This window comes from Occultella gossypii (assembly GCF_019947135.1).
Classification (GTDB): Bacteria; Actinomycetota; Actinomycetes; order Actinomycetales; family Beutenbergiaceae; genus Occultella; species Occultella gossypii.
This window is the reverse complement of the sequence record NZ_JAGSHT010000006.1, coordinates 1-55,872: the sequence shown is the minus strand read 5'-3', so window position 1 is coordinate 55,872 and position 55,872 is coordinate 1. Positions and strand designations below refer to the sequence as shown.

The window sequence follows — 55,872 nt, the reverse complement described above, 5'->3', positions numbered from 1 at the left end:
GCGAAACCGAGCAGTACGCCCAGGCCGACGACCAGAGCAGCGACGCCATAGGCGACCACCGAGGTGAACAGCGAGGCCCGCAGGAACGAGGCGTTCATGACGGTGGCGCGCTGGGCGGCCAGCTCCTCGTGCTCGGCGCTGCCCTCCTCGACCTCGGACATCGCCGCGCCGAGTTCGGCGTAGGTGCGGCCCTCCGTGGCGTGGAGGGCGTGGGTGTTGATGATGTCGGCCTGCGAGAACGCGGTGAGCGGGCCACCGACCTGCTGACCCGCGAACCACCGGGCGTCCTCCGAGATCGTGATCTCCTCGGCCTTCAGCTGGGAGGTCACGACGCCCCAGGTGGTGCCTCCGGCGAGGACGAACACGATGCCGGCGATCAACAGGATCAGGCCGGTGAGCCTCGCGAACTTCGCGGCCCCGCCGGGGGCGGACGGGGTGGTGGCCTCGGTGGTGGTGCTGTCGGTGCTCATGAGAGTTCCCCTCGGTCTGAGCTGCTGGTGGATCGGATGACCTGATCGTTTCGCACCGGAGCGGGCCGGACCCGGGCCGGAGGTCCCGGCGCGGCACCGTCTCGCTGTGACGCTGCGCACATCATCGCCGAGAACGCCCCGAGCGGCAGGCCTGCAGTCCGCGACGTGACCACCGGCGCCAGCACCGCCGTCGGAGTCCTATGATCCGAACCATGACTGCTCCCAGCACCGCAGGACCCGGGGGTAGCGCCCCCAGCACTCCGGACATCAAGCCGCGCAGCCGGCAGGTCACCGACGGCATCGAGGCCACGGCGTCGCGCGGGATGCTGCGCGCCGTCGGCATGGGTGACGGCGACTGGGTCAAGCCCCAGATCGGTATCGCCAGCTCGTGGAACGAGATCACGCCGTGCAACCTGTCCCTGGACCGGCTGGCCCAGGGCGCGAAGGAGGGCGTGCACGCCGGTGGCGGGTACCCGCTGCAGTTCGGCACCATCTCCGTCTCCGACGGTATTTCGATGGGCCACGAGGGCATGCACTTCTCGCTGGTGTCCCGCGACATCATCGCGGACTCGGTCGAGGCCGTGATGATGGCCGAGCGGCTCGACGGGTCGGTGCTGCTGGCCGGCTGCGACAAGTCGCTGCCGGGCATGCTCATGGCCGCCGCCCGCCTGGACCTGGCCAGCGTGTTCCTCTACGCGGGCTCGATCATGCCGGGCTGGGTGAAGCTCGAGGACGGCACCGAGAAGGACGTCACCCTGATCGACGCCTTCGAGGCGGTCGGCGCGTGCTCGCGCGGCCTGATGAGCAAGGGTGACCTGGACCGGATCGAGCGGGCCATCTGCCCCGGCGAGGGTGCCTGCGGTGGCATGTACACCGCGAACACGATGGCTTCCGTGGCCGAGGCGATGGGCATGTCCCTGCCGGGCTCGGCCGCGCCGCCGTCGGCGGACCGACGCCGCGACAACTTCGCCCACCTCTCCGGCGAGGCCGTCGTGGAGATGCTCCGCAAGGGCATCACCGCGCGCGACATCATGACCAAGAAGGCGTTCGAGAACGCGATCGCCGTGGTGATGGCGTTCGGTGGGTCCACGAACGCGGTGCTGCACCTGCTCGCCATCGCGAACGAGGCCGAGGTGGACCTGACGCTCGCGGACTTCGACCGGATCGCTGCGAGGGTTCCGCACCTGGGTGACCTCAAGCCGTTCGGCCGCTACGTGATGAATGACGTGGACCGCATCGGTGGCGTGCCGGTGATCATGAAGGCACTCCTGGACGCCGGCCTGATCCACGGCGACGCGCTCACGGTGACCGGCAAGACCGTCGCGGAGAACCTCGCGGACATCGACCCGCCGGACCCGGACGGCAAGATCCTGCGTGCCCTGGACAACCCGATCCACCACACCGGCGGCATCACGATCCTCGGTGGCTCGCTCGCCCCGGACGGCGCCGTGGTCAAGTCCGCGGGCTTCGACGACGACGTGTTCGAGGGCACCGCCCGCGTGTTCGAGCGGGAGCGTGCCGCGCTCGATGCGCTCGAGGACGGCACGATCACCGACGGCGACGTCGTGGTGATCCGGTACGAGGGCCCCAAGGGGGGACCCGGGATGCGCGAGATGCTCGCGATCACCGGTGCCATCAAGGGCGCCGGGCTGGGCAAGACCGTGCTGCTGCTCACCGACGGGCGGTTCTCCGGCGGCACCACCGGGCTCTGCGTGGGGCACGTGGCGCCGGAGGCGGTCGACGGCGGCCCGATCGCCTTCGTTCGTGACGGTGACCCGATCCGCCTGGACGTGGCCAACAAGACGCTCGACGTGCTCGTCGACGCCGCCGAGCTCGAGGCCCGCAAGGAGGGCTGGGCACCGCTGGACCACGCCTTCAAGCGGGGCGTCCTGGCCAAGTACGCGAAGCTGGTCGGTTCGGCGTCGCAGGGGGCCGTGCTCTCCTGAGCCGGCTCCGCCTGGAATTGTGAGCCCGGTCGAACGGCGTGCGTCGCCGTTCGCCCGGGACCATCAGGTGAGCAGGACATGCCTGCCCTCGCTTGTGGAGGGTTGCGGTGGCAGCCTAGAGGCATGGACACCCTGACGGCTGAGGACGTTTCCGAACTCGACGGGCTCGAGGACTGGCGGGTGCTGATCCGCTCGTTGCACGCGACCTTCCGGACCGGGTCGCTGGCCGAGGGCATCGCGTTCGCGACCCGGGTGGGTGCAGCCGCTGACGCGGCCGACCACCATCCGGACCTGGACCTGCGGTACTTCCGGACCTCTGTCGTGCTCACCACGCACTCGGCGGACGGGCTCACCGAGCTGGACGTGGACCTCGCCCGCACGATCAGCGCGATCGCGGCCGAGCTCGGCCTGACCCCGGAGCCGGCGCTGGTCTCGGTGCAGGAGATCGCGATCGATGCGCTCGACATCCCCGCCGTGCTGCCGTTCTGGCGGGCCGTCCTCGGCTACGAGGAGGACATGCCCCCCGAGTTCGAGGGCGACGCGGATGCGCTGGGGGACCCGGTGAACGGCAATCCGGCCGTCTGGTTCCAGCAGATGGATGCCCCGCGCGGACAGCGAAACCGGATCCACATCGACGTGTGGGTGCCACTCGACGCCGCCGAGGCCCGGGTGCAGGCCGCCCTGGATGCGGGCGGACAGCTGGTCAGTGCGCACTCGGCGCCGTCGTTCTGGGTGCTCGCCGACCCCGAGGGCAACGAGGCCTGCGTGTGCACCGCGTTCGGGCGGCCGCGGGACTGAACGGACCGGCCGGGCTGCCGACCCTGACCTGCCGTCCAAGATGTGGCCTCGTGGCCCAACATGTGAGACACGACCGGGATGGATGTGACGGATCGCTCACGCCGGGGCTACTATCTGGAACATGTTCAGTTCGGCGATCGTCGTAGTACTTACCGGGCGCGCTCACGCGACCGTCTGATCGACGATCCTGCACTGAGCGCGCACCCCTCGACCGCCCCCTGGGCACGAGGGGTTTTTGTTTGCCCACACCCATGCAAGAGAGAGCACAGGAGGAGCGATGGCACACGTGCCGCATCCCACGCCGCCTCGTTCGCAGCCGGCCAAGCCGGCGCTGGCCGCAGCCACACCGAGTGCCGCGCCCGCGGTCGTCGGTGAGGTGATGACCGGGGCTGCCTCGGTGGTCCGATCCCTGGAGTCCGTCGGTGCCGACGTCATCTTCGGGATCCCGGGCGGCGCCATCCTCCCGGTCTACGACCCGCTCTTCGACTCCTCGATCCGCCACGTCCTGGTTCGCCACGAACAGGGCGCCGGCCACGCCGCGGCGGGCTACGCGGCCGCCACCGGAAGGGTCGGGGTCTGCATGGCGACCTCCGGTCCCGGCGCTACCAACCTCGTCACACCGATTGCCGACGCGCACATGGACTCGGTGCCGATGGTGGCGATCACCGGCCAGGTGGGTGCCTCCATGATCGGAACGGACGCCTTCCAGGAGGCGGACATCGTCGGCATCACCATGCCGATCACGAAGCACTCCTTCCTGGTCACGGACCCGAGCGAGATCCCGGCCCGGATCGCCGAGGCGTTCCACATCGCCTCCACCGGCCGCCCCGGCCCGGTGCTGGTGGACATCGCCAAGAGCGCCATGCAGGCCGAGACGTCCTTCTCCTGGCCGCCCGCCGAGCTGGACATCCCCGGCTACCACCCGATCACCAAGCCGCACATCAAGCAGATCAAGGAGGCCGCCCGGCTGCTCGCGACCGCCCGCCGTCCGGTGCTGTACGTCGGCGGCGGTGTGATCCGCGCGAACGCGTCGGCCGAGCTGATCGAGCTGACCAACCTCTCCGGCGCCGCCGTGGTCACCACCCTGATGGCCCGGGGGGCGCTACCCGACTCGCACCCGCAGAACGTCGGGATGCCCGGGATGCACGGCACCGTCCCCGCGGTGGCCGCGCTCCAGAAGGCGGACCTCGTGGTCGCCCTCGGGGCCCGGTTCGACGACCGCGTCACCGGCCGGCTGGACAGCTTCGCCCCGGGTGCCACGATCGTGCACGCGGACATCGACCCCGCCGAGATCTCCAAGAACCGGTTCGCGGACGTGCCGATCGTCGGGGACCTCAAGGACGTGCTCGCGGACCTGACCGTCGAGCTCGCCCAGGAGCAGACCCAGCACGGGAAGCCGGACCTGGAGGGGTGGTGGCACACGATCGACGAGCTGCGCACCACGTACCCGCTCGGCTGGTCGCCCACCGAGGATGGCCTGCTCGCCCCGCAGTACGTGATCTCCCGGCTCGGCGAGATCTCCGGCCCGGAGACCATCTTCGCGGCCGGTGTCGGCCAGCACCAGATGTGGGCCGCCCAGTTCATCCGCTACGAGCACCCGCGCACGTGGCTGAACTCCGGCGGCCTGGGCACCATGGGTTACGCGGTGCCGGCGGCGATGGGCGCGAAGGTCGGCGCCCCGGACAAGACCGTGTGGGCGGTCGACGGCGACGGCTGCTTCCAGATGACCAATCAGGAACTGGCCACCTGCGCCCTCGACGACATCCCGATCAAGGTCGCGATCATCAACAACTCCTCGCTCGGCATGGTGCGCCAGTGGCAGACGCTGTTCTACGACCAGCGCTACTCCAACACGGACCTGAACACCGGGCACGAGACGGCGCGGATCCCGGACTTCGTCAAGCTCGCCGAGGCGTACGGGTGCGTGGGTCTGCGGTGCGACAACGCGAAGGATGTCGACGCGACGATCCGCAAGGCGCAGGAGATCGACGACCGGCCCGTGGTCGTGGACTTCGTGGTCAGCCGCGACGCCATGGTGTGGCCGATGGTGCCCTCCGGCGTGAGCAACGACGACATCCAGTACGCGCAGGGCATCGGCCCGGCGTTCGATCGTGACGAGTGAGGCAGAAGACGATGTCCCGACACACGCTCTCCGTCCTGGTCGAGAACAAGCCCGGCGTGCTCACCCGCGTCTCGGCCCTGTTCGCCAGGCGAGCCTTCAACATCCACTCCCTCGCCGTCGGTCCCACCGAGCACCCGGACATCTCCCGGATCACGGTGGTGGTCGACGTCGAGTCCAACCCGCTCGAGCAGGTCACCAAGCAGCTCAACAAGCTGGTGAACGTCCTCAAGATCGTGGAACTCGCCCCGAACACCTCCGTCCAGCGTGAACTGCTGCTGGTCAAGGTCAAGGCCGACGACGCCTCCCGCACCGCGGTGCTGCAGGTCGTCGAGCTGTTCCGCGCCCACGTGGTCGACGTCAGCCCGGAGGCCGTCACCATCGAGGCCACCGGTGGCGAGGACAAGCTCAAGGCGCTGCTCGCCGCGCTCGAACCGCACGGCATCCGTGAGATCGTCCAGTCGGGCGCGGTGGCCATCGGCCGCGGCGGCCGCTCGATGACGGACCGTGCCCTGGAGCGGATCGCCCGCTCCGCCTGAGCGCTTCCGCTCCACCCCAGATCACCCGAACCGAACAATCAGCAATTCAACGAAGGAGACCCACTGTGGCCGAGCTGTTCTACGACGACGACGCCGACCTGTCCCTGATCGCTGCGAAGAAGGTCGCCGTCATCGGCTACGGCAGCCAGGGTCACGCCCACGCGCTGAACCTGCGCGACTCCGGCGTGGACGTGCGCGTCGGTCTGCGCGAGGGCTCGCCCTCGCGCGAGAAGGCAGAGAACGAGGGCCTGAAGGTCCGGGGCGTCGCCGACGCCGTCAAGGAGGCGGACGTCGTCGTCGTGCTCGCACCGGACCAGGTCCAGCGACACGTGTACGCGGACGAGATCGCCCCGAACCTGGCCGACGGCGCCACGCTCGTCTTCGGGCACGGCTTCAACATCCGCTACGGCTACATCAAGCCGAAGGACACCGTCGACGTCATCATGGTCGCCCCCAAGGGCCCGGGTCACCTGGTCCGCCGCGAGTACGCGGACGGTCGCGGGGTGCCGGTGATCGTCGCCGTCGAGCAGGACGTGACCGGCAACGCATGGCCGCTCGCCCTGTCCTACGCCAAGGCCATCGGTGGCCTGCGCGCCGCCGGCATCAAGACCACCTTCACCGAGGAGACCGAGACCGACCTGTTCGGTGAGCAGGCCGTCCTCTGCGGTGGTGCGTCCCAGCTGGTGCAGTATGGCTTCGAGACCCTGACCGAGGCCGGCTACCAGCCCGAGGTCGCCTACTTCGAGGTGCTCCACGAGCTGAAGCTGATCGTCGACCTCATGTACGAGGGTGGCATCGCCAAGCAGCGCTGGAGCGTCTCCGACACCGCCGAGTACGGGGACTACGTCTCCGGCCCGCGCGTGATCGACCCGCACGTGAAGGAGAACATGAAGGCCGTCCTCGGGGACATCCAGAACGGCGCCTTCGCGGAGCGGTTCATCAACGACCAGGACGCCGGCGCCCCGGAGTTCAAGGCCGCCCGCGCCAAGGGCGAGGCGCACCCGATCGAGGCCACCGGCCGCGAGCTGCGCAAGCTGTTCGCATGGGTGAAGCCCTCCGACGCGGACTACACCGAGGGCAGCGCCGGCCGCTGACGGAGCTGACGCTCCCTCCTCGCCACCGAGACCGGACACACGCCCCGAGACCGCCCTACGGATGGGCGGTCTCGGGGCAGGTGTCCGGTCTCACGCGTTTCGGGGGGCTGGCTAGGATTCGGCCCATGACTGAATCGGTGTCGGAGCGCGATTCCGAGCGGACGGCCGCCTACGAGGCGGCCGCGCAGGTGTCCGGGCCGCTGACCGTGGCGCTCCGGATCCTGCGGATCCCGGCGGTGCTCTACGGACTGGTGCCGGTCGTGCCGCTGATCGGGATCGGCTGGATCGCCGTCGGCGCCGAAGGGTGGACCCGACTGATCCTGCTCGCGCTGGCGATCGCGGGTGCCGTGTTCTCGGCCCGGTTCCTGCACCGGGTCCGGCAGTACTGGCGCGCCGCCGACGACAGGGCCGAACTGGCGACGCAGTTCACCGGGCTCTTCGACCTCATGGACGTCTCGCTCGAGATCCTGGCGCGGATCGCCGACCTCGCCGAGCGCGGGGGCCTGCGCCTGATGCGCCGGCTGCGGGCGCTGTGGAAGGTGATCACGATCCCGGACCACGTGAACACCCACATCGAGTCCTTCGACCGGGCGCGGTGGTTCGTGCCACCCGCGATCGGCGAGACCGTGGGCCTGCTGACCGTGAACCTTTGGCTCAGCATCGTGAGCTGGGCCGCCTTCCTGATCCTGCTCCCGCTGCGGGCGACCGGCACCCTCTGAGCCGGCCGTCCCGCGTTCACTTCAGGATCGGCACCTGGAACGGGTAGCGATACACCTCGCCGTTGCTGGCGCGCATCGCGCCGATGATCGAGAGCACGATCTGGGCGATCCAGACGACGGCCCAGAGCACGATCGCGAGGGGGATCAGGACGATCGTGAAGAGGCAGATCCACCCGATGATGGTCACCACCCACACCGTGATGTTGAAGTTGAACGCGCTCGCGGCGGCATTGCGGACCAGCGGGCCGCGGTCCTTCCAGATCAGCCACACCAGGAGCGGGCCCAGAAAGCTGAGCCAGCCCGCGGACAGGACCATGGCGATGATCGGGGACAGGTGCGCCAGGATGGCGATCGTCTTGTTGCTGCCGTCGTTGTTGGTGGCCTGGACGTAGCCGGCGCCGGCCGGAGGGTTGTGCGGCCCATCGGGCGGTGGGTACTGGCTCACGGTGCACTCCTTCTTCGATGGTGTGCCCAGCGTTCCGCATCTGTCCAGCGCTGTCGATACGCCGCAGGTCGGAGCCCTTCTCGTCCGCGGGTGTGATCAGGGCGCCGACGCGTACGGCAGACTGGCCGGATGGACACCGAGCAGGACGACGCGATCGACCGGTTCTGGCGCGTGGCCCGGCTCAAGGGCAAGGTCACCCGGCTCGAGCTGTTCGTCGGGCAGGCGCCGCGGGACACGATCCCGCCGCCGGCGTGGTCCTTCTCCGACGACCGCGCCACCGCGGACGAGTTCGTGGCCGAGGTGCTCGCGGGCACGCGCACGTCGATCGTCGTGACCGTGGCCGACCTGGGTGACGAGCCGGCCCCGGACATCGGGGACCTCTCCATCCTGCTCGACGGCGGGGCCGAACCCCGCGTCCTCATCCGCACCACCGCGGTGGCTCGGCAGGCAGTCGGCGGCAGTGTCGGCGAGGAGGCCGGGCTGACGCCCGGCGGCGACCCGCTGCCGAACGGGACCGAGGTCCTCGTCGAGCACTTCGAGGCCGTCTACCCCAGGCCGCCGAAGCGGCGCACGCCGCCCGCCTGACCCAGCCCACGCCGTCGGGCGTTGACGACGGGACGCGACCCCCGCCGTCGGGCCTTGACCACGCGACGCAGCACTCGCAGCCGCGCCAACATGCGAGACGGTATGTCCATACCGTGGGACCGTAGGTAGGCTACGAACCATGGCACGAACCATCAAGCTCGCAGTCGTTGCAGGTGACGGAATCGGACCCGAGGTGGTCGCCGAGGGTCTGAAGGTCCTCGACGTCGTCCTGGCCGGTAGTGAGGTCACCGTGGAGCGCACGGCGTTCGAGTTGGGCGCGAAGCGCTGGCACGAGACCGGCGAGACGCTCACGGATGACGACCTGGCCGCGATCAGCACCCACGACGCGATCCTGCTCGGCGCCGTCGGGGACCCGACCGTGCCCAGCGGGGTGCTCGAGCGCGGGCTGCTGCTGAAGCTCCGGTTCGCGTTGGACCACTACGTGAACCTGCGCCCCTCGCGCCTGTACCCGGGCGTGCCGACGCCGCTCGCGAACCCAGGCGATGTGGACTTCGTGGTGGTGCGGGAAGGCACCGAGGGCCCCTACACGGGCAATGGCGGGGCGCTGCGGGTGGGTACGCCGCACGAGATCGCGACCGAGGTCAGCGTGAACACCGCGTTCGGCGTCGAGCGGGTGGTGCGGGACGCGTTCGCGCGCGCTCAGGCCCGGCCCCGCAAGAAGCTCACCCTCGTGCACAAGCACAACGTGCTCGTCAACGCCGGTCACCTGTGGCGACGCACCGTCGAGGCCGTCGCCGCGGAGTTCCCGGAGATCACCGTCGACTACGCGCACGTGGACGCCGTGACCATCTACATGGTCACCGACCCGGCCCGGTTCGACGTGATCGTGACCGACAACCTGTTCGGCGACATCATCACCGACCTCGCCGCGGCGATCACCGGTGGCATCGGCCTCGCGGCCTCCGGCAACGTCAACCCCAGTGGCGCGTTCCCGTCCATGTTCGAGCCCGTGCACGGCTCCGCGCCGGACATCGCCGGCCAGTCCAAGGCGGACCCGACGGCGGCCGTGCTGTCCGTCGCGCTGATGCTGGAGCACCTCGGTCTGCCCGAGCAGGCCACCCGCATCTCCGACGCGGTCACCGCCGACATCGCCGCGCGCGACGGTTCGCCGCGCACCACCGTTGAGATCGGCGACGCCCTCGCCGCTCGAGTAGCTGGCTGAGCGAGGCGGACACGCCCCTGCCGGGGCGCGCCTCGCTCACCCTACTGACGCCGGAAACGGCTCAGTAGGGCTACCGTCATACTCGCAACCCACGGTGGAGAGGCACGATGAGCAACGACACGCAACAGGAGACGACGTTCGCGGTGCGGCCGACGTCGCACCCCCGGACCCGCGAGCAGCGCGCCGCCGCGCTGACCGAGCTGGGGTTCGGAACGGTCTTTTCCGATCACATGGCCCACGCGACGTGGACCCCCGATCAGGGCTGGCACGACCGACGCATCGAGGCGTACGGCCCGCTCAGCCTGGACCCGGCGGCCGCGGTGCTGCACTACGCGCAGGAGATCTTCGAAGGGCTGAAGGCCTACCGGCACGAGGACGGCACCGTCTGGGCGTTCCGGCCCGAGGCGAACGCGGCCCGGTTCGCGCAGAGCGCGCGACGGCTGGCGCTGCCCGAACTGAGCGAGGCGGACTTCCTCGACTCGATCAGGCAGCTCGTCCGCACGGACATGGAGTGGGTGCCGAACGCGCCCGGGTCCTCGCTGTACCTGCGGCCGTACATGTTTGCCTCCGAGGCGTTCCTCGGGGTGCGCGCGGCGCGCCGGGTCGAGTACCTGGTGATCGCCTCGCCCTCGGGGCCCTACTTCACGTCCGGCTTCACGCCGGTCTCGATCTGGGTCGCCGAGGAGTACCACCGCGCCGGCCCGGGCGGCACCGGCGCGGCCAAGTGCGGTGGGAACTACGCAGCCAGCCTGCTGCCGCAGCAACAGGCGCACGAGCACGGCTGCCAGCAGGTCTGCTTCCTCGACGCGGCCACGAACACCTACCTCGAGGAACTCGGCGGGATGAACATGTTCATCGTCACCGCCGACGGCTCCGTGCACACGCCGGCGCTGACCGGGACGATCCTCGAGGGCGTCACCCGGCAGTCCATCCTGCAGCTGGTCACCGACGCCGGGCACGAGGTGCACGAGCGCGCGATCACGCTGGAGGAGGTCAAGGCCGGGGTGGCGTCGGGCGAGATCGCCGAGGTGTTCGCGTGCGGGACCGCAGCCGTGATCACGCCCATCGGTGTGCTCAAGGGCACCGGGTTCGACCTCACCGTCGGTGACGGGACGGCCGGGAAGGTCACGAACGAGCTGTACGGGCTGCTCACCGACCTGCAGTACGGGCGGCACGAGGACACCTACGGCTGGATGACCCGGCTCGTCTGAGTCCTCGTCCGGCGGTCAGGTGTGGTGCTGGACGATGTTGAGGACCGTACCGTCGGGCGTCCGGACGAAGAACCGGACGACGCCCCACGGCTCCGTCGTGAGCGGGTGGACGATCTCGTAGCCGGCGTCGCGTAGCGACGCGTAGGTGGCGTGCACGTCGTCCACCTTCACCGACGCCGCGGGGGCCTCGGGCGCGGTCGCGTCCCGGGTCAGCACCTGGACGGCGGCCCCGGTGCCGGGGTCGACGAAGCGGGTGACCCAGTCGAGGCCGAGGGGCTGTTCGGTCAGGCCGAGCCCGTCGACGTAGAAGCGCCGGGCCTCGTCGAGATCGTCGACCCTGAGGTCGGCGATGATCTGCGTGACGGTCATGGGGTACTCCGTTCGGCTCGGGTCTTTCGACGATACGCGCGCGGGCCGGGCTGACGCGGGGCGTCGCGGAAGAGTCGTTGAGGTTATCCACAGGGTCTTCCGAATCCGGGGTCCATTCACTACGGTCGGTCCATGACGCGGGGGTCGTGGCGGGGGAGAAGGCGTCCTTGGTACGTCCCGACGGCGGTGCTCGCTCTGGTCGTGCTGGTCGCCGCGTGTGACGGTGCGGAGCCCGTCGAGCCGACGACGTCGACGACCGAGACGAGCGACGAGCCGACTACTGAAGAGCCGACGACCGAGGAGCCGACGGAGGTTCCGTCACCGGACCGGCCGGCAGGGTTGACCGAAGACAGCCCCGACGCCGCCTTGGCGGCAGTCGCGTACTTCCTGGACCACTATGCCTATGTCTATGCGACCGCAGATCTCGCGACTTGGACGGCGATGAGTGGGCCGGAGTGTGCGTTCTGCCAGAGTGTCGTCGAGGGTGTACAGGAGATGGCGGATGCTGGCGGCGTTCTTCGAGGTGGAGAGATAGTCCCAACCGAAATGACCGTCGAGTATGTGCCCGAAGGAGGGTTCTACCGCGTTTCATTCAGTGCGGTTCAGGGCGAGGCGACGGTTGTCAACGCCGACGGAACGATAGAAGTCGTCGACCCAGTTTCCTTTGAGGGCGCAGTCGTGAACGTGATCTTCGACGTTGACGCATGGACGGTCTTGGCCGTGCACACAGGGGAGGTCGGATGATTGGCCACCCTGTATACGCGTTTGTGCTGCTGCTCCTCGCAGTAGCTCCCATGGACCCCTCCGAAGAACCGACGTCGGCACCAGGGCAATGGAGCGGGTTTGTCGATGAAGACGACGCCGGTAGTTTCGTGGTCGGAGGTCAAGAGTGGGACGAGATGGGCAATCGAGTCTCACCTACGGTGACACAAGCTTCAGGTTCTAGAGACTCATTGACAGTCGAGGAGATCTTCGCGCTCTATCCGGACTGTCCGGTGGCTGGTAGTGAATTCAGTGCGATACCCATTGGCTGCCCATTGTTGACGGATGCCGGCACGGTGGCAATGAAATTCAAGGCCGGTAACGGCGAGGATGAACTCGTGCCGGCGACCGAGGCACTCACGCTCACCGTCACCGACTTCCAGCGCCTGCTGCTGCTCGGCTCGGAGATCAATCTCCAGCCCCAGGGCGAGTGGACGCTCGTGAACATGGACACGATCGTCTTCACGGACGGGGCCACCCAGGAGTTCTCGACCACGGTCCTGGGCCTACCGGTCGAGGTGCGCGCGACGCCCGTCGAGTTCACCTGGGACTTCGGCGACGGCTCCGCTCCTCTGGTTACCACCGACGCGGGCGCCGGCTACCCGGACCACACCCTCACCCACGTCTACACGACCGCCGAGACGGTCGAGATCACCCTCACCACGAGCTGGTCGGGCGAGTTCCAGATCAACGGCACCGGCCCGTGGCTCCCGGTGAACGGTACGGCCACGACCGTCACGGCCTCGGACCCGCTCCGCGTGGAGACGGCCGAGACGAACCTCGTGCCCTGACCGCGCTGCCTCGGGTCGAGTACGGCCACTCTGCCGAACCGCGGGCGGCGGTACCGTGGGCCATGGACGCCACCAGTTTGAGGGCTGCACAGGCACCGCTCAAGGAGCAGTACCGGTCCGCACCGGAGACCGCGCGGGTTCCGACTTCGGCGGGTGGCGACTACCGCGACCAGGCCGTCACCGCGACGATCGACGGGTACGCCGGTCCGATCCGCGCCGGCCTGCATCGAGCCGCTGGTGGTACCGGTGCGGACGCATGTTCCGCCGACCTGCTCCTGGAGGCTCTGCTCGCCTGCGCAGGCGTCACCCTTCGAGCCGTCGCCACCGCGATGGGCGTCGACGCTTCGTCGGCCCGGTTGGCCGCCGAGGGATGGTGGGATGCCCGCGGAACTCTCGGGATCGACCGGGAGGCACCGGTCGGGGTGCAGGACATCGTCGTGACCATCAGCCTCACCACCGATGCGGACGACACCGCACTGGAGCGGCTGGCCAGGGCGACCGAACGCTATTGCGTGGTCGGCCAGACCCTCGCCACGCCACCCACGATCCGGGTCGTACGGGCCTGAGGCTGAGCCCTGCTCAGGTCAGTGGCGCCTCGACCGCCTCGCGCCCCGGCAGGTCGTCGTGCGTGACCAGGTCGCCGGTGCGGAGGCGGTAGAGCGCCGACGCGCACCTGTGTGAGGGTCAGTTATCCACAGCCTCCGCACGCGTCGGCGACGGCCTCACTACCGTCCGAGCATGCCATCGAACTCGAGTGCTCGGATCCACCGTTCGGTCGCCTCCGTGGTGGCCCTTGCCGCGCTTGTCCTGGTCCCGGGATGCGACGGCTCACCGTCTGGAAGTCAGCGGCCGACCGACTCCGAGAGTGGCGATGCCACCACCGTCGCTCAGGCCGAGGACCGGCAGAAGAACACCCTCGAAGGTGTTGCGCCCCCGGTCCGCCCGGCCGCGATGGACGACCCCGGGCCGGAGGGTGCCGTCGCGGCAGCCTCCTACTTCATCAGCCTCTTCCCGTACCTGTTCACCTCGGGTGACCTGGACGAGTGGGAGGCGCTGGGGACCGAGGACTGTGTCGTCTGCGCGCAGATCGCCGACGGCGCGGCCGCGCTGCACGCCGAGGGTGGCAGGAACTCCGGCGGCGGCTTCGAGGTCCTGCACTCGCTCACCGCCGGCCCGGACGGCGCGGAGGGGCGCTACATCGTGCAGTTGGATGTCATGGAGTCGCCAAGCATCCGGATCGCGGATGACGGGAGTCAGGTCGAGCAAGCGAACGGCCGCTACCCCGAGCTCTGGGTCTCGATCGTGTGGGGTGCCGAAGGGTGGCAGGTCGACGGCGTGAGCTTCGGGTCGGGGCCGTTCGTGGCGCCGATGGCCGAGCCACCGGCGGACCTGAGCGATCCCGGTCGGGCCGGCGCGGTGGCTGCCGCCGCCAACTTCTTCCTGACCTACTCCGACGCACACGCCTCTCGTGACGCGGCCGGGCTCGAGGCGATCAGCGGACCGGACTGTACGTTCTGCACGGGCGCGATCGCGAGCGTGAACGACCTGGTCACGCAGGGATCGACGCTCGCCGGTGGCACCCCCAGCGTCGAGACCGCGGGCGCGGATGTGGAACACGTCGACGACACCTACCGGGTCACCATCGACGTGGTGGAGGGTGGACGGACGATCACCCACGCGGACGGCACTGTCGCGTCGGCGCCGAGTGCGGTCCACATCGGCATCGTCGTGACGACCCAGTTCCTCGACGGGACCTGGGTCATCCTGGAGGTCGAGCTGCCGTGACCGGCCCTCACTCGGCCTCGCCGTAGTGCTCCACGATCGCCACGTCCAACGGGAACTCCACGCCGAACCCCGTGAACAGGAGCCGGCCGGCTTCCGCCGAAGCGTCACGGATCGCCGCTGCGACGTCGTCGGCCAGGTGGGCGGGGGAGTGCACGATCACCTCGTCGTGCAGGAAGTAGACCAGGTGCGGACGATCCGCGCCGTTCGTCATCGCCGTCAGCCGGCGCCGGATCTCCGCCATCCAGACCAGCGCCCACTCGGCCGCCGTGCCCTGCACCACGAAGTTCCGGGTGAACCTGCCCCAGTCGCGAGCCTGCTGGCGGGCGCGCCGCTCGGCGGTCTCCCCGGCGTCCGGCTGGGTCGCCACGCCCTGGACCTCGCGCCACGTCGCCGACGGTGGCGGTGAGGTCCGGCCGAGCCAGGTGCGGACCACCCCGCCGCGCTCGCCGGTTCGGGCCGCGTCCTCGACGAGACCGGTCGCTCGCGGGTAGGCGCGCAGCAGCCGGGGCATGAGGTGCCCGGCCTCACCGGTGGTGGCTCCGTAGAGGGCGCCGAGCATCGCCACCTTCGCGTGGGCGCGGGTGTCCACGATCCCGGCGTCCACGAGGCCCTGATAGAGGTCCGTACCGCGGCTGGCCGCGGCCAGGGCCTCGTCCCGCGACATCGCCGCGAGCACCCGTGGCTCGATCTGGGCGACATCGGCGACCACGAGCTTCCAACCCGGATCGGCGCGGACCGCCGACCGGATCTGCTTCGGAAGTTGCAGGGCACCGCCACCGCTCGTGGCCCAGCGGCCGGTGACCACCCCGCCGGGGACGTAGTCGGGAAAGAACCGGCCGCGCCGATCCTCTGTGCCCGGGCGCACCCAGGAGTCCATCCAGGTCCAGCCGTTCGCGCTCAGGAGACGGGCCAGGCGCTTGTACTCCAGGAGCGGCTCCACCACGGGATGCTCGAGCTCGCGCAGTTCCCATTTGCTGGTGCTCTTCACGTCGAGACCGGCCCGGCGCAGGGTGCGCAGCAGGTCCACCGGCGAGTCCGGGTTCAACCGGGGCGCGGACAGACGCTCCTGGATGATTCCGGCCAGCTCCTCGAGCCGTTTCGGCCGCATCCCGGGCCGGGGCCGCGGCCCGAGCACGTCGGTCAGGATCCGATCGTGGGCCTCCAGATCCCACGGCAGCCCGTCATGCGCGATCTCCGCGGCGATCAGGGCGCCGGCGGACTCGGCAGCCAGCAGGAATCGCACCCGGCCCGGGTCTGCCACGGCCCCGAGTGCGTCCCGCTGTCGGATCCGTTCGGCGAGCAGTTCCTCGGGACCCACGTCGCCGAGCCGGGCCATGTCCTCGAGGTCATCGAGCAGCGACGGCGTCGGGTCGGCCTCGGCCAGTACCGGCGAGTCCCAGAGGTCGTCGCCCTCGAACGAACCCGGTGCCGCATGGCGCAGGATCACGTGGCACAGGCGTAGGTCCAGGCAGCGCTGCACCGGGACGCCGCCGCGGAGAAGCTCGGGATACAGGGCCGCCGTGTCCGCCCAGACCCAGCGGGGCTGCCCGGGCTCGACCGACGCGGCGAAGGCGGCGAACTCCGACCGATCGAGCCGTTGCGTGCGGGTCGGCGCGAGATCGTCGTCCAGGGCGAGCGCGTGCAGCGTCCCCGCCTCGGACGCGACCAGGATCTCCACCCCCTGAGGTTAGGACCTCGGACGGACATCGCCGGCCGCGCGGCGCCAGCGCGGCCCGTGTGCGCTCACGCCGCATGGATGTGACATCATGAGCGAATGATGCCCACCAGCGTCCTGATTATCGATTAGCGCGTTCGCCGCCTCGGCGAACGCGCAGACCTCCCGCACCCCGGGGGGTCTTTTTGTTGCCGGGGCCAACCATCCGGTGACGCCGATGGCAGCAGGAACATCCGATCCGCGCGGGCAGCACCCCGCTCCGAGCGAGGAGGATGAGGAGAACAGCAGAACCCGTACCACCCGGAAGCTGACGATCATGAGTACCGCATCGAAGCCCGACGTAGCCGATGTGCACGTCTATGACACCACCTTGCGCGATGGCGCCCAGCAGGAGGGGATGAACCTCTCCGTCGCGGACAAGCTCGCCATCGCCCCACTCCTGGACGAGCTAGGGGTGACGTTCATCGAGGGCGGCTGGCCGGGTGCGATCCCGAAGGACACGGAGTTCTTCGCCCGCGCGGAGAAGGACCTGACGTTCTCCAACGCCGAGCTCGCGGCGTTCGGCTCGACCCGCAAGGCCGGCGGCCGGGCGCACACCGACACCCAGGTGCGGGCGTTGCTCGACTCCGCGGCGCCGACGATCACGCTCGTCGCGAAGAGCGACATCCGGCACGTCGAGCGCGCCCTGCGCACCGACGGCGAGGAGAACCTCGCCATGATCGCTGACACCGTCGCGTACCTGACCGACGCCGGCCGCCGGGTGATCGTGGACGCCGAGCACTTCTTCGACGGGTACCGGTTCGATCCCGACTACGCACTGCGCGCGGTGACGACGGCGTTCGAGGCCGGGGCGGACGTCGTCGCCCTCTGCGACACGAACGGCGGCATGCTGCCGGACTGGGTGTTCGACATCGTCTCCTCGGTGCGCGAGCGCACCGACGGCCGCCTGGGCATCCACGCCCACAACGACTCCGGCTGCGCCGTCGCGAACTCGATGGCCGCCGTCATCGCCGGTGCTCACCATGTGCAGGGCACCGTGAACGGCTACGGCGAACGCACCGGGAACGCCGACCTGCTCGCCGTGGTCGCGAACCTCGAGCTGAAGTTGGAGATCCCCGTGCTCGGCGGCGCTGGCCTGGCCGAGGTCACCCGGATCGCGCACGCGGTCAGCGAGATCACCAACATCGCCCCGTTCGCCCGGCAGCCCTACATCGGGGCCAGCGCGTTCGCGCACAAGGCGGGTCTGCATGCGAGCGCCATCCGCGTGGACCCGGACCTGTACCAGCACATCGACCCGCGCAAGGTCGGCAACGATATGCGCATGCTCGTCTCGGACATGGCCGGCCGGGCCAGTATCGAGCTGAAGGGCCGTGAACTCGGCTTCGACCTCAGCGGCCAGAGCGACCTGCTCGGCCGGGTCACCGAGCGGGTCAAGGACGCCGAGGCGAACGGGTACACGTTCGACGCCGCGGACGCCTCCTTCGAGCTCCTCCTGCGCGAGGAGATCGCAGGGACCCGCCCTGCCTTCTTCCGTACCGAGTCCTGGCGTGCGATCGTGGAGCACACCCAACAGACCGGCGAGGTCAACGCCGAGGCCACCGTGAAGCTGCACACCGGCGACGTCCGGGTGGTGTCCACCGGCGAGGGTAACGGCCCCGTGAACGCCCTGGACGCGGCCCTGCGGCAGTCCCTGGTGACGGCCTACCCGGCGATCGAGGACTTCGAACTCATCGACTACAAGGTCCGGCTGCTGGACTCCTCCCACGGCACCGACGCCGTCACCCGCGTTCTGCTGGAGATGACCGACGGCCAGGACTCCTGGAGCACCGTCGGGGTCGGCCCGAACATTCTTGAGGCGTCCTGGGAGGCGCTGGTCGACTCGCTCGTCTACGGACTGATCCGCCACGAGGTGGTCCCGCTCTGACCGGCGGGCGCCGTCGCCGCAGGGCCGCCGGGCGACGGCGGACGATCCGCTGGTCACGAGCGCTCAGTCGGTCGGTGGTGGCGAGCCGCAGGAGGAGGCCGTGGAGCCGGGCGGCGCTTAGGGTGAGTACGTGACCAGAGGTGAATACAAGGTTCCGCAGGGCAAATTGGTGGCTGCCGAGGTCGAGGTCGCCGAGGGCAGGCTGAGCAGGGTCGAGATCAGCGGGGACTTCTTCCTCGAGCCCGACGAAGCCCTCGAGGCCATCGACGCCGCACTGACGGGTCTGGCCCAGGACGCCACGGTCACGCAGATGACCGAACTGGTCGCGGCAGCGACCGCGGACGCGCACCTGATCGGGTTCACGCCGCAGTCCGTGGCGATCGCCGTCCGGCGGGCACTCGGGCACGCGTCCGGGTGGAGCGACCACACCTTCGAGGTCGTGCACCCGCGGGCGCTCCCGCCGATCATGAACCTCGCCCTGGACCAGGTGCTCCTGGAGGAGGTCGCCGCCAAGCGGCGCGGCCCCACCCTGCGCCTGTGGGAGTGGGACTCGTCGTGCGTGGTGATCGGCTCGTTCCAGTCCCTGCGCAACGAGGTGGACATGGAGGCAGCCGACGAGCTCGGCGTCCAGGTGGTGCGCCGGATCTCCGGCGGCGGCGCCATGTTCATGGAGCCCGGCAACGCGATCTCGTACTCGCTGTACGTGCCCGGCAGCCTCGTCGACGGCCTCAGCTTCGAGCAGTCCTACGCGTTCCTGGACGACTGGGCCCTCGGCGCCCTGACCGAGATGGGCGTCGACGCCCACTACGTCCCCCTGAACGACATCGCCTCACCGGCCGGGAAGATCGGCGGCGCCGCCCAGAAGCGGCTCGCCAACGGCACCGTCCTGCACCACGCCACGCTGTCCTACGACATCGACGCGGACAAGATGCTCCAGGTCCTTCGGATCGGACGGGAGAAGCTCTCGGACAAGGGCACCAAGTCCGCCAACAAGCGGGTCGACCCGATGCGCCGACAGACCGGGATGAGCCGGGCCGCGATCATCGAGTCGATGAAGAACCACTTCCGCGCCCGGTACGACACGGTCGACGGCCTGCTCAAGCCCGAGGAGCTCGCCCGCGCCGAGCAGCTGGTGACGGAGAAGTTCGCCACCGCGCAGTGGCTCGAACGCGTGCCCTGAGCAGAGCCGTGAGCCGCCGAGACGCCCACCCGGTCGTGGCGCCCCGAGTCTCCGACGAGGGCGCCACCACAGCCGCGCGGCGGGCCGTTGTGATCGTCAACCCCACGAACGTCGATCTCGCGCGCCTGCGGACCGCGGTCGCCGCGGCGCAGGAGCAGTACGGGTGGCTGCCGACGGTGTGGCTCGAGACGACCATCGACGATGCCGGGCAACTGGCCGCGGGACGGGCGGTCGCGCATGACCCGGCGGTCGTGATCGTCGCGGGCGGTGACGGCACGATCCGGGCGGTCACCGAAGAACTGCATTCGACTGGCATCCCGATCGCCGTCGTGCCGGCAGGAACCGGCAACCTGCTGGCGCGCAATCTTGGCCTCATGCGCGACACGGAGACGGCCGTCCGCACCGCGTTCACCGGAGCCACTCGCCCCATCGACGTGGGGCTGGTCTCACTCGAGCACGATGACGGGTCCACGAGCTCGCACGCGTTCCTTGTGATGACCGGCGTCGGGCTGGACGCGCGCATGGCGACCGACACCAGCAGCGCGCTCAAGCGGCGGATCGGTTGGCTCGCGTACGTGGACCCGATCAGCAGGTCGGTCCTGGGCAACCAGCGCTTTCTGATCCACTACCGCGTGGACGGCCAGCGAGAACAGTCCATCCGGGCGCACACCGTGATCGTCGGCAACTGTGGCACCCTCACCGGGGGCATGGTCCTGCTGCCCGACGCCAAGGCCGACGACGGGCTCCTCGATGTGGTGCTGTTCCGCCCCATCGGGTTCTGGCAGTGGACGCGCGTGGCCACCCGCCTCGGTGTCGGCGGCATCCTGCATCGCTCCAGGAATGGCCGCGCCGTGCTGCGCGCAACCCCGGACCTGCGCGTCCTGCCCTACGTCCGGGCCCGCACGCTGACGGCACGGTTCGACCCGCCGCAGAGCATCCAGCTCGATGGCGACGGGTTCGGCCGGGTCGTCGCCGTCACGGTGACGCTTCGCCCCCGCGCGATCGGCATCCAGGTCCCGAGCGCCTGAGGCGCTCGGGACCGGTAGCTCAGTTGGTCGGTACGGCGGTGGGGTCCGCGGATCCCACCTCGGCCTCGCCGGCCTGCTGCTTGGCGACCTCTGCCCGGACCGCGTCCATGTCCAGGCCCTTGACGCCCTCGATGAGCTGCTCGAGGGACTGGCCCGGCAGGGCACCGGCCTGGTTGAACACGAGGATTCCGTCGCGGAACGCCATCAGCGTGGGAATCGCCTGGATCCCGGCCTGCGCGGCAAGTGCCTGCTCGGCCTCGGTGTCCACCTTGGCGAACGTGACGTCGCCGTGCTTCTCAGAGGACTTCTCGTAGACCGGCGCGAACTGGCGGCACGGGCCGCACCAGGACGCCCAGAAATCGACCAGCACAATGTCGTTGTCGGTGATGGTCTTCTCGAACTCGTCGGTGGTGACGTTGATGGTGGGCATTGCTCTCCTTGATCGACTGTCCACCTATCTCAACGACGGCCGAGCCTGGCTATTCCCCTCGAGGCGTCAGGCCCGTGCGCCGAACACCCCGGTACCGACGCGCACCATGGTCGCGCCAGCGGCGACGGCGACCTCGAGGTCGCGGCTCATGCCCATGGACAGCTCACGCGCCGCCGCGGTGCCGGGCGAACCCGAGGAGATGACGTCGTCGCGTGCCTGCGCGAGTGCGTCGTAGGAGGCGCGCACCCGCGCCGTCTCAGGGGAGTTGGCCCCGATCGTCATGAAGCCGCGCAGCCGCAGGTGCTCAAGGCCTCCGACGGCGGCGGCCAGGTCCGCGGCCTCGTCAGGGTGTACCCCGGCCTTGGTCGCCTCGCCCGAGGTGTTCACCTGCACGAACACGTCCAGGTCCCGGCCGCGCGCGGCAGCGGCCCGGTCCAGACGCCCGGCCAGCCTGGCCGAGTCCACGCTCTGCACGCAGTCCACCCAGCGCAGCACCGCGTTCACCTTGTTCGACTGCAGGTGCCCGATGAAGTGCGTGGAGTGCGCCACACCGATCAGGTCGGGCTCGGTCGCGGTCAGTTCCTGGGCCCGGTTCTGCCCGATCAGGGTGGTGCCGCTCGCCTCCAGCAGAGCCCGGATCCGGGCCGCGTCGATCATTTTGACCGCGAGCAGCAACTGCACGTCGACGGCGGGGCGTCCGTTGGCGAGGGCCGCCGCGTCGATCCGCTCCCGCACCCGGGCGAGGCTGGCGACGTCGTCGCTCATCGGCGTGCGTTCGAGCCGTCGGGGTCCTCCGTCAGCCGGATACCCAGGTGCTGGGCCAGCGACGGCAGCACCGAGGTCGCGTCCGACCACGCCAGGGTGGCGCCCCGCAACGAGTCCACGCCGGTGGCGCCCGCGAGGTCGCACCCGGTGAAGGAGACCCGGTCGGCACGCAGCCCGGCGAAGCGGGCCTCGGTCAGGTCGCACTCGACGAACCGGACCCGCAGCATGGTCGCATCCGAGAAGTCCGCCTGTCGCAGTCGGGCGCCGGTCAGCGTCACGTCGGTCCACGTGGCCGAGTGCGCGGAGAGCAGGTCCGCCTGGACGCCCTCGGCGGTGACCTCCCGCCAGCGCGAGCGCAGCCACGACGATCCGGTCAGCCGGGCGTCGTTCAGGGATGTCCGCACCAGCCCGCAGTCCCGGGTGGTGAGTCCGGCGAGGTCGGCGCCGTCGAGGTCCACTCCGGTGAACTGGCACCGTTCCCACGTGCCGCCACCGGCCCGCACCCGCCGCAGGGTGACCGAGTCGAGGTCCAGCTCGTCGATCTCGGCGCCCATCCACACGGCGCCGTCCAGGGCGACGTGGGACAGGGTCGCACCGCACAGGTCCTCGGGGGTCATCGCAGCATCGTCCACCTGCCGGAGCCTACCCACGCTTGTGGGTGGCGAGCGGGTCGGTCTCACCGGTCCCGGAGTTCTCCGACCGCGGTGTCGTGGAATGAGAGAATGGTCGGGTGCGCACGATCCTGAACATCATCTGGCTGGTCTTCGCCGGGTTCTGGCTGGCCGTCGGCTACGCCGTGGCCGGCGTGATCTGCTGCATCCTGATCATCACGATCCCGTTCGGGATCGCGTCGTTCCGGATCGCGAACTACGTGCTCTGGCCGTTCGGCCGGGAGGTCGTCAAGCGCCCGACGGCGGGGGTGATCTCCGGGATCGGGAACGTCATCTGGTTCATCGTGGCCGGGTGGTGGCTCGCGATCGGGCACATCATCACGTCGATCCCGTTGTTCATCTCGATCATCGGGATCCCGATGGGGTGGGCCAACCTGAAGCTCATCCCGATCTCGATGACCCCGCTCGGCCGGGAGATCGTCACCACGCACGAGCCGTTCGCGTCCTGACCCGGGCGCGGCGTGCCCGCGCGCCGGGTTCAGGACTGGTCGGTACTCAGTCGCGCTCGCGGACCCCGAGTTCGAGCGAGTACTCCTCGCGGCCGTTGATGAACACCCGCTGCGCGCGCGAGTAGACGTCGAGCGGGTCTCCGGACCAGATCACCACGTCCCCGTCCAGTCCCTCCCGCAGTGCGCCTACACGGTCGTCGAGCCCGAGGAACTGGGCCGGGTTGATGGTCAGCGCCTTCAGGGCGAGGTCGCGGTCGAGGCCCTCCTTCACCGCGAGGGAGGCCTGGTGCACCAGGAAGTTGATCGGGACCACCGGGTGGTCGGTGGTGATCGCGATCCGCACGCCGGCCTCGGCGAGCCGGGCCAGGTTCGCGATGTCCCGGGTGCGCAGCTCCACCTTCGAGCGGGACGTGAGCATCGGGCCGAAGATGACCGGGATGTCCTTCTCGGCGAGCACGCCGGCGATCCGGGCGCCGTCGGTGCCGTGGTTGACGACCAGCCGGTAGCCGAACTCCTCGGCGAGCCGGATCGCGGTGGCGATGTCGTCGTGGCGGTGGGTGTGCTGGTCCCAGATGAGCTCGCCGTCGAGCACGGCGACCAGGGTCTCCAGGCCGAGGTCCCGCGCGAACGGCTTGCCGTCGGTTGCGGCACGGGCGCGCTCGGCCGCGTAGTTCTGTGCGGCCACGAACGCCTCGCGGATCACCTTCGCGACCCCGAGTCTGGTGGCGGGCGTCTGCTTGCGTTCGCCGTAGACGCGCTTCGGGTTCTCCCCGAGCGCGGACTTCACGGACACCGCGGTGCGGAACGCCTGCTCGTCGACGGTCCGCGCACCCCAGGTCTTGAGGGCCACGGACTGGCCGCCGATCGGGTTGCCCGAGCCCGGCTTGATGACCGCGGCGGTCACCCCGCCCACCAGCGCGTCCCGGAACCCGAGGTCGTCGATGTTGATGGCGTCGATCGCCCGCAGCGCCGCACCGTTGGGGTTCGTCATCTCGTTCGTGTCGTCACCGGCCGGCCCTTCGGCCTCCTCGTGCACGCCCAGGTGCGCGTGCGGCTCCACGAAGCCGGGCAGCACCCAGCTCCCGGCCGCGTCCACGATCTCGGCCCCCTCGGGGACCTCCACGTCCGCGCCGACGGCGCGGATCACGCCGTCGACGATCAGGACGGTGCCGGACTCGATCGGGTCGCCGTCGATCGGGACGAGATATCCACCTGTGATGGCGACGGTGCTGCTGGTGACGAAGGATGTCTGCATGAGCACCAGTGGTATCACCTGGGGCCGACCGTGCGCGATTCCCTGCCGTGTCTCAGTGCGCGATCGGCGCGAAGGTGCCCCCGGTGACCGCGGCCAGGTCCGCGGGAGCGAGCCCGATGTCGAAGCCCCGCCGCCCGCCGGAGACGTACATCGTCGCCAGCGCCTGCGCTGAGGAGTCCACCACGGTCGGCAGCGCCGTGCGCTGCCCGATCGGCGAGATCCCACCCATGACGTAACCGGAACTACGCTCGGCCGCTGCGCCGTCGGCCATCGTCGCCTTCTTGTGCCCAAGGGCCCCGGCGATCGCCTTCAGGTCGAGCGAGCTGCTGACCGGCACCACCCCGACCGCGAGCCCCGAGCCGCGCAGCCCGTCGACGTGCACCACGAGGGTCTTGAACACGACCTCGGGCGGCACGCCGAGCGCGGCGGCGGCCTCCAGCCCATAACTGAGGTCACTGCCCGGGTCGTGGGTGTACGGGTGCGTGGTGAAGGTCAGCCCGGCACGCGTCAGCGCCGTGGTGGCGGGCGTCCGGGGAGCGGCCGCGGCCCTCTTCCTGGCCACGTCAGGGCCCGGTGACCGTGATGTCGACCGACGTCGCGTTGCCGAAGTACTCGGTCACGATGACCACGAGCGGCCCGGCGGCGAAGGACTCCTCCAGCAGCGGGTCGTAGTCGCCGGCGTCATAGTCCCGGTCGTCGTTCACCAGGAACCGGCCGTCGGAGTCGAACGTGTACAGGCTCGGGTCCTCGCCCTCGGTGTCCGCGACGTCGACGGTGTAGGTGCCGGCCTCGGGCAGGTCCACCACGGCGTAGTACGCGCCCCCGGACGGGATGTCGGCGGACGCGCGTGCGCCGAGCTCGAGCCGGTCGGAGATCTGGGTGGTGGTGAGCTGGAAGCCGGCGTCCGCGCCGTTGTGTTCGGACATCACCACCTCGTACTCGCCGGCGGTCAGCGTCACGAATGCGAGCGGGTCGAGCGAGACCCCGCCGAGCTCGGACAGGTCGCGGCCGCGGTCGTCATTGCCGCCGAGGGACGCCCCGCCCGCGTCGCGCACGTCCAGCTCGAGGTCCAGGGTGCCGTCGTTGGCGCGGGCGTCCAGCAGGTAGGTGGCGTCCTCGGTGATCGTCAGGGTGCCCACCCAGGTGCCGCCGCCCGGAACCTCGCCGGAGGAGTTCCCGTCGACGACCACGCTTCCGGTGTTCGTCTGGCCGCCGCCCTGCGGTCCCGAGGTCGACGGTCCGGCGGTCGGGTCCGGGTCGGAGGGGTTGCGCCCGTTCACGAGCCACCAGCCGACGCCCACCACCAGCATGATCACGAGCAGGGATACCGCGACCACGGCGGCCATCCCACCCGGCGTGCCGCGCACCCCGGAGGTGAACACCTTCGTCTCGTCCTCGCCGCCCTGGGGCTGCGCGGCCGGTCCCCACGTGGAGGACGTCGGCCAAGCGTTCGGTGTGGCGCCCGGGGCGACCATGACGTCCGGGTGGTTGGCCTGGGCGAGGTAGGGATAGTCGGCGGCGGCGGTCGCGGAGCCGTGCACCTCGGCGGCCTTGGGCGCGAGCGGCGTGTAGTACTCCGTCCAGGCGTCCCCGTCCCAGTACCGCTGACGGTTCTCGCCGTCCGGGTCGGGGTAGAAGCCCGCTACCTTGTCGCTCACCCCGCCATGGTAGGCGAGGCTCCTGGCCGGGCCCGCCGCCTCACGGGGCAGAACTGACCATCCCGACGTCCACCATCCGCAGGACCGCCCGGCCCAGCTCGGCGCTCGCGGCCAGGTCCACGCTCGCCCGGAACCGCCAGTCCCGGTCGCCCTCGGGGTCGTCGAGGACCTGGGTGACCTCCCAGTGCTCGGCCCCGGGGGAGATGCTGGTCATCGACGCCGAGCGGGCCGCCGCACCGATGCCGAGCTCGCCGTACTCGGCCCAGTACTCGTCCATCGCGTCGGCCCAGTCGTCGGCGCTCCAACGCTGGTCCTCGGGCAGGCCGGCGTCGAGCTGGGCGAGCCGGTCGTAGTCCTCCCGGGCGGCCAGCTCCACACGGCGGAACATCGCATTGCGCACCAGGATGCGGAACGACCGCTCGTTCGCGGTGATCGGCCGGTCGGCGTCGTCGCCGCCGAAGCGGGCCTCGTCCGCATCGGTGCCCGACGGCGGCGGCTCGCTGAGCGCGACGGCTGCGTTCTGCAGGCCGCTCTGCAGGGCCTCCCACTCGGCGAGCAGGGAGGAGTCCACCTGTCGCACGGCGTCGCCGAGCCACTCGATGATCTCGGTGAGCTCCTCCGTGCGGGCGGCCGCCGGCACCATCTGGCGCAGCGCCTTGTAGGCGTCGGTCAGGTACCGCAGCACGACGCCCTCGCTGCGGGCCAGGCCGTACCGGGAGATCACCTCCGAGAACGTCATCGCGTTCTCCACCATGTCCCGCACCACGGACTTGGGTTTGAGCTCGTAGTCGTCCACCCACGGGTTCGCGGTCCGGTACTCGGCCAGGGCCGCGGTCAGCAGCTCGGCCAGCGGCTTCGGGTGGGTGATCTCCTCGAGCGCTGCCATCCGCTCCTCGTAGTCGAGGCCGTCCGCCTTCATGGCACCGATCGCCTCGCCGCGGGCGGCCTTCTCCTGGGCGATCAGCAACGGGCGGGGGTTCTCCAGGGTGGCCTCGATCACCGAGACCACGTCGACGGCGTAGTCCGGGTCCTCCGGGTCGAGCAGTTCCAGGGCGGCCAGGGCGAACGGGGACAGCGGGGCGTTCAGGGCGAAGTCCGCCGGCACGTCCCGGGTAAGCCGGATCCGGCGCCCGAACGCGTCCGGCTCAGGCAGCTTCTCCACCAGGCCGGCGGCGCGCAGGGACCGGTAGATGCCGATCGCGCGGCGAACGTGCAGGTTCCGGTCCGTGGGCTCGTCGTGGTTGTCGGTGAGCAGCCGGGCCAGGGTGGCGATCGCGTCGTCGTCGCGGCCCAGCACTCCCAGCACCATCGCGTGCGAGACCTGGAACTGGGACGTGAGCTTCTCCGGCTCGGCGTCGCGCAGGCGCTCGAACGTCTTGTCCGTCCAGTTCACCACCCCGGTGGGGGCCTTCTTGCGCACGATCTTGCGGCGCTTACGTTCGTCGTCGCCGGCCTTCGCGAGCGCCTTCGCGTTCTCGATGACGTGCTCGGGCGCCTGCACGATCACCTCGCCCACGGTGTCGTAGCCGGCGCGGCCGGCCCGCCCGGCGATCTGATGCAGTTCGCGAGCCGACAGATGACGCGAGCGGACGCCGTCGTACTTCGTCAGGCCGGTGAGCACCACCGTGCGGATCGGCACATTGATGCCCACGCCGAGAGTGTCGGTGCCGCAGATGACGCCGAGCAGCCCGGCCTGGGCAAGGCGCTCCACGAGCCGCCGGTACCGCGGCAGCATGCCCGCGTGATGCACGCCGATGCCGTGCCGCAGCAGCCGGGACAGGGTGGCCCCGAACCCGCGGGCGAAACTGAAGTCGCCGATGGCGTCCGCGATCTGCGCCTTGCGCTCCTTGCTCGCGACCTGGATGGACGTCAGCGACTGCGCCTGCTCGACGGCGGCGGCCTGGGTGAAGTGCACCACGTACACCGGGGCGCGGTGGGTGCCGAGCAGCTCCAGGACGAGCTCGTGGAGTTGTTCGGTGGAGTAGGTGAACGTCAGCGGCACCGGGCGTTCGGTGTTCGCGATCACGGCGACGGGCTTCTTCGTGCGCCGGACGAGGTCCTCGGCGAAGAAGGACACGTCGCCCAGGGTCGCGCTCATCAGCACGAACTGGGTGCGCGGGAGTTCCAGCAGCGGCACCTGCCAGGCCCAGCCGCGCTGGGGGTCGGCGTAGAAGTGGAACTCGTCCATGACCACCTGCGCGGCGTCGGTGTCCGCGCCGTCCCGCAGGGCCTGGTTCGCGAGCACCTCGGCGGTGCAGCAGATGATCGGGGCGTCGGTGTTGATGGCCGAGTCGCCGGTCATCATGCCGACGGCGTCCGCCCCGAAGACCTCCACGAGGTCGAAGAACTTCTCGCTCACGAGCGCCTTCAGCGGTGCGGTGTAGTAGCTGCGCTGCCCACGTGACATCGCCACGTAGTGCGCCGCGACCGCGACCAGGGACTTGCCGGACCCGGTGGGTGTGGACAGGATCACGTGGGCGCCGGTGACGATCTCCAGCAGCGCCTCCTCCTGGTGCTCGTACAGCGTGAGGCCGCGTGAACTCGCCCAGTCGGTGAAGGACTCGACCAGGGCGTCGTCGTCGGTCGGGTCGGCAGGCGGGGAGAGTGTCATCGTCTCCAGTGTCTCTCGGATCCACCCGGGTGCGCGCCGCCACCGGGGGCGCGCGCCTGTGAGCACTCCTGAGCACAGGAGTAGGTTCGGTCCCCGTGACAACCGCGGAGCACACCGGGGCCGACCGGCACGCGTCCTGGCTGGAACTGTTCTTCGACCTCGTCGTGGTCGCGGGCATCGGCGCCCTGACGCACCTGCTGCACGCCGACCATGGGCCGGAGGGTCTGGCGCTGTACGTGATCGCGTTCGTCGCGTTCTGGCTGGTGTGGGCGTGCTTCACCACGTACAGCAACATCGCCGGTGAGGGGACGCGGGCCCGGCCGATGCTGCTCGGCATGGCCGCCCTGGCCGTGATGATGGCGGCGGTGCCGGAGATCAACGGCGAGCACGCGACCGCGTTCTCGATCGCGTACGTGATCGGCCGGATCCTCGCATCGCGGCCGTTCCAGCGAGGGACCGTGGTGCTGGATCTGCCCGTCGTCCAGGCGCTCGGGGGCGTGGTGCCCTGGATGGTGTCCTGGTGGTTCGACGGATCGGTCGTCTACGTCCTGTGGGCGATCGGCCTCGCGATCGACGTGGGCGTGCTGTTGCTGATCTCCGGGCCGAGACTCGCCCGGAACGCCCAGGAACACCTGGACGGTCTGCGGGACCGGATCGACGGGGGCGAGCGTCGCGGACGTGCCGCGCGCCGCGGCGCGGCCCGGGCCGTCCGGCCGGGCCGAGCGGGTCGAGGCCCCGCGGACGGTGCCGATGACCTCGTCGGATCGGCCCGCGGGCGGGACTCGCGCCGCGGCGGTCGGGAACTGCCGGACACGGTCAGCACCCTCACCGGGGACGAGGCGCACCTGGGTGAGCGGCTCGGGCTGTTCGTCATCATCGTGCTCGGCGAAGGCATGATCCAGGCCGTCGCGGCTGCCGGCGAGGCCACCTGGGACGCCCGGCTCGCACTGGCCGGAGCGGGCACGTTCGTGCTGCTGGTCACCCTGTGGGCCCTCGCCGTCCGTGGCGGCTACGCCGGTGTCGCCCTGCTCGGCACGGGCGCCGTGTCCCCGCGTGCGGCGTGGCCACTGCACCTGGTCACGACCGGCGCGCTGGCCACCCTGGTCGCGGTCCTCGGCGGCGTCCTCGCCGAACCCGGCGAGTCGCTGACGGCGGATATGCGGTGGCTGCTGCTCGTAGCGTTCGGCCTCCACGGGCTGGTCGGCGCCGCGGTGCACCTGGTGCTCGGGATCCGCCGTGACGACCCACGCGGCAGGCAGACCGCTCTGCTGCTGGCCGTGCCGACGATCGTGGCCGGGGCCGTGATCGTCGTCGCCGGGGATCAGCTCGCGGCCGTCGGGCAGGTCTGGGTCCTCGCGGCGGCCCTCGTGGTGAGCTATGCCGGCTCCGTGCGGAGCTCCCCGCGACCCGAGGACACCGGTGCCCCGCGCCTGGCATGATGACCCGCATGCTGACGACGTACCGCTCCATGCAGTGGTGGCCCGCCTGACCGGCGGACCACGTTCGAAGCATTCAACGAAACGGCCGCCCACGGGCGGCCGTCTGCGTTTCACCGACTGATCGGCAGCACCCGTGGGCTCGCATCGAAGGAGTCCCGATGATCAATCTGTCCATGCTCAAGCCCACCGGTCACCTCACCCTGGGGAACCTGCTCGGCGCACTGCGCCCGATGGCCGCCGCGCAGCGCTCGCCGGCGGGGAGCATCTGCTACTACGGCGTCGCCGACCTCCATGCCCTGACGGTCGACCATGACCCCGCCCGGTTGCGGGCCCTGACCACCGAGATGGCGCGACTGCTGCTGGCAATCGGGCTCGACCGGAGCACGCTGTTCATCCAGAGCCACGTGCCCGCGCACGCCGAACTGTCCTACCTGTTGGAGTGCACGGCGCACATCGGCGAGCTGAACCGGATGATCCAGTTCAAGGAGAAGGGTCGCAACCGGCCCTCGACGCGGGTCTCACTGTTCACCTACCCGGCGCTGATGGCTGCGGACATCCTGCTCTACCGGCCCACCACCGTGCCGGTCGGCGACGACCAGCGCCAACATGTCGAACTCACCAGGGACCTCGCGCTGCGATTCAACCGCACCTACGGCGAGGTGTTCACGGTCCCAGAGATCGTCACCGCGCCGGCCGGGGCGCGCGTGATGAACCTGCAAGACCCGGGCTCGAAGATGGGCAAGTCCGACGATGACGGCGGTGGGATCATCCACCTGCTCGACCCGCCCGACGTGGTGCGCCGGAAGGTCGGTCGCGCCGTGACGGACTCGGACGTCGGCGTGGGCTCGGTACGGCCCGATCGTGCGGCCAAGCCCGGAGTGACGAACCTCCTCGACATCCTCGTGGCCTGTGGCGGCTCGGCGGAGGGCATCACGACCTACGGCGGCTTGAAGGCTGCGGTGACCGACGCGGTCGTGGCCGAGCTCGAGCCGATCCGGAATCGGTATGCCGACCTCGATCCCGGCGAGGTGTCATCGGTGTTCGCGTCAGGTGCGGAGGTCTGTCGTCGAGCCACTGCCCCCATGCTCGCCGCAGCTCGGACGGCGATGGGGCTGGTGTAGCAGCTCCCCGCCGGCCGGCCGGGAGCGGGGTGACCACGGACTGAGACGGAACCCGGCCCCGCCAGGGCGACCGGGCGCCGTCGGGAAGACTTGCGGCATGCGCCCCTTCCTCCTGCTCGCCTCCCGTGCGGAGCAGGCGGCGGCCGATGAGGAGTACCGCAGCCTGCTGCGCCACGGTGGGCTGCGTCCCGACGAACTGGTGCGGGTGCGTCTGGAGGCCGGGTCCGTCGTCGACCTCGACCCGGCCGACTACGCGGGGGTGATCATCGGCGGCAGCCCGTTCACCGTCTCCGACCGGCGCAAGTCGCCCGTGCAGCGCCGGGTGGAGGCCGACCTCGGCGTCATCGTCGACGAGGTGCTCCGACTCGACCTGCCGATGCTCGCCCTCTGCTACGGCGTCGGAATCGTCGGCGCCCGCACCGGCGGCGTGGTGGACGCCACCTACGGCGAGGCGACCTCCGCCGCCGAGATCCGGCTGACCCCCGACGGCGCCGCGGACCCGTTGCTCGCAGGCCTGCCGGCGCAGTTCCAGGCCTATGTCGGGCACAAGGAGGCCGTCACGGTGCTGCCGCCGGGTGCCACCGTGCTCGCGACGTCCCCGACGTGCCCGGTGCAGATGTACCGGCTCGGCCGGCACGGCTACGTCTCCCAGTTCCACCCCGAGATGGACCTGGCCTCGGTGACCACCCGGATCGAGGTCTACCGCGACTCCGGTTACTTCGACGCCGCCGAGATGGCCGCCGTGCTTGACCGGGTCGCGCGGGCGGACGTGAGCGCCGCCCACCACCTGGTGCGGGCATTCGTCCTGCGTTACCGTGGCGCCGCGGTGCAGCGCGCGGACGCGGAACTGCTCGCCGGCTGAGCGCGGGTGCCGACCGCCCGGGGGAACTGACCGGACCCGGCGCGCAGGCGTTGACGGGTTGAGTAGCCTGACTCTGAACCTGCGAAGATGCCGGCCCGGCGTTCGACGAGGAGGTCGTCCATGGCGGACCGCATGCGCCGGTCCTGGTACGTCGGACTTCTCGTGCTCGTGGTGAGCGCGTGCTCCGCAGGCGGCACCGGGGACGGGCCGACTCCCACGCCCACCGGGGGAGCGGTCGAGTTGGCGGTGGCGCAGGCCTGCACTGCCGGCTCCGGCGCGGACTGTGTTCCGGTCAACGGCGAGCACGTCGAGGTCAGCGCCGCGGAGTTCTCGCGTGCCGGCGTCGCGGAAGCCACCGCCGTGCCGGACGCTGGGGAAGGCGACGCGGTCGACCTGACGTTCGATCCGGACGGCGCGGCGGTCCTCCAGGAGTTGTCCGCGCAGGCCGCCGGGGCCGGGGAGACGGCCCGCCTCGTGATCAGGGTCGGCGAGACGCTGGTGTCCGCCGCCGCCGTGCCCGAACCTCTCGAGGAGGCGGCCGGAAACGTGCGGATCGCGCTGCCCGATGGCACGAGCGCCGCCGACGTGGTCGAGGAGATCCGGGCCGGCTGACGCCGAGCGACGACCGCGCCAACGCCGCGGTCAGGCCCGGTGCGCGGTGAGGATCTCCTCGTTCAGCAGCGGCCACAGCTCGCCGTGCACCTCGGACTGGAACGTGCGGGCGCCCAGGAACGCGGCGACGAGGCCCGCGTCCGGGTCCACCCAGACGAAGCTGCCGGACTGGCCGAAGTGCCCGAACGTGGCGGGGGAGTTCGAGGCACCGGTCCAGTGCGGGGACTTGTGGTCGCGGATCTCGTAGCCGAGGCCCCAGTCGTTGTGGTCCTGCCGCCCGAACCCGGGCAGCACCCCGGAGAGTCCCGGGAATGCGACGCTGCGGGCCGTCTCGCCGAGGTCCGCGGAGATCAGCGTCGGCGTGAGCATCTCGAGGCCGAGGGCGAGCACGTCGTGGGTCGAGCCGCTCGCCGCGTGCGCGGGGCTGCCGTCGAAGGTCACGCTGGTCAGCTCCAGCGGCTCGAGCACCGCGGTACGGGTCCACTCGGGGAACGGCACGCCCACCGCCGCCGCGACGTGCTCGCCCAGGACCTCGAAACCCTGGTTCGAGTACACCCGGCGCAGCCCCGGGCGCTGCAGCGCCGCTCCCGCCTCGAACGGCAGCCCGGAGGTGTGCGCGAGCAGGTGCCGCACGGTCGACCCCTCCGGGCCGGCGGGGTCGTCGAGGCCGACCCGCCCCTGATCCACCGCCACCAGCGCCGCGAGCGCCGCCAGCGGCTTCGTCACCGACTTCCACGGGTGGACCTCCTCGACGTCGCCGTCGAAGGAGAGCACTTCGCTCGCGGACGAGACCGCCAGCGCCACCGGGAAGTCGAACCGGGCCAGGGTGGGGTAGGAACTCATGCGCCCAGCCTGCCACGCCGCGAACGTGCCGAAGGCGCGCCGGCTCAGGACGAGGTCGCCCACCCACGTGGGGTCCGTCTCGTTGGATGGTGACGCGACCAGACCCGTCGCGAGCGGCTGGATGGTGACGAGCCGGTCGTCGTTGGCGTGGGCGAGTGCGGTTGACTGGGACCCATGCCTCTCGACTCGAGCCCTGCACCCCTGAACTACCCGTCCGCCCACCGGTCCGACGTCGTCGACGTCCTGCACGGGCTGAGCGTCGCCGACCCGTACCGCTGGCTCGAGAACCCTGACTCGGACGAGACGCAGGCGTTCGTCGCCGCGCAGAACACGCTCAGCGAACCGATCCTGGCGGCGCTGCCCGAGCGCGCCGCGTTCGCCGACCTCGTCTCGCGGATCCTGCACGCGCCGAGCGTGGGGCTCCCGCACGAGCGGCACGGTCGCACGCTCGCGTGGGTGAATGACGGGACCGCGAACCAGGACTGGCTCGTCGTCGCCGACGACGGCGGCGTGCCCTCGCTCGAGGACCGCATACTGCTCGACCCGAACGGGCTCGACAGCGCTGGGACGACGGCGGTGACCAGCTGGTCGGTGAGCCCGGACGGGGAGCTGCTCGCCTATGCCGTCGCCGAGGCGGGCTCGGACTGGCGCACGATCCGCGTGCTCGACGTCGCGACGGGAGCCCTCCGGCCCGACCAGATCGCCTGGACGAAATGGGTCGAGCCCACCTGGTTGCCCGACTCGAGCGGCTTCCTGTACTGGGTGCACGACGCCCCGACCGGCGCGACCTTCGCCGACGTCACCGAGGCGGGGTACCTGCGGCTGCACCGGCTCGGTGACGCGCCGGCGGACGACGTGACGGTGTGGCACCGGCCGGAAGCGCCGAAGTTGTTCGCGTACCCGGACGTCGCGGGGGACTGGCTCGTGATCAGGTACGCGGCGGGCTCCTCCGGGCCGAGCGACCTCGCGGTACGGCGGCTCGTGCCGGGGCCGCGTGGTGTCGACGTCGACACCGACGAGGTCGCACTGACCTCGGATGCGCGCGCCCGGTGGGCGGTCCTCGGCGCCCGTGGCAGCCGGCTCGTCCTGCACACCGATGACGGAGCACCGCGCCGTCGGATCGTCACGATCGATCCCGACGGCGTGGGTGCGGGTTCTGTGCCCGAGTTCCGCGAGCTCGTGGCCGAGTCCGCGGACGGCGTGCTCCGTCCGGAGTCAGCGCTCACGGCGGACGGCCTCGTGCTCGTCTACTCCCGCGACGCCACGCACCGCGTGGTGCTCGCCGGTTTCGAGCAGGCGGACGACGATGGCGTTCCGGTCGGCGTCACCGAGGCGCGCCGCGCCGTCGACCTCGGCGACGCCGTGACCGTGGCCGGCCTCGACGTGGAGGAGGGCTCCGCCGTCGTCCATGTCCGCACCGTCTCGTTCACCGACGCCGGGACGAACCACCGGGTGGTCACCGCACCCGCGCCGAAGCACAAGGTGCTGGCCGCGCCGCGCGGCGCGTTCGAGGTCGGCGAGGTGTCCGTGACCCGGCCCCGGGCGACGTCCGCGGACGGCACCGAGGTGCCGATGTTCCTCGTCCAGCGCGCGGACCTGGCGACCGGTGCGCCCCGGCCCACGCTCCTGTACGGCTACGGCGGGTTCCGGATCGAGGTGAACCCGGAGTTCCGGGCGATCTTCGTCGCTTGGGTCGCGGCCGGTGGCACGCTCGCGGTCGCGACACTGCGGGGCGGCGGGGAGTACGGCGAGCAGTGGCACGACGCGGGCACGAAGGACCGCAAGCAGAACGTGTTCGACGACCTGTACGCCTGCGCGGAGTGGCTCCGCTCGTCCGGCACGGCATCCGCGGTCGCGGTCCACGGGCGATCGAATGGAGGGCTGCTCGTCGGCGCCGCGATGACCCAGCGGCCCGAGCTGTGGGCGGCGGCACTGCCGACCGTGGGCGTGCTCGACATGCTGCGCTTCCACCGGTTCACCGTCGGCTGGGCGTGGTGCAGTGACTACGGCGACCCGGATGACGCGGCGGAGTTCCCCGCGCTGTACGCCTACTCACCGCTGCACCGGGTGCGCGACGACGTCGACTACCCGCCAACGCTCATCTGCACCGGCGACCACGACGACCGCGTGGTCCCGGCGCACTCCCTGAAGTTCGGGGCGGAGCTGCAGCACGCCCTGTCCGGCGAGACCGCAGGGTCCGGGCCGGTACTGCTGCGCGTGGACACCCGTGCCGGGCACGGAATGGGCAAGCCCAAGGACGCCCAGGCGGCGGAGTTCGCCGACCAGCTCGCGTTCGCGGCGCATCACACCGGGCTAGATCCGGAGCTGCCCGTGGCGGACGCCTGAGGTGGGGCACGTCAGGTGCTAGGCGTCTGTTTCCGGGGTCGTTGGGCCGGCGAGGCGCCATATGACGGAGATCGTGGCGACGAGAGCGGTAATTGCCAGGGCTGAAACTCCGTAGAACTCCAGCGAGTAGTCGGCGACGAGGTTCCAACTGTCGGCGGAGTCACCGCGACACCAGAGGCGTGGCGGGAAGGGCTGCGTGCGCACCTGGGGGTCGTCCCCGTAGGCGTAACAACCAACGGGTGTGTTGCGTGTGACGGCCGGCATCACGGCAAGGATCACGCCGCACACCACCATGGTCGGCACGGAAAGGATCAGGGTGGCGCCTCGAGGTGCGGCAACCTCGTCTCCTGGCAAAGCCCCTCCGGTATCTCGTTTGTACGGGTGATTCCTACCACACGCCGGCGCGCCGCTGTCGAACTACTCCACCAGATCGCGGTTGGCCCGGGACCAGGCGACCCGGGCGGCCAGTACGTCGAGGTACCCCTCGTGCACCCACCTGGCCTGGGGTTGCACGCCCGCGTCCGCGAGTGCTCGAACCTGGTCGGCCGTCGCCTCCTGCCGTGCGATGACGGCGTCCACGAGGCCTGCACGCGAGTCGAGCCCGTATTCGGCTGCGAACACCTCGATCCGCCGGCGTCGGTCAGGCGGTGACGTGAACCCGTGCCAGCGCACCGCCTCGGCGTCGTCCCGGAACGGCGCGAAGTACTCGAGCGCATACGCGACGTCGTCGAGCGCCGGGCCGGGGTAGGCGTGATCCCAGTCGAAGAGGCCGGTCGCCACGCCAGCGGTCCAGGTCATGTTCCACGGCCCCGGGTCACCGTGGCAGATCACGAACGTGCCGCCTGCCGCAGCCGCTCTGGGCGGGTGCGCCCACCGCGCCCCCGAGGGCGGACGCCACCCGCGGGTCGCGTCATGCACCGCTCGCAGGAGTCGGGCGGCGGAGGCCAGCCCTCGTTCGGTCGCCTGATACGGCCAGCACGCCGGCCCGGCATCGCCCGGCACCAGGCGGACGGTCTCGACGTCACCCTCGATCCCGAGTGGCTCAGGGACCACGTCGGCCAGCCCGCTCGCGGTCAGGTGGCGCAGCAGGGCGTGCACGGTGGGCGTCCAGGCCTGCGCGGGGCGGTGCACGACGTCGCCGAGGACGGCGACCCGCAGCCCCTCCGGTTCGCTCATCCGATCAGTTCACCCCAGCTACGGCTGGTCCGCCAGCGTGACCCGCCCGTCGTCGGCGGCCGCGCGGAGCGCGTCGAAGTCACGCCGGGACTGGTCCGCGTAGGCGTACGCCCACTCCGTGATCGCATCGGTGAGCGCGGCCCCACTGCCGATGTAGCCGACGATCGTGCTCGCCGTCGGGCTCTGCGAGTGGGCCCGGGCCAGGATGGCCGCGCAGGCGGTGACGTACTGGCGGAACGTGGCCGGGTCGAGCTCGTCGAGGTCGATCGACCCCTTCATGTCGTGGAACTGCCGCAGGTAGTAGTCCCGGCCACCCACCTGCACGTGGCCGAGGTAGGGATCGGACACCCCCTGGAGGACGCGTTCGACGATGTGTCTGCCGGCCCGCCGCATGCGCGGCCCGTCGCGTCGGATACCGCTCGATCCTGTTGTGGCCGGTCACGGTCACATCATTCACCCCGCACGGAACCGCACGCCCGCTCGGGTGGATCGGGCAGCGAGGGTTCAGCCGATCCGGCGGTAGGTCACGCCCAAGGTGTTCTCGTCGTGCGGCGGGACGTGCAGCCCGTACAGCGTCCCGAGCGCGTCCGTGAGCTCCGGCAGCCGGCCCTGTGCGGCCAGGTCCCGGGCCCGGGCGGTGGGGGAGTGCACGAGGACGCCGGCGAAGTGTCGGAGCGCCCGCTCGACGTCCTCGGAGTGCTCGCCGCGCTCGCGGGCGCGGGCGATCTCGGCCTCGAGCAGTTCCTCGATGTGGCCGCGGTAGGCCACGATCGCGGGCCCGGCGGTCTCGGCGGCCGTGCGGGTCTCGAACTCGCGGGTCGCCGCAGCCACCAGGTCATGGGCCTGCGCACTCGCGTTCAGCTCCGCCACGGGGGCGTGCCTGCTGATCGTCTCCAGGTCCAACAGGTCCACACCGGGCACGGCCGTGACGTCCTTGGCGACGTTGCTGGGCAGACCGAGGTCGATGACGAGCAGTGGCCCTGCCTCCGTGCTCCGGGCGGGTACGAGTCGTCCGGCGTCCAGGGCCAGCACGTTCGTTGAGGTGATGACCAGGTCCGCGCGCCCGAGCGCGGCCGCCAATTCGGCCGCGCCGACGGGCCGCACACCCTCACGGCTGGCGAACGTCTGCTCGCGCCCGGACGGTGAGGACACGTCCACGGTGCCGACGCCGCGTTCGCGCAGCGCCGCCAGGGTGGTCCGCGCGTACGCACCTGTTCCGATGATCAGCACCCGGGCCCGGGCCCACTCCGGGATCCGGCTCTCGGCGAGGTCCAGCGCCAGGCGCACCATGGACCGGCCGGCCGCGTTGATACCGGTCGTGTTCTTCACGCCGCGGGAGGTGGTCGAGGCCATCTGGAACAGCCGCTCCAAGGCACCGGTCGTGGCGCCGGCGTCGCGGGCGTCGCTCAGTGCGCGGCGCACCTGGCCGGCGATCTCATCCTCGCCGACCACCACGGAGTCAAGGCCGCTGGCCACCGCGAACAGGTGCGCAGCCACCCGGCTGGAGGTCATCACGCGGGCCTTCGCCCGCAGGTCATCCGTGGTCAGCCCGGCCGGACCGGCGAGGCGTCCGAGCGCGGTCTCGACGGCCGCTTCGACGTCCGCCTCGGACTCGGCGTCGACGTCGAGGTAGGACTCGTGCCGGTTGCACGTCGCGACCACGACGGCGCCGCGCACGCCCGCATCGGCGAGATGCGTCGTCGGGTCCGGATGTGCTGCGGAGAGTCGCTCGAGGACCGCGAAGCTCGCGGTCCGATGGTTCGCACTCACACACACCAGCACGCCCGCCATCGTACGTCCGCGGCCCGCCGATCGTTATGACGCGGTGTCGGAACCCTCGCCCACGATGTGCGCGAGGGTGGCGGCCAGAGGTGCGGGGTGGGAGACCATGCCCATGTGTCCACCGGGGACCAGGCCCAGCCCGAGGCCCAGCCGGTCCGCGGCGATCCGCCGCTGGAACGCGGGTGGGAAGAGCCGGTCGTCGGCGAATGCGAGCACGCTGGTCGGCAGTTCCGGCCACGCCGGCAGCGGCCAGGGGCTGGCGAACGGCGTGGCCGATTGTGGTCGATCCCACGAACTCGCCTGCTCGATCTGCCCCGGTGTCAGTCCGTTGTAGAACAGCGACTCGAGGGAGTCGTCGGGTTCCCGGTTCGCGGCAAGATCGGCGTCGCGGCGCGCGGCGGCCTGCCCGGTCGCCTCCCACCAGTCGCCGGGTGTCTCCCCGGGCCGCGGCACCATCGCCGAGAGCAGGACCATCCGCGCCGAGGCCAGCCGCTCGGCGGCGAGCGGTGCGGTGAAGCCGCCGAACGAGTGGGCCACCAGCACGACGTCCCCGGGATGTTCCGCGGTGACGGCGAGGACGGCGTCCGCATAAGCGCCGAGGTCGGCGCTGTCGTCGGCGCAGGGGAGGTCGACCGCCACCGAATCGAGCCCGACGGCCTCGAGCGCGGTCTGGAGCGGTTCCCAGTAGCCGGGGTCCGACCCGGCGCCCGGAATGAGCGCGAGAAGTGGCCGGCCGTCGGTGGTCCGGTCCTGCGGCGACGTTGTCATGGTGGCTCCCGATGGGTCGTGCGGGTCAGGGTATCGCCCGATGGAACCCCGGCGTCGGTGCCTCGAGAGCGGTCAGGAGGGCCCCCGGTCGGTCCCAGCGCGACGGAGCCGCTCACGGGCCTCGCTCTCGCTGAGTGAGGTGATGGGCTGCCCGACCGTGTGCTGATACTTGGCGTCGTCAGCCCTGGTCCAGACGCCAGCCGCCCACGACCGTTCGAGTTCGTCGGCGCTGAAGTCCCGGCCACGCGCTTGGCAGTACGCGACGAGGAACCGCTCTGTGTCCGCCACGGTGGCGAGCTCGTCCACGTCGACGGTCGAGTACAGCGCGGCAGCAAGGCCGACCAGGACGGCTTCGCTATCGGCGATCATGCTGTCCCAGTCGTGTACCACCAGCAGCGCGTCGCCGCTCCAGCGCAGGTTTCCGGCCAGCCAGTCGCAGTGGCCGATCACTGCTTCGGACCCGCTCGCTCGCAGCCGTTCGCGGGCCCGGCGCCCGGCATCGTCGATCCACTCCGCGCCGGGCACCTCGTCGAGGTTGTTGAGGTTGACGTCAGGGCCCTCCGGAGACGGCCACAGTCCATCCTCGGCGTGGTCCCACGCGGCCCATGACGGTGCCGGTTCGAGCGTGGACACCTCGGCCGGCCGGGGGGCGAGCCGAATCAGCCGCGCGAACGCTTCAGCAAAGGCCCGGGGGGCCTGGTCCGAGCTCGGGAGCGAGGCGCCGCCAGGGACGTAGGCCTCCGCGGTTGCGATGTCGCCGCCGAGCGGCGCGGCGTCGGTGAGTGGCTGAGGGCACGGATAACCGGCCTGGAACACACGGCGCTGGATTTCGACGCAGGCCGCGATCCGTGGCGAGTCCGGACGAATCTTGACTACGACGTCGCGGCCGTCAGCCAGCCGCAGCCCGACAACTACGGCCAGGTGCCCGGATCTGAAGATCTCATCCACTGGTGGGCTGCCCAGATGTTCCTTGCACCACTGGGCCAAGCGGGCAGGATCCACGGCATCCGAGCGAGATGACATGTGGGCATCCTGACATGCGTGACGTGGGGCACGTCGCGCAGACTGACGCCATGGTCACGACACCCACGCCCGAGATGTCAGAATCAAGCGTGTGACCCTCCTGCCCGCCGACCACCCGCTCACGGGTGCCACGGCCTCCTCGTCCCTCGTCCGCGCCTACTCCGGGGAGCGGCCCCCGACCACGCCGGTGTGGTTCATGCGGCAGGCGGGCCGGTCGCTGCCCGAGTACCGGGCCTTGCGCACCGGCACCCGGATGCTCGAGGCCTGCCTGGACCCGGATCTGGTCACCGAGATCACCTTGCAGCCGGTCCGTCGGCACGGCGTGGACGCCGCGATCTTCTTCAGCGACATCGTCGTCCCGCTGCGCCTGATCGGCGTTGACGTGGACATCGTGCCCGGCAAGGGCCCGGTGCTGGCGCATCCGGTACGGACGGCGGCAGACGTCGCCGCGCTGCGCGCTCTCACGCCCGACGGCGTCCCCGCGGGTCTGTTCGAGCCCGTCACCACCGCGGTGGGCCAGTTGGCCGGCGAGCTCGGCACCACGCCCCTGATCGGGTTCGCGGGTGCACCGTTCACGCTCGCCGCCTACCTCGTGGAGGGCGGCCCGTCGAAGGACCAGCTCGCCGCACGGACGCTGATGCACGGACAGCCCGAAGTGTGGGCGGACCTGATGTCCTGGCTCGCCGACCTGACCGGGGCGTTCCTGCTCGCGCAGATCGGCGCCGGCGCGTCCGCGGCCCAACTGTTCGACTCCTGGGCCGGCGGACTGTCTCTGGCCGACTACACCGCGTTGGTCGCGCCGCACTCGGCGGCCGCGCTCGCGCCGGTCCGTGAACTGCGGGTGCCCGGTGCGGCCGCGAACGGCGGCCGAGTGCCGACGGTGCACTTCGGCGTCGGCACCGGCCACCTGCTCGGGGCGATGCACGACGTCGGGGTCGACGTCGTCGGCGTCGACTACCGCACCCCGCTGGACCAGGCTGCCGCGGTCGTGCCCGGCGTGCCCCTGCAGGGCAACGTGGACCCCGCGCTGCTCGCGGCCCCGTGGCCGGTGCTCGAGGCGCACGTCCACGACGTGCTCGCCCGCGGCACCGCGGCGCCCGCGCACGTCCTGAACCTCGGCCACGGCGTGCCGCCGGAGACCGACCCGGGCGTCCTGACCCGGATCGTGGAGACGGTGCACGCGGCCGCGGGCCGATGAGCACTGCTGGTTCCGGCGGGGGAGGCTCGGACCCTTCCGCGGAGGCGCTGGCTCCGCCATCGACGGTGGACGTCGTCGTCATCGGCGGCGGCGTCGCCGGGCTGGTCGCCGCGTGGGAGGCGGCCCGGGCCGGACTCTCGGTGACGGTCCTGGAGGCCGCCCACTCCTTCGGGGGACTGGTCGGGTCGAACCCGGTGGCCGGCGTCGACCTGGACTCCGGCGCCGAGAGCTTCGCCACCCGCGGCGGCACCGTCGCGGCCCTCCTGGCGGACCTCGGACTCGCCTCCGAGATAGTGAGCCCGAGCCGGGTCCCGGCGCGGGTCCACCACGACGGTGTCTCCCGCGCGATGCCCGCCACCGGCGTGCTCGGCATCCCGACGGACCTCGACGCCCCCGGCCTGGTCGAGGTACTCGGGGAGGACGGCCTGGCCCGGGCCCGGCGGGATCTGGACCTACCGGTCGACGTCACCGGCGCCAGACCCGCCGCCGGACCGGGCGCCATCCTCCGAGGTGTCGGTCCCGCGCCGGCCCCGGCCGGCCCGACGCTGGCCGCCCTGGTCACCGCCCGGATGGGCGAGGCCGTCACCGACCGGCTGCTGCGCCCGGTGGTCCGTGGTGTGCACTCGGTCGAACCCGAGGAGCTCGTCGCGACCGACCTGCTCCCCGGCGTGCTGGACCGCCTCGCCCGGACCGGGTCGCTGGCCGCGTCGCTCGCGGAGATCCGCGCCGCCGCTCCCGCGGGCAGCGCGGTGCAGGGCCTGCGGGGCGGCATCCACCGGCTCGTCGAAGCACTCGTCGCCGAGCTCGCGCGGGCCGGCGCGGACCTGCGTCCGGGTGCGCCGGTCGCCTCCCTCTTGCCCGACGGCGGTGGCTGGCTCGTGCACGCGGGCTCGGCCCGCATCCGCGCCGGCAAGGTGCTGCTCGCCTGCCCGCCGCACACCTGGGGCTTCGTCGACGGTTCGGCGCCCGAGGCGACCCACGCCCTGGCGCGGCTGGGCGCGGACTGGCCCGCGCCGTCGAGCGTGGACCTGGTGACCCTCGTCCTCGACGACACCACCCTGCCCGAGCACACCCGAGCCGGCGTGCTCGTCGGCGTCCCCGGCCGCGGCGCGAAGGCACTGACCTACGCCAGTGCCAAGTGGGACTGGGTGGCCGAGGCAGCCGGCCCCGACCGCGCCGTCATCCGGCTGTCGTACGCCGCCGGGATCGTGCCCGGGGATGCTGGCGAACGTGGCGCCCTCGCGCTCGCGGACGCGGGCCGGCTGCTCGGCATCACGATCGGTGCCGACGCCCTCATCGAGCACGCCCGGGTGTCGCTGACCCTGCCCCGTCCGACCCGGGCGTGGGGAATGTCACAGCACATCGAGGCCGCCCGATCGGCGGTCGCAGCGATGGGTTCCCTCGACGTGGCCGGCACGTGGATCGCGGGCACCGGGCTGGCCTCCGTGATCGCCGATGCGAGGGCCGCGGGAGGCCGGATCTCGGGGTTCTGACGGACCGTCGTCATCGGCATTCTGGTGCGGGTTTATGGTGATCGGGTGACCACTGAGAGCAACGCGTCGAACCCCCAGCAGACGGCCGCCGAGCAGAACCCCGAGGGCTACACACTCTGGTCGGTGCTGCGCCGTGACCCCCACCGCGGCGCGGACGTCTCCGACGCCGCCGTCGCCGAGGTCGAGGCCACCATCGAGCGTCTCGCGGCAGCCGGCGTCACCACCCGCGGGCTCTACGACGTCTCCAGCATCAAGGCCGACGCGGACGCGATGATCTGGATCCACGGCGACCGTGCCGAGGACCTCCAGGCCGGGCTGCGGGACCTGCGCCGCACCGCCCTGCTGAGTACCCTGCTGCCCACCTGGAACACGCTCGGCATGCACCGCGAGGCTGAGTTCAACGCCCGGCACGTGCCCGCGTTCCTGCGCGGCAAGGAGCCGGCCGCGTGGCTGACCGTGTACCCGTTCGTGCGCTCCCACGAGTGGTACCTGCTGCCCGAGGACGAGCGCCGGCAGATGCTCGCCGACCACGGCCGTCGCGGTTCGCAGTTCCGGTCGGTGCTCTCCAACACCGTCGCCGCGTTCGCGCTCGGCGACTATGAGTGGATCCTCGCCCTCGAGGACGACGACCTCGCGAACCTCGTGGATCTGATGCGGGACCTGCGCTACACCGAAGCCCGCCGTCACGTGCGCGAGGAGACGCCGTTCTACACCGGCCGCCGGGTCAGCGTCGCCGAGCTCGCGCAGGTGCTGGCGTGAGCACGGTGGACACCACGAAGGACGCCCGCGACGCCGCCCCGCGCGGCCGCAAGCCAGCCCCCGCCACCACCGTGGCGATGGCGCCCGGCGCCGTCGTCCCCGCGGCCACGCCGGCCGCCCAGGCCGGACCCGAACACGTGACGGAGCCGGTCGCCTACGACGCGATCGTGCTGGCCGGCTTCGGCGGCCCCGAGGGGCAGGACGACGTGCTGCCGTTCCTGCGCAATGTCACCGCCGGCCGCGGCATCCCGGACGAGCGCCTGGAGGAGGTGGCCCATCACTACCGAGCGTTCGGTGGGGTGAGCCCCATCAACTCCCACAACCGCCAGCTCAAGGCCGCGCTCGAGACCGAGCTCGCGAGCCGCGGCATCGAGTTGCCGATCCACTGGGGCAACCGCAACTGGGACCCCTACCTCAACGACGCGCTCCGCGAGGCCGACGCCGCGGGGCACCGCCGCCTGCTCGCCATCCCCACCAGCGCGTACTCCTCCTACTCCAGCTGCCGCCAGTACCGCGAGGACCTCGCCGACGCGCTCGAGGACACCGGCCTCGGGAGCGTCCTCGAGGTGGACAAGGTGCGCCAGTACTTCGACCACCCGGGCTTCGTGGCCCCGTTCGTCGACGGTGTCGCGGCCGGCCTGGCCACGCTGCGCGAGCACGGCGCGAGAACCATCGAGGTGCTCTTCGCGACCCACTCCATCCCTCTGGGCGACGCGCAGCGGTCCGGCCCCGCCGAGCTCGGCCTGGGCGACGGCGGCGCGTACGCCGCGCAGCACCGTGCCGTCGCCGAGGTGGTCATGGAGGCCATCGGCGAGCCGGAGACGCCCTGGCAGCTCGTCTACCAGTCGCGCTCCGGCCCACCCAGCCAACCCTGGCTCGAGCCGGACGTCAACGACGCCATCGCCGACCTCCCGGCCAAGGGCGTCGACGGCGTGGTGATCGTGCCGCTCGGGTTCCTCTCCGACCACATGGAGGTCGCCTGGGACCTCGACACCGAGGCCATGGAGACCGCGAGCGAGCACGGGATCGCCGCCGCGCGGGTACCCACCCCCGGCATCCACCCGAAGTTCGTGGCCGGCCTGGTGGACCTCGTCGTCGAGCGGCTCGAGGGCACCCCGGTCGCGGACCGGCCCGCGCTGACCTCCCTCGGCCCCTGGTACGACGTCTGCCGGCCCGGGTGCTGCGAGAACGCGCGGCGAGGCTTCAGGCCCGCCGTGGCCGGGCTGGCACCGTGAGCACCGGGTCCGCGAACGAGGCCGCACCGGTCGAGGCGACCACGCCCGTGGTCCGGATCGGCACCCGCGCCTCCCGGCTGGCGCGGACCCAGACGCAGACCGTCGCCGACGCGCTGACCGCCGCGGGACTGCGCATCGAGGTGGTGCCGATGACCAGCGAGGGGGATCGGAACCGGGCCTCGCTCGCCTCTCTCGGCGGTACCGGAGTGTTCGCCGCAGCATTGCGGACCGCGCTGCTGGCGGGGGAGTGTGACGCCGTGGTGCACTCCCTCAAGGACCTGCCGACGACCCCACACCCCGGCCTGGTCGTGGCCGCCACCCCGGCGCGTGAGGACGCCCGTGACGCCCTCTGCGCCCGGGACGGACTGACCCTCGCCACTCTTCCGGCGGGCGCCCGGATCGGTACCGGGTCCCCGCGCCGTGCGGCCCAGGTGCGGACCGCCCGCCCGGACCTGGAGGTCGTGGATATCCGCGGGAACGTGGACACCCGCCTCGGCTTCGTCAGCGACGGCGAGCTCGACGCCGTGATCCTCGCCGCGGCCGGGCTGCGCCGCATCGGGCGGGCTGACGCGATCACCGCCGAACTCGCCCTCGACACCTGGCCGGGCGCGCCCGGGCAGGGGGTGCTCGCCGTCGAGATCCGCGAGGGTGACGCGACCGGCACGCCTCTGGCTGCGGCCCTGGCGGGAATCCACGACGCGGACGCCTGGGCCGCCGCGACGGCCGAGCGGTCCCTGCTCGCCACCCTTGAGGCCGGCTGCGCCGCCCCCGTGGGCGCCACGGCCACGGTGTCCGACGGCGTCCTGACCGTCTCCGGGTCGGCCTACCGTCCGGGCGGGGGCGAGTCGCGTACCGCCACCGCGAGCGGGCGGCCGGATGAGGCGGCGGCGCTCGGGAGCGCGGTCGCCGCCGACCTGATCGCCGCGGGCGCCGGTGCCTGGATCACGGGCTGAGACGTCGATGACGCTCGCCGGCCGCACGGTGCTGGTCCCCCGGGGCGGTAGCTGGGGTGAGCGGGCCTGTGACCTGCTTGCCGAGCGCGGCGCGACCGGCTGGGTGGTGCCGCTGATCGCGACCCGCCCGCTGCGGACCCCGCAGGTCCGCGACGCACTGGACCGGCTGACCGCGGGTGGTTACGACTGGCTGGTGGTGACGTCCGCGGCCACCGTCGGCGTCCTCGACGGCTCCGGCGAGGTGCAGGCCAAGGTGGCCGCCGTCGGCCCGGCCACGGCCTCCGCCCTCGAGGCCGCCGGATTCGCGGTGGACCTGGTCCCGGAGTCCGACTTCAGCGCCGAGGGCCTCCTGCACGCCTGGCAACTCGCGGGCATCGAGGCCGTCGCACGGGGCACGTCGGTGATCCCCGCCCCGTCCCGGGTCCTGGTGCTGCACTCCGAGCTCGCCCGGGACACCGTGGCCGACGGGCTGAGCGAGCGCGGGCACTGGGTGGACAGCGTGGTCGGCTACCGCGTCGAGGAACTGACGGTCGACGAGGCCACGGCCGCGGACCTGGCCGCCGGCCGGGCGGACGCCGCGCTCGTCACCAGCGGTTCCGTGGCCAGGTCGCTGGCCCGGTTCGACCTGCCCGCCGCCATGACCATCGCCTGCCTCGGCCCGGTGACCGCGCAGGACGCGGCCGCCGTCGGGCTCCGCGCGGACGTGGTCGCACCCGAACGCACCATCGAGGCCCTGATCAGGGCACTGGAGGACGTCAGTTGAGGATCCGACCCCGCCGTTTGCGCGCCACCCCGGCCATGCGCCGACTCGTCGCGCAGACCCGCCTGCACCCGAGCGACCTGGTGCTGCCGATGTTCGTCATCGAGGCCGCCGAGTCCCGGCCGATCGCCTCGATGCCGGGCGTGCTCCAGCACTCCCTGGACTCCCTGCGCCGGGCCGCGACCGAGGCCGCCGAGGCCGGCGTCGGTGGACTCATGCTGTTCGGCGTGCCCGAGATCAGGGACGCGACCGGCACCGGCGCCACCGACCCGAACGGCATCCTGAACGTCGCCACGGCCGCCGTCGCCGCGGAGGTGGGGGACGCCGTCGTCGTCCAGACGGACCTGTGCCTGGACGAGTTCACCGACCATGGCCACTGCGGCGTCCTGGACGCCGCCGGCCGGGTGGACAACGACGCCACCCTTGAGCGGTACGCCGAGATGGGCCTCGCGCAGGCCCGGGCCGGGTCCGCGCTGCTCGGACTGAGCGGCATGATGGACGGTCAGGTCGCCGCCGTCCGCGATGCCCTGGACGCGCAGGGGCACACCGACGTCGCGATCCTCGCCTACGCCGCGAAGTACGCGTCCGCGTTCTACGGGCCGTTCCGCGAGGCCGTGGACTCCCAGCTCACCGGCGACCGGCGCAGCTATCAGCTGGACCCGGCGAACCGCCGCGAGGGCGGCCGCGAGGCGGACCTGGACGTCGCCGAGGGTGCGGACGTGGTCATGGTCAAGCCCGCGCTCAGCTACCTGGACGTCCTGGCTGACGTCGCCGCCACCTCCCCTGTTCCGGTCTGGGCCTACCAGGTCTCCGGCGAGTACGCGATGGTCGAGGCCGCCGCCGCGAACGGCTGGCTGGACCGGGACCGCACGATCGCCGAGACCGTCCTGTCCATCAAACGGGCCGGCGCGGACGCGGTGCTGACCTACTGGGCCGTGGAACTGGCCGACCGACTCACTCGTGGGCAGCTGCCCGGAACGGACCCCCGATGACCCTGTTCGACCGCGCCGCCGCCGTGATCCCCGGCGGGGTGAACTCGCCCGTGCGCGCCTTCAACGGCGTGGGCGGGGACCCGCTCTTCCTCGTCTCCGCGAGCGGCCCGCGAGTCACCGACTCGACCGGCCGCGAGTACGTGGACCTGGTCGGCTCCTGGGGGCCGGCCCTCCTCGGGCACGCCCACCCGGAGGTCGTTGCCGCCGTGCAGGAGGCCGCGGCCCGCGGGCTCTCGTTCGGGGCGCCGACGCCGGGGGAGGTCGAACTGGCCGAACTCATCCGGGAGCGGGTGCCGGTCGCTGGGCTCGTCCGGCTCGTCTCCACCGGCACCGAGGCCACCATGACCGCCCTGCGGGTGGCCCGCGGGTTCACCGGCCGGGACCTGATCATCAAGTTCGCCGGGCACTATCACGGCCACTCCGACGGACTGCTCGCCGAGTCCGGGTCCGGGGTCGCCACCCTGTCCCTGCCGGGCTCTGCCGGGGTGCCCGCCGCATTCGCCGCGCAGACCATCGTGATCGGCTACAACGACCTGGATGCCGTGCGGGCCGCATTCGCCGCCCACCCGGGCAACATCGCTGCCGTCATCACCGAGGCCGCCGCCGCCAACATGGGTGTGGTCGCCCCGGACCCGGGCTTCAACGCCGCGGTCGCCGAGATCGCCCGCGCTGAGGGCGCCCTGTTCATCGCCGACGAGGTACTCACCGGGTTCCGGGTGGGCCCGGCCGGCTGGTGGGGCCTCGAGGGCGGCTGGACCCCGGATCTGCTCACGTTCGGCAAGGTCATCGGCGGCGGACTGCCCGTCGCGGCGCTCGCCGGCCGGGCGGACGTGATGCGGATGCTCGCTCCGGCCGGGCCGGTCTACCAGGCCGGCACCCTGTCCGGGAACCCGGTGGCGGTCGCCGCCGGCGCGGCGACCCTGCGCCTGGCCGACGGCGGCGTGTACAGCCGGGTGGACGCAGTCGCGGACACCGTCGCGAGTTCCGTCACGGCCGCGCTCGCCGCTGAGGGCGTCCCGGTCGCGACCCAGCGGGCCGGCAACCTGTTCTCGTTCGCGTTCGGCAGCCCGGCCGAGCAGGGCTGGTCCGGCCCGGGGCCGCGCACCTACGACGAGGTGAAGGCGGCGCAGGCCTGGCGCTACCCGCCGTTCTTCCACGCGATGCTCGACGCCGGGGTGAACCTGCCGCCGTCGGCGTTCGAGGCCTGGTTCGTCTCGGCCGCACACGATGACGCAGCCGTGGAGCAGATCCTCGCGGCACTGCCCGCGGCCGCTCGGGCGGCCGCCTCGGCCAGGCCGGGCTGACCGGGGCCGACCGATGACCGACGCGAGGTGGTGACCGAACCCACGTCGACGCCGTCGACCTGTTTGGCTACCCTCGTTGATGAGGCCCGACGAGGGTCTGCGGACGAGGGAGCAGTACCCGCATCGCGACAAGACTGACTCAGAAGGCCTCATCATGGCTTGGTTGATACTTGTCCTGTCCGGAATGCTCGAGGCGGTCTGGGCCTCGGCTCTGTCCGCCTCCGACGGCTTCAAGCGGGTGCGTCCGTCGGTGCTGTTCGTCGTCGCCATGCTCGTCAGCATGGCCGGTCTCGCCTACGCGATGACGACCCTTCCGACCGGCACGGCCTACGCCGTCTGGGTCGGCATCGGCGCGTCGCTGACGGTCGTCTGGGCGATGATCACGGGTAAGGAACCGGCGTCGATCGCCAGGATCTGCCTGCTCGTCCTGCTCGTCGGCAGCGTCGTCGGCCTCAAGGTGGTGAGCTGAGATGCCGTGGCTCATCCTGCTCCTCAGCGCCGTCCTCGAAGCCGTCTGGGCGACCGCGCTCGGTCAGTCGGACGGCTTCAGTCAACCGGTCCCGACGATCGTGTTCGCGGTCGCCCTGACGCTCAGCATGCTCGGGCTCGGGCGAGCTATGAGGTCCATCCCGATCGGGACCGCCTACGCGGTCTGGACCGGGATCGGCGCCGCTCTCACGGTGACGTACGCGATCGCCACGGGCGCCGAGTCGGTCTCGGTGTGGAAGGTCGTGTTCATCCTCGGCATCATCGGCGCGGTGGTCGGCCTCAAGCTGGTGCCGGCCCGATCCGAGGCGTCCGACGGTGCCACGGGCCGATCGGTGGACACAGTGCCTGCCGAGTCGGATCGGGACTGACGCAATCCTGCACAATCCGTCCACGGCTCACGCCCGCGAGTGTGCGGATTTCGCCTCGCAGTACTCCTAAAATCGGGGCGATGCCATCCGCCCGCCATGCCAGGTCGTCGGTCCCGATCCGACGGTCGGGCCGTCCCGCGACCGCACCCGCCCGGAACCCCTCGCCCACGAGTCCAGGGGAGCTCGCGCGTCGGCCTCGGCACGCCCGGCGGATCCGGCGCGCCCGACTGCGAACCGCAGCAGTGGGAGTGGTGGGCGCGCTCGCGTTCGCCCTCACGTTCGGCGGCTCGGTGTACGCGCAGCTGCAGTCCGAGGTCGACGTCATCGAGGTCGACGATCTGATCGTCCGCCCGACCGATGCGGACGGTGCGGCCGCGACCCCCGCGCCGCCGGCCGACCCGAACGCGGGCACGGCCTTGAACATCCTCATCATCGGCTCGGACAGCCGCGCCGATGGCGCCGTCGACGACGGGTTCGACTCGGTCCTGGCGGACACCCACATCGTCGCCCACATCTCCGCGGACCGGTCCCGGGTCGAGCTGGTCTCGATCCCGCGCGACATCATGGTCCAGATCCCCGACTGCCCGACGACCTCCGGCGAGACGATCCGCGGGTGGTACGGGCAGTACAACGCGGCGTACGCGACCGGCTGGCAGGTCGGCGGCGACAAGGAGTCCGCCGTCGCCTGCGACATCAACCTCGCCCAGTCCGTCACAGGACTGACCATCGACGGGTTCGTCCTGGTCGAGATGGGCGGCTTCGTGGAGATGGTCGACGCGCTCGGCGGCGTGGACATCTGCATCCCGGAGCCGATCGAGGCGCCCAAGGCGAACCTCTACCTCGATGCCGGGCAGCAGACGCTCACCGGCGATCAGGCCCTCGGTTACGCGCGTGCTCGGACCGGCGTCGGCCTGGGGGACGGCTCCGATCCCGGCCGGATCGAGCGCCAGCAGCGGCTGATGTCAGCGATGGTCGACGAGGTCCTCTCGCGGAACATCCTCGCGGACGGCCCGGCACTCTACGGAATGGTCAACGCGGCTCTCGGGTCCCTGACGATGAGTGCGAACCTCTCGTCCCTGACCGGCATGGCGGGCCTGGCGCTGAGCCTGCGGTCGCTCTCCGCCGCGGACGTCGTCTTCCTCACGACCCCGTACGGCGCCTACGCCCCCGACCCGAACCGGCTCGTCTGGACCAGCGAGGTGGACGAGATCTGGGAAGCGATGGCAGCCGACGAGCCGATCCTCGGAACCGACGACGGAGCGGGCGACGGGGCTCCATCGGGCGCGGCCGATCCGACTGCCGACGCCACCCCCACGGACGCACCGAGCGGCACGGGCACACGGACGGACGCGCCGCCGTCGAACACCGAAGCGCCGGACGACGCGGCTACCCAGACTCCCTCCGAGGCCGGCACCGGCGGTGCCAGCGCGCAGGACCTCACCGGCGCCTGCTGATCGGCACCGGCTGGTGAGCGCCGGTCTGCGCGATCACGGTGCAGGCACCGGGTCGATGGGATACTTGGTCCCATGAGCCCGACCGTCGACGCTGCGCAGCCAGCGGCACGCGCGCCGTACCGGACCACCGCGCGGGTGTGGCAGTTCGTCGCGTTCGGCCTCGCCTGCGCGGCGGCCGTGCTGTTGTTGGTGCTGCCGCTCTACGCGGGCAGCACGACCACCTCCGCCGGCACCGAGGACTTCACGGCGACGCTGCTGGATGTGAACGGCCCCAAGGTGCTGGTTCCGCTGCTCGTGCCCGTGCTACTGACCGGGGTGCCGCTGCTGATCCCGAGCGGCCGGCTGCCCGGCGTGACCATCGCGTGCGCGGCCGTGCTCGTGTTCTTCATGGCGCTCGGCGGGCCTTCGATCGGGCTGTTCTACGCGCCCGCTGCGATCGTGGCCGTGGTCGCCCTGCTGGTCCGGCGCCGATCAGGGCAGGAGTGAGGCCCGGTTGTAGTCGATCGGGTCGAGGTCCTCGCGTTCGTACATGAGTTTCTCGAACGCCTGCCAGCCGTTGGCGTCGACGAACGCCGCCTCCTGCTGCGACACGGGGAGGAGCCAGTCGATGGTGACCGCCCGGTCACCGTTGCTGAATGTCGCGAACTCCGGTGTGAAGTAGAGGGGTCGGCCCACGTAGAGGGCGTCCATCGTCGAGAGGTCGGCGAGCGTTCGGTTGTTCCGGATGATGGTTCCGAGGCCCGGCAACTCACGGCGCTCGACCACCAGCCGGCCGATGTCGAGCAGCTGGAACGGCAGGGCGCTGCCTCGGAGGCCCTCGGGCGCGATCATGATCAGCTCGAGGTGGGAGTGGCCGTCGGCGGTCGGCGATTCCAGGACGTACTCGCTCAGGCCGAGCGTCGAGTAGATGACCGCATCGTCGATCCGTCCCGTCTCGAACTCGACCACCTGGAAGGGCGCCGGCGTACCGTCCGGATCGGTCCTCCAGCCTGCTGCGATCGCGCCGAGCGTCCCCTCGAGGTGGTCGACGAGCCCGTCGATCATCGTGGCGCCTCTCGTTCTCGAGCCGGGGTCACGCGCCGGCATCGGCGCTCCTCGGAGGGTAGCCACGGTAGTCGGATCGGACCGCCGTGATCAGAGCGTGGTCGCACCTGGCCCCGTGCCGCGGCCGGATGACAGACTCGGGGCCATGACTGCTCCCACCCTGACCCTGACGTCCGGAACCACGATCCCCGCGCTGGGCCTTGGCACCTGGCCGATGGACGACGCGGATGTCGCCACGGCCGTCGAGACCGCGATCGGCGCGGGCTATCGGCTCATCGACACCGCCGAGAACTACGGCAACGAGGCAGGTGTGGGCGAGGGCGTGCGCCGCTCCGGGATCGACCGCGGTGAGGTGTTCCTGACCACGAAGTTCAACGAGAAGTGGCACTCCTACGACGGCGTCCGGCGGGCCTTCGAGGCCAGCGCGGCCCGGCTCGGTGTGGAGTACATCGACCTGTTCCTGGCGCACTGGCCGCGGCCCGCGTTCGGCGGGTTCGTCGACGCCGTGCGAGGCCTCGTCGCGCTCCGCGAGGAGGGACTCATCCGCGCCGTCGGCGTCTCGAACTTCAAGCCCGCGCACCTGCAGGCGGTCCTCGATTCCGGCCTGGTGCCGGACGTGAACCAGATCAAGCGCGACCCCCGCAACCCGCGCCGCGCCGAGCTGGCCTTCCACGCCGAGCACGGCATCCTCACCGAGGCCTACACGCCGCTGGGCAAGGCCGGCGACCTGCTCGCCGAACCCGCGATCACCCAGGCCGCGCAGGCTCATGGGCGCACCCCGGCGCAGGTGGTGCTGCGCTGGCACACCCAGACCGGCGCGCTGCCGATCCCGAAGTCCGCGGACCCGGGGCGCATCGCCGAGAACATCACCATCTTCGACTTCGAACTGACCAGCGAGGAGATCGCCGGGATCGATGCCCTCGACTCCGGTGACGCGGACGTGGCCGACTCGGACGTCGTCGGGCACTGACCAGGTTCGGGCTGCGTGGTCAGCCGCGGTGCAGGGCCTCCGCCACGTCCTTGAGCCGGGACAGTCGGGCGTCCCAGCCGCGGCCGATCGTCTCCAGGTGCCGGGCGAGCTGACCGAGCTGGGCCCCGAGGGCGCGGTAGCGGATCGCCCGGCCTGCCGGGACCGGCTCCACCAGTCCGACGGCCGCGAGCTGCTGCAGGTGCTTGGCGATCGCCTGCCGTGAGATCGGCAGCTCCTCGGCGAGCTCGCTGGCGGAGGCGTCCCGGTCGCCGAGCATCGCGAGGATCTCCCAGCGGGTCGCGTCCGCCAGGGCCGCGCACAGCGGCACCGGGTCGAGCACGGTGGTGCCCGACGGCGGACGTCGCGTCGAGAGGGCGGGTGCCGGTCGGTCGGTGGTCGCCGGGGGAGTCATCGCACGGCCTGAAGGTCGGCGGGAGTAGCCCTGCCCGCGGTGTAGTCGCGGAGGGCGTCCAGGACGGTGTTCCAGCCGCCGGTGTTCTCGTCCATCGCAGCCCGGCGGGCGGCGGCGTCGAGGCGGTCGAAGCCCGTCTCGAGGACCGTGACCGTGGTCGTGTCGCCGGCGGCGGTGAGGGTGAAGCGGACCTGTGTGGCGGCCGCGGACTGCTCCAGCGTGGTGTCCAGATCGCCCCAGGTGAGGGCGAACGCGGTCGGCGGATCGAGTTCGTCGATGCGGACCGGGAACGTGTGGTCCTCCCAGACGAAGTGGCCCAGGGAGCCGGCCTGCCAGCCGTCCGGGAACTCCGAGGGGTGGCCCCACCAGGTGGCGATGTGTTCGGGCGAGGTGAGGGCGGTCCAGACGGTCCCGATCGGTGCCTCGATCCGAATCGTGCGGGTGATGGTGCCCGCGTCGAAGTCGGCGACGGCGTGGTCGGTGTCGGTGCTCATGGGAGACCCTCCTGCTCGAGTGGGTGCTGTGGTTGATCGAGGCGTGGCCGATATGGCATTGCTGCAATCATCCGGTTGCAAGTCGACTCTAGATCGTGATCGCCGATGGCGCAACTGTCTAGTTGCGGTTCCGCGGGTCAGTCGATCGCTAAGGTCGGGTCATGTCCGACACCCCGGCCGCCGGCGGCAAGCGTGACCCCGACCGCCACCGCAGACCACCGCTGACCCGGCGGTTCGCACACAGGGTGGCGCTCGTGCTGGCAGCGGTGGCGTTCGTGGTCCTCGCATTCGTGCCGATCTTCCTGGTCCCGGGTCAGGACGCCACCGCATCCCCGGCGGACATCGAGCGGATCAGCCTGATCGCGCAGAGCGGTCCGGCGGTGCTGGGTGTCCTCGCGATCCCGGTGCTACTGGCCGGGCTGCCGCTGCTCCTGAAGGGCCGGGTCATTGCGGTGCTGACCGCGGTGCTGCTGATCGCGTTCGCCTTCTTCACCCTGCTGGGGATCGGGGTCTTCTATGTTCCTGCGGCGCTGACCGCGGTCGTTGCACTGTTCCTACCCAGCGACGACTGAGTTCGAGGCGTCGGCGGACGGGGGCCACTCGGCGACGCTCGACTGCGGTCCTGCCGGAGCTCACGGTTCAGAAGGGTGGTGGTTCGTCGGGGTTGGGTGCGGTGCGGTAGGTGGGGCCGTGTCCGGTGTGTTCGGGGTGGGTTCGGGGTAGTTCGGTGGTGGTGCCGTCGGGGGTGCGCATGTAGACGTGGCCGGTGGGGGTGCGCCAGAACCGGTTGCCGTGTTGGTCGACTTCGTCTTCGAAGTCGCCGTGGGTCTTCAGGACGTGGCAGCGTCGGCATTTGGGGTCGAGGTTGTCGTCGCTGGTGGGTCCGAGAGGAAACGGGACACGGTGGTCGAGTTCGGTCATCCGGGCGGTGGCTGAGCAGCCGGGTGCGGTGCAGTACGGTTCGTTTTCTTTGATCCGGTCGGTCATGTTCTGTGGGGGTTCGTAGCGGGTGGTGCCGTAGTCGGTGACTTGGTTGGTGGTGGGGTCGGTGACCAGGCGTCGCCAGGTGCCGCCGGCGGCGAAGGCGCGGGCGACGTCGGCGGGGATCGGGCCGAGGCCTTCGATGTCGCCGGGGTCGTCGCCGCCCATCAGGGTCGACAGGGAAACCCGGATGAGGATCTGGGCGCGGCGCCCGCCGAGGACCCCGACCGGCCAGACCCGTGGCAGCCCCTGACCCCGTGCGGGGGTGAACACCCGGGGATCGGCCCCGGTATCAGCGCCGTGCCAGGACCCCCAGAACCCACCCGAGCCGGCCCCAGCCCCACCCGAAGACGCGGTGGGCGCACCCGTGACCTCGGACCCGCCCGCCGGGCCGGTGGTGGGCGGACTTGTCCCCTCGGACCCGCCCGTCGGGCCCGCGGTGGGCGCACTTGTCCCCTCGGACCCGCCCGTCGGGCCCGCGGTGGGCGTATTTGTCCCCTCGGACCCGCTCGTCGGGTCGGTGGTGGGCGCA

Annotated in this window: 57 protein-coding genes and 1 riboswitch (1 of these 58 only partly in view); of the genes, 36 read left to right on the top strand and 21 right to left on the bottom strand. The window is 71.3% G+C overall.

The features are described 5' to 3' along the window. A protein-coding gene (locus tag KCQ71_RS06565; protein ID WP_223404086.1) for an aromatic ring-opening dioxygenase LigA crosses the window boundary here: on the bottom strand, positions 1–470 show its 5' portion. The gene continues 37 nt to the left of window position 1, outside the view; 470 of the gene's 507 nt are visible here — the first part of the coding sequence; its start codon is at positions 468–470; its stop codon lies off the left edge, out of view. 212 nt (positions 471–682) lie between these two features. Here KCQ71_RS06565 and ilvD point away from each other — a divergent pair, with 212 nt between their 5' ends. The 6 genes from ilvD to KCQ71_RS06535 all read left to right on the top strand — a co-directional run bounded on the left by ilvD (position 683) and on the right by KCQ71_RS06535 (position 7,685). Next, entirely contained in the window at positions 683–2,416 is a 1,734-nt protein-coding gene (gene ilvD / locus KCQ71_RS06560) for a dihydroxy-acid dehydratase (protein WP_223404084.1), read from the top strand. A gap of 123 nt (positions 2,417–2,539) precedes the next feature. Beyond that, a complete protein-coding gene (locus KCQ71_RS06555) occupies positions 2,540–3,214 on the top strand; it encodes a 4a-hydroxytetrahydrobiopterin dehydratase (RefSeq protein WP_223404082.1) in 675 nt (224 codons plus the stop codon). Positions 3,215–3,491: 277 nt separating this feature from the next. Next, a complete protein-coding gene (locus KCQ71_RS06550) occupies positions 3,492–5,336 on the top strand; it encodes an acetolactate synthase large subunit (protein WP_223404080.1) in 1,845 nt (614 codons plus the stop codon). Positions 5,337–5,347: 11 nt separating this feature from the next. Next, positions 5,348–5,872: an acetolactate synthase small subunit gene (gene ilvN, locus KCQ71_RS06545; protein WP_223404078.1), complete on the top strand. Its 525-nt coding sequence runs from the start codon at positions 5,348–5,350 to the stop codon at positions 5,870–5,872. Positions 5,873–5,937: 65 nt separating this feature from the next. Next, positions 5,938–6,966: a ketol-acid reductoisomerase gene (gene ilvC / locus KCQ71_RS06540; protein WP_154794957.1), complete on the top strand. Its 1,029-nt coding sequence runs from the start codon at positions 5,938–5,940 to the stop codon at positions 6,964–6,966. A gap of 125 nt (positions 6,967–7,091) precedes the next feature. Then, entirely contained in the window at positions 7,092–7,685 is a 594-nt protein-coding gene (locus tag KCQ71_RS06535; RefSeq protein WP_223404071.1) for a hypothetical protein, read from the top strand. 16 nt (positions 7,686–7,701) lie between these two features. Here the strand turns inward: KCQ71_RS06535 and KCQ71_RS06530 are convergent, their stop codons facing one another. Beyond that, complete coding sequence (locus KCQ71_RS06530) at positions 7,702–8,130, bottom strand: DUF4870 domain-containing protein (protein WP_223404069.1); 429 nt, start codon at positions 8,128–8,130, stop codon at positions 7,702–7,704. Positions 8,131–8,259: 129 nt separating this feature from the next. Between KCQ71_RS06530 and KCQ71_RS06525 the strand changes: the two genes are divergently transcribed. The 3 genes from KCQ71_RS06525 to KCQ71_RS06515 all read left to right on the top strand — a co-directional run bounded on the left by KCQ71_RS06525 (position 8,260) and on the right by KCQ71_RS06515 (position 11,109). Beyond that, a complete protein-coding gene (locus KCQ71_RS06525) occupies positions 8,260–8,715 on the top strand; it encodes an ASCH domain-containing protein (protein WP_223404067.1) in 456 nt (151 codons plus the stop codon). Positions 8,716–8,854: 139 nt separating this feature from the next. Next, positions 8,855–9,898 (top strand): 3-isopropylmalate dehydrogenase, encoded by a 1,044-nt coding sequence (locus KCQ71_RS06520; RefSeq protein WP_223404065.1) that lies wholly within the window; start codon positions 8,855–8,857, stop codon positions 9,896–9,898. A 107-nt stretch (positions 9,899–10,005) separates the two neighbouring features. Beyond that, positions 10,006–11,109, top strand: coding sequence for a branched-chain amino acid aminotransferase (locus KCQ71_RS06515; protein WP_223404062.1), 1,104 nt, complete (start codon positions 10,006–10,008; stop codon positions 11,107–11,109). 15 nt (positions 11,110–11,124) lie between these two features. On the opposite strand, the gene KCQ71_RS06510 is transcribed toward KCQ71_RS06515, so the two are convergent. Then, positions 11,125–11,478: a VOC family protein gene (locus KCQ71_RS06510; protein ID WP_223404060.1), complete on the bottom strand. Its 354-nt coding sequence runs from the start codon at positions 11,476–11,478 to the stop codon at positions 11,125–11,127. Positions 11,479–11,610: 132 nt separating this feature from the next. Between KCQ71_RS06510 and KCQ71_RS06505 the strand changes: the two genes are divergently transcribed. From KCQ71_RS06505 to KCQ71_RS06490, 4 genes are all read left to right on the top strand, one after another. Then, entirely contained in the window at positions 11,611–12,222 is a 612-nt protein-coding gene (locus tag KCQ71_RS06505) for a DUF6318 family protein (RefSeq protein ID WP_223404058.1), read from the top strand. Between the two features lie 320 nt (positions 12,223–12,542). Beyond that, positions 12,543–13,031 (top strand): PKD domain-containing protein, encoded by a 489-nt coding sequence (locus tag KCQ71_RS06500; protein WP_223404056.1) that lies wholly within the window; start codon positions 12,543–12,545, stop codon positions 13,029–13,031. 62 nt (positions 13,032–13,093) lie between these two features. Further along, complete coding sequence (locus KCQ71_RS06495; RefSeq protein ID WP_223404054.1) at positions 13,094–13,597, top strand: OsmC family protein; 504 nt, start codon at positions 13,094–13,096, stop codon at positions 13,595–13,597. A 172-nt stretch (positions 13,598–13,769) separates the two neighbouring features. Then, a complete protein-coding gene (locus KCQ71_RS06490; protein ID WP_223404052.1) occupies positions 13,770–14,816 on the top strand; it encodes a DUF6318 family protein in 1,047 nt (348 codons plus the stop codon). Positions 14,817–14,823: 7 nt separating this feature from the next. Here KCQ71_RS06490 and KCQ71_RS06485 read toward each other — a convergent pair whose 3' ends face one another. After that, entirely contained in the window at positions 14,824–16,494 is a 1,671-nt protein-coding gene (locus KCQ71_RS06485; RefSeq protein WP_372453942.1) for a bifunctional 3'-5' exonuclease/DNA polymerase, read from the bottom strand. 313 nt (positions 16,495–16,807) lie between these two features. On the opposite strand from KCQ71_RS06485, the gene cimA reads away from it, so the two are divergent. From cimA to KCQ71_RS06470, 3 genes are all read left to right on the top strand, one after another. Next, positions 16,808–18,415 carry a citramalate synthase gene (gene cimA, locus KCQ71_RS06480; protein ID WP_223404050.1) on the top strand — a complete coding sequence of 536 codons (1,608 nt, stop codon included), beginning with the start codon at positions 16,808–16,810 and terminating at the stop codon, positions 18,413–18,415. 130 nt (positions 18,416–18,545) lie between these two features. After that, positions 18,546–19,595, top strand: a complete 1,050-nt coding sequence (gene lplAB / locus KCQ71_RS06475) for a lipoate-protein ligase LplAB (protein WP_223404048.1) — start codon at positions 18,546–18,548, stop codon at positions 19,593–19,595. An 8-nt stretch (positions 19,596–19,603) separates the two neighbouring features. Next, complete coding sequence (locus KCQ71_RS06470; protein WP_308116615.1) at positions 19,604–20,623, top strand: diacylglycerol/lipid kinase family protein; 1,020 nt, start codon at positions 19,604–19,606, stop codon at positions 20,621–20,623. Between the two features lie 19 nt (positions 20,624–20,642). On the opposite strand, the gene trxA is transcribed toward KCQ71_RS06470, so the two are convergent. The 3 genes from trxA to KCQ71_RS06455 all read right to left on the bottom strand — a co-directional run bounded on the left by trxA (position 20,643) and on the right by KCQ71_RS06455 (position 22,450). Beyond that, positions 20,643–21,053: a thioredoxin gene (gene trxA / locus KCQ71_RS06465; RefSeq protein ID WP_223404044.1), complete on the bottom strand. Its 411-nt coding sequence runs from the start codon at positions 21,051–21,053 to the stop codon at positions 20,643–20,645. A 66-nt stretch (positions 21,054–21,119) separates the two neighbouring features. Continuing rightward, on the bottom strand, positions 21,120–21,818 hold the full coding sequence (locus tag KCQ71_RS06460; RefSeq protein WP_223404037.1) for a YggS family pyridoxal phosphate-dependent enzyme: 699 nt from the start codon (positions 21,816–21,818) through the stop codon (positions 21,120–21,122). Continuing rightward, the gene (locus tag KCQ71_RS06455; RefSeq protein WP_223404035.1) at positions 21,815–22,450 is read right to left on the bottom strand and encodes a pentapeptide repeat-containing protein; all 636 of its coding nucleotides are present in this window, start codon (positions 22,448–22,450) and stop codon (positions 21,815–21,817) included. Before KCQ71_RS06455 ends, KCQ71_RS06460 begins: the two co-directional genes overlap by 4 nt. A 98-nt stretch (positions 22,451–22,548) precedes the next feature. Here KCQ71_RS06455 and KCQ71_RS06450 point away from each other — a divergent pair, with 98 nt between their 5' ends. Beyond that, positions 22,549–22,938: a YccF domain-containing protein gene (locus KCQ71_RS06450; protein ID WP_154794939.1), complete on the top strand. Its 390-nt coding sequence runs from the start codon at positions 22,549–22,551 to the stop codon at positions 22,936–22,938. A gap of 46 nt (positions 22,939–22,984) precedes the next feature. On the opposite strand, the gene KCQ71_RS06445 is transcribed toward KCQ71_RS06450, so the two are convergent. The 4 genes from KCQ71_RS06445 to KCQ71_RS06430 are packed head-to-tail and all read right to left on the bottom strand — an operon-like array spanning position 22,985 to position 28,462. Further along, positions 22,985–24,193 (bottom strand): amidohydrolase, encoded by a 1,209-nt coding sequence (locus tag KCQ71_RS06445; protein ID WP_223404144.1) that lies wholly within the window; start codon positions 24,191–24,193, stop codon positions 22,985–22,987. Between the two features lie 52 nt (positions 24,194–24,245). Beyond that, complete coding sequence (gene ybaK / locus KCQ71_RS06440) at positions 24,246–24,755, bottom strand: Cys-tRNA(Pro) deacylase (protein ID WP_223404033.1); 510 nt, start codon at positions 24,753–24,755, stop codon at positions 24,246–24,248. A 1-nt stretch (position 24,756) separates the two neighbouring features. Next, the gene (locus tag KCQ71_RS06435; RefSeq protein ID WP_223404031.1) at positions 24,757–25,851 is read right to left on the bottom strand and encodes a DUF2510 domain-containing protein; all 1,095 of its coding nucleotides are present in this window, start codon (positions 25,849–25,851) and stop codon (positions 24,757–24,759) included. Between the two features lie 40 nt (positions 25,852–25,891). Then, a complete protein-coding gene (locus KCQ71_RS06430; RefSeq protein ID WP_223404029.1) occupies positions 25,892–28,462 on the bottom strand; it encodes a DEAD/DEAH box helicase in 2,571 nt (856 codons plus the stop codon). A 95-nt stretch (positions 28,463–28,557) separates the two neighbouring features. Between KCQ71_RS06430 and KCQ71_RS06425 the strand changes: the two genes are divergently transcribed. The 4 genes from KCQ71_RS06425 to KCQ71_RS06410 all read left to right on the top strand — a co-directional run bounded on the left by KCQ71_RS06425 (position 28,558) and on the right by KCQ71_RS06410 (position 32,496). Beyond that, a complete protein-coding gene (locus tag KCQ71_RS06425) occupies positions 28,558–29,901 on the top strand; it encodes a low temperature requirement protein A (protein ID WP_223404027.1) in 1,344 nt (447 codons plus the stop codon). A gap of 158 nt (positions 29,902–30,059) precedes the next feature. Continuing rightward, positions 30,060–31,022, top strand: coding sequence for a tryptophan--tRNA ligase (gene trpS, locus KCQ71_RS06420; protein WP_223404025.1), 963 nt, complete (start codon positions 30,060–30,062; stop codon positions 31,020–31,022). A gap of 97 nt (positions 31,023–31,119) precedes the next feature. Further along, a complete protein-coding gene (locus KCQ71_RS06415) occupies positions 31,120–31,884 on the top strand; it encodes a glutamine amidotransferase (protein ID WP_223404023.1) in 765 nt (254 codons plus the stop codon). 120 nt (positions 31,885–32,004) lie between these two features. Beyond that, positions 32,005–32,496: a hypothetical protein gene (locus KCQ71_RS06410; protein ID WP_223404021.1), complete on the top strand. Its 492-nt coding sequence runs from the start codon at positions 32,005–32,007 to the stop codon at positions 32,494–32,496. Positions 32,497–32,526: 30 nt separating this feature from the next. Here the strand turns inward: KCQ71_RS06410 and KCQ71_RS06405 are convergent, their stop codons facing one another. After that, positions 32,527–33,339 carry a serine hydrolase domain-containing protein gene (locus KCQ71_RS06405; RefSeq protein ID WP_223404019.1) on the bottom strand — a complete coding sequence of 271 codons (813 nt, stop codon included), beginning with the start codon at positions 33,337–33,339 and terminating at the stop codon, positions 32,527–32,529. 174 nt (positions 33,340–33,513) lie between these two features. Here KCQ71_RS06405 and KCQ71_RS06400 point away from each other — a divergent pair, with 174 nt between their 5' ends. Next, complete coding sequence (locus KCQ71_RS06400; protein WP_223404017.1) at positions 33,514–35,685, top strand: prolyl oligopeptidase family serine peptidase; 2,172 nt, start codon at positions 33,514–33,516, stop codon at positions 35,683–35,685. Between the two features lie 417 nt (positions 35,686–36,102). On the opposite strand, the gene KCQ71_RS06395 is transcribed toward KCQ71_RS06400, so the two are convergent. The 5 genes from KCQ71_RS06395 to KCQ71_RS06375 form a co-directional block, all read right to left on the bottom strand. Then, positions 36,103–36,861 carry a phosphotransferase gene (locus KCQ71_RS06395; protein ID WP_223404015.1) on the bottom strand — a complete coding sequence of 253 codons (759 nt, stop codon included), beginning with the start codon at positions 36,859–36,861 and terminating at the stop codon, positions 36,103–36,105. An 18-nt stretch (positions 36,862–36,879) separates the two neighbouring features. After that, positions 36,880–37,254 (bottom strand): DUF2252 family protein, encoded by a 375-nt coding sequence (locus KCQ71_RS06390; RefSeq protein WP_223404013.1) that lies wholly within the window; start codon positions 37,252–37,254, stop codon positions 36,880–36,882. A 111-nt stretch (positions 37,255–37,365) separates the two neighbouring features. Then, entirely contained in the window at positions 37,366–38,631 is a 1,266-nt protein-coding gene (locus tag KCQ71_RS06385; protein WP_308116614.1) for a glutamyl-tRNA reductase, read from the bottom strand. Positions 38,632–38,676: 45 nt separating this feature from the next. Next, complete coding sequence (locus tag KCQ71_RS06380; RefSeq protein ID WP_223404009.1) at positions 38,677–39,411, bottom strand: alpha/beta fold hydrolase; 735 nt, start codon at positions 39,409–39,411, stop codon at positions 38,677–38,679. 72 nt (positions 39,412–39,483) lie between these two features. Further along, positions 39,484–40,434, bottom strand: coding sequence for a phosphotransferase (locus KCQ71_RS06375; RefSeq protein WP_223404007.1), 951 nt, complete (start codon positions 40,432–40,434; stop codon positions 39,484–39,486). 91 nt (positions 40,435–40,525) lie between these two features. Between KCQ71_RS06375 and hemE the strand changes: the two genes are divergently transcribed. The 12 genes from hemE to KCQ71_RS06315 all read left to right on the top strand — a co-directional run bounded on the left by hemE (position 40,526) and on the right by KCQ71_RS06315 (position 51,925). Continuing rightward, on the top strand, positions 40,526–41,632 hold the full coding sequence (gene hemE / locus KCQ71_RS06370; RefSeq protein WP_223404005.1) for a uroporphyrinogen decarboxylase: 1,107 nt from the start codon (positions 40,526–40,528) through the stop codon (positions 41,630–41,632). Then, positions 41,629–43,125: a protoporphyrinogen/coproporphyrinogen oxidase gene (locus KCQ71_RS06365; protein ID WP_223404003.1), complete on the top strand. Its 1,497-nt coding sequence runs from the start codon at positions 41,629–41,631 to the stop codon at positions 43,123–43,125. Before hemE ends, KCQ71_RS06365 begins: the two co-directional genes overlap by 4 nt. A 45-nt stretch (positions 43,126–43,170) precedes the next feature. After that, positions 43,171–43,884 carry a hydrogen peroxide-dependent heme synthase gene (gene hemQ / locus KCQ71_RS06360; protein ID WP_223404001.1) on the top strand — a complete coding sequence of 238 codons (714 nt, stop codon included), beginning with the start codon at positions 43,171–43,173 and terminating at the stop codon, positions 43,882–43,884. Positions 43,885–43,961: 77 nt separating this feature from the next. After that, entirely contained in the window at positions 43,962–45,119 is a 1,158-nt protein-coding gene (locus tag KCQ71_RS06355; protein WP_223404142.1) for a ferrochelatase, read from the top strand. Further along, positions 45,116–46,072, top strand: coding sequence for a hydroxymethylbilane synthase (gene hemC / locus KCQ71_RS06350; protein ID WP_223403999.1), 957 nt, complete (start codon positions 45,116–45,118; stop codon positions 46,070–46,072). The genes KCQ71_RS06355 and hemC overlap by 4 nt, the downstream gene beginning before the upstream one ends. A 7-nt stretch (positions 46,073–46,079) precedes the next feature. Beyond that, positions 46,080–46,835, top strand: a complete 756-nt coding sequence (locus tag KCQ71_RS06345; RefSeq protein WP_223403997.1) for a uroporphyrinogen-III synthase — start codon at positions 46,080–46,082, stop codon at positions 46,833–46,835. A 35-nt stretch (positions 46,836–46,870) separates the two neighbouring features. Then, positions 46,871–47,824, top strand: coding sequence for a porphobilinogen synthase (gene hemB, locus KCQ71_RS06340; protein ID WP_249422672.1), 954 nt, complete (start codon positions 46,871–46,873; stop codon positions 47,822–47,824). Beyond that, complete coding sequence (locus KCQ71_RS06335; protein WP_223403993.1) at positions 47,821–49,128, top strand: glutamate-1-semialdehyde 2,1-aminomutase; 1,308 nt, start codon at positions 47,821–47,823, stop codon at positions 49,126–49,128. The genes hemB and KCQ71_RS06335 overlap by 4 nt, the downstream gene beginning before the upstream one ends. A 78-nt stretch (positions 49,129–49,206) precedes the next feature. Beyond that, positions 49,207–49,272, top strand: a riboswitch (guanidine-III (ykkC-III) riboswitch). Positions 49,273–49,282: 10 nt separating this feature from the next. Then, on the top strand, positions 49,283–49,597 hold the full coding sequence (locus KCQ71_RS06330; protein ID WP_223403991.1) for a DMT family transporter: 315 nt from the start codon (positions 49,283–49,285) through the stop codon (positions 49,595–49,597). 1 nt (position 49,598) lies between these two features. Next, positions 49,599–49,985, top strand: coding sequence for a DMT family transporter (locus tag KCQ71_RS06325; RefSeq protein ID WP_223403990.1), 387 nt, complete (start codon positions 49,599–49,601; stop codon positions 49,983–49,985). 251 nt (positions 49,986–50,236) lie between these two features. Further along, positions 50,237–51,439 carry an LCP family protein gene (locus KCQ71_RS06320; protein WP_223403988.1) on the top strand — a complete coding sequence of 401 codons (1,203 nt, stop codon included), beginning with the start codon at positions 50,237–50,239 and terminating at the stop codon, positions 51,437–51,439. 72 nt (positions 51,440–51,511) lie between these two features. Then, positions 51,512–51,925, top strand: a complete 414-nt coding sequence (locus KCQ71_RS06315; protein WP_223403986.1) for a hypothetical protein — start codon at positions 51,512–51,514, stop codon at positions 51,923–51,925. Here KCQ71_RS06315 and KCQ71_RS06310 read toward each other — a convergent pair. Continuing rightward, positions 51,911–52,483, bottom strand: coding sequence for a suppressor of fused domain protein (locus KCQ71_RS06310; RefSeq protein WP_223403984.1), 573 nt, complete (start codon positions 52,481–52,483; stop codon positions 51,911–51,913). The genes KCQ71_RS06315 and KCQ71_RS06310 overlap by 15 nt on opposite strands. 145 nt (positions 52,484–52,628) lie before the next feature. On the opposite strand from KCQ71_RS06310, the gene KCQ71_RS06305 reads away from it, so the two are divergent. Next, positions 52,629–53,453: an aldo/keto reductase gene (locus tag KCQ71_RS06305; protein ID WP_223403982.1), complete on the top strand. Its 825-nt coding sequence runs from the start codon at positions 52,629–52,631 to the stop codon at positions 53,451–53,453. Positions 53,454–53,472: 19 nt separating this feature from the next. On the opposite strand, the gene KCQ71_RS06300 is transcribed toward KCQ71_RS06305, so the two are convergent. Together KCQ71_RS06300 and KCQ71_RS06295 are read right to left on the bottom strand one after the other, a co-directional pair. Further along, positions 53,473–53,865: an ArsR/SmtB family transcription factor gene (locus KCQ71_RS06300; RefSeq protein WP_223403980.1), complete on the bottom strand. Its 393-nt coding sequence runs from the start codon at positions 53,863–53,865 to the stop codon at positions 53,473–53,475. Continuing rightward, the gene (locus KCQ71_RS06295; protein ID WP_223403978.1) at positions 53,862–54,359 is read right to left on the bottom strand and encodes an SRPBCC domain-containing protein; all 498 of its coding nucleotides are present in this window, start codon (positions 54,357–54,359) and stop codon (positions 53,862–53,864) included. Before KCQ71_RS06295 ends, KCQ71_RS06300 begins: the two co-directional genes overlap by 4 nt. Before the next feature lie 161 nt (positions 54,360–54,520). On the opposite strand from KCQ71_RS06295, the gene KCQ71_RS06290 reads away from it, so the two are divergent. Next, a complete protein-coding gene (locus KCQ71_RS06290) occupies positions 54,521–54,931 on the top strand; it encodes a hypothetical protein (RefSeq protein ID WP_223403976.1) in 411 nt (136 codons plus the stop codon). A gap of 67 nt (positions 54,932–54,998) precedes the next feature. On the opposite strand, the gene KCQ71_RS06285 is transcribed toward KCQ71_RS06290, so the two are convergent. Next, on the bottom strand, positions 54,999–55,872 hold an 874-nt coding region (locus KCQ71_RS06285; RefSeq protein WP_504739593.1), incomplete at its 5' end, for an HNH endonuclease signature motif containing protein.

Excerpts from the sequence above, each read along its gene's own strand:
- KCQ71_RS06365 (WP_223404003.1), top strand. The coding sequence starts at position 41,629 with ATGAGCACTGCTGGTTCCGGCGGGGGAGGCTCGGACCCTTCCGCGGAG.
- KCQ71_RS06315 (WP_223403986.1), top strand. The coding sequence starts at position 51,512 with ATGAGCCCGACCGTCGACGCTGCGCAGCCAGCGGCACGCGCGCCGTAC.
- KCQ71_RS06510 (WP_223404060.1), bottom strand. The coding sequence starts at position 11,478 with ATGACCGTCACGCAGATCATCGCCGACCTCAGGGTCGACGATCTCGAC.
- hemB (WP_249422672.1), top strand. The coding sequence starts at position 46,871 with ATGCGCCGACTCGTCGCGCAGACCCGCCTGCACCCGAGCGACCTGGTG.
- KCQ71_RS06375 (WP_223404007.1), bottom strand. The coding sequence starts at position 40,434 with ATGTCATCTCGCTCGGATGCCGTGGATCCTGCCCGCTTGGCCCAGTGG.
- KCQ71_RS06330 (WP_223403991.1), top strand. The coding sequence starts at position 49,283 with ATGGCTTGGTTGATACTTGTCCTGTCCGGAATGCTCGAGGCGGTCTGG.
- KCQ71_RS06415 (WP_223404023.1), top strand. The coding sequence starts at position 31,120 with ATGCGCCCCTTCCTCCTGCTCGCCTCCCGTGCGGAGCAGGCGGCGGCC.
- KCQ71_RS06555 (WP_223404082.1), top strand. The coding sequence starts at position 2,540 with ATGGACACCCTGACGGCTGAGGACGTTTCCGAACTCGACGGGCTCGAG.
- KCQ71_RS06300 (WP_223403980.1), bottom strand. The coding sequence starts at position 53,865 with ATGACTCCCCCGGCGACCACCGACCGACCGGCACCCGCCCTCTCGACG.
- KCQ71_RS06515 (WP_223404062.1), top strand. The coding sequence starts at position 10,006 with ATGAGCAACGACACGCAACAGGAGACGACGTTCGCGGTGCGGCCGACG.
- KCQ71_RS06460 (WP_223404037.1), bottom strand. The coding sequence starts at position 21,818 with ATGAGCGACGACGTCGCCAGCCTCGCCCGGGTGCGGGAGCGGATCGAC.
- KCQ71_RS06520 (WP_223404065.1), top strand. The coding sequence starts at position 8,855 with ATGGCACGAACCATCAAGCTCGCAGTCGTTGCAGGTGACGGAATCGGA.
- KCQ71_RS06535 (WP_223404071.1), top strand. The coding sequence starts at position 7,092 with ATGACTGAATCGGTGTCGGAGCGCGATTCCGAGCGGACGGCCGCCTAC.
- KCQ71_RS06335 (WP_223403993.1), top strand. The coding sequence starts at position 47,821 with ATGACCCTGTTCGACCGCGCCGCCGCCGTGATCCCCGGCGGGGTGAAC.
- KCQ71_RS06550 (WP_223404080.1), top strand. The coding sequence starts at position 3,492 with ATGGCACACGTGCCGCATCCCACGCCGCCTCGTTCGCAGCCGGCCAAG.
- KCQ71_RS06295 (WP_223403978.1), bottom strand. The coding sequence starts at position 54,359 with ATGAGCACCGACACCGACCACGCCGTCGCCGACTTCGACGCGGGCACC.
- KCQ71_RS06345 (WP_223403997.1), top strand. The coding sequence starts at position 46,080 with ATGACGCTCGCCGGCCGCACGGTGCTGGTCCCCCGGGGCGGTAGCTGG.
- KCQ71_RS06325 (WP_223403990.1), top strand. The coding sequence starts at position 49,599 with ATGCCGTGGCTCATCCTGCTCCTCAGCGCCGTCCTCGAAGCCGTCTGG.
- KCQ71_RS06400 (WP_223404017.1), top strand. The coding sequence starts at position 33,514 with ATGCCTCTCGACTCGAGCCCTGCACCCCTGAACTACCCGTCCGCCCAC.
- KCQ71_RS06525 (WP_223404067.1), top strand. The coding sequence starts at position 8,260 with ATGGACACCGAGCAGGACGACGCGATCGACCGGTTCTGGCGCGTGGCC.
- KCQ71_RS06495 (WP_223404054.1), top strand. The coding sequence starts at position 13,094 with ATGGACGCCACCAGTTTGAGGGCTGCACAGGCACCGCTCAAGGAGCAG.
- KCQ71_RS06500 (WP_223404056.1), top strand. The coding sequence starts at position 12,543 with ATGAAATTCAAGGCCGGTAACGGCGAGGATGAACTCGTGCCGGCGACC.
- KCQ71_RS06405 (WP_223404019.1), bottom strand. The coding sequence starts at position 33,339 with ATGAGTTCCTACCCCACCCTGGCCCGGTTCGACTTCCCGGTGGCGCTG.
- KCQ71_RS06395 (WP_223404015.1), bottom strand. The coding sequence starts at position 36,861 with ATGAGCGAACCGGAGGGGCTGCGGGTCGCCGTCCTCGGCGACGTCGTG.
- trxA (WP_223404044.1), bottom strand. The coding sequence starts at position 21,053 with ATGCCCACCATCAACGTCACCACCGACGAGTTCGAGAAGACCATCACC.
- KCQ71_RS06445 (WP_223404144.1), bottom strand. The coding sequence starts at position 24,193 with ATGCAGACATCCTTCGTCACCAGCAGCACCGTCGCCATCACAGGTGGA.
- KCQ71_RS06355 (WP_223404142.1), top strand. The coding sequence starts at position 43,962 with ATGGCGCCCGGCGCCGTCGTCCCCGCGGCCACGCCGGCCGCCCAGGCC.
- KCQ71_RS06390 (WP_223404013.1), bottom strand. The coding sequence starts at position 37,254 with ATGCGGCGGGCCGGCAGACACATCGTCGAACGCGTCCTCCAGGGGGTG.
- KCQ71_RS06410 (WP_223404021.1), top strand. The coding sequence starts at position 32,005 with ATGGCGGACCGCATGCGCCGGTCCTGGTACGTCGGACTTCTCGTGCTC.
- cimA (WP_223404050.1), top strand. The coding sequence starts at position 16,808 with ATGAGTACCGCATCGAAGCCCGACGTAGCCGATGTGCACGTCTATGAC.
- ilvD (WP_223404084.1), top strand. The coding sequence starts at position 683 with ATGACTGCTCCCAGCACCGCAGGACCCGGGGGTAGCGCCCCCAGCACT.
- KCQ71_RS06290 (WP_223403976.1), top strand. The coding sequence starts at position 54,521 with ATGTCCGACACCCCGGCCGCCGGCGGCAAGCGTGACCCCGACCGCCAC.
- trpS (WP_223404025.1), top strand. The coding sequence starts at position 30,060 with ATGATCAATCTGTCCATGCTCAAGCCCACCGGTCACCTCACCCTGGGG.
- KCQ71_RS06505 (WP_223404058.1), top strand. The coding sequence starts at position 11,611 with ATGACGCGGGGGTCGTGGCGGGGGAGAAGGCGTCCTTGGTACGTCCCG.
- ilvN (WP_223404078.1), top strand. The coding sequence starts at position 5,348 with ATGTCCCGACACACGCTCTCCGTCCTGGTCGAGAACAAGCCCGGCGTG.
- KCQ71_RS06430 (WP_223404029.1), bottom strand. The coding sequence starts at position 28,462 with ATGACACTCTCCCCGCCTGCCGACCCGACCGACGACGACGCCCTGGTC.
- KCQ71_RS06305 (WP_223403982.1), top strand. The coding sequence starts at position 52,629 with ATGACTGCTCCCACCCTGACCCTGACGTCCGGAACCACGATCCCCGCG.
- KCQ71_RS06490 (WP_223404052.1), top strand. The coding sequence starts at position 13,770 with ATGCCATCGAACTCGAGTGCTCGGATCCACCGTTCGGTCGCCTCCGTG.
- KCQ71_RS06380 (WP_223404009.1), bottom strand. The coding sequence starts at position 39,411 with ATGACAACGTCGCCGCAGGACCGGACCACCGACGGCCGGCCACTTCTC.
- KCQ71_RS06310 (WP_223403984.1), bottom strand. The coding sequence starts at position 52,483 with ATGATCGACGGGCTCGTCGACCACCTCGAGGGGACGCTCGGCGCGATC.